The 54,313-nt window shown below is 61.4% G+C and carries 62 protein-coding genes and 1 pseudogene (1 of these 63 cut by a window edge); 29 read left to right on the top strand and 34 right to left on the bottom strand.

Annotation, left to right across the window (positions count from 1 at the left end):
• A protein-coding gene (locus IE095_RS18465) for a beta strand repeat-containing protein (protein WP_308428910.1) crosses the window boundary here: on the top strand, nt 1-3,118 show its 3' portion. 716 nt of this gene lie to the left of the window's left edge; 3,118 of the gene's 3,834 nt are visible here — the last part of the coding sequence; the start codon falls outside the window, past its left edge; it ends in the stop codon at nt 3,116-3,118.
• A 50-nt stretch (nt 3,119-3,168) separates the two neighbouring features.
• On the opposite strand, the gene IE095_RS16740 is transcribed toward IE095_RS18465, so the two are convergent.
• The 3 genes from IE095_RS16740 to IE095_RS16730 form a co-directional block, all read right to left on the bottom strand.
• Nucleotides 3,169-4,506 (bottom strand): peptidoglycan -binding protein, encoded by a 1,338-nt coding sequence (locus IE095_RS16740; protein ID WP_189413190.1) that lies wholly within the window; start codon nt 4,504-4,506, stop codon nt 3,169-3,171.
• A gap of 1 nt (nt 4,507) precedes the next feature.
• The gene (locus tag IE095_RS16735; RefSeq protein WP_189413188.1) at nt 4,508-5,686 is read right to left on the bottom strand and encodes a biopolymer transporter ExbB; all 1,179 of its coding nucleotides are present in this window, start codon (nt 5,684-5,686) and stop codon (nt 4,508-4,510) included.
• 61 nt (nt 5,687-5,747) lie between these two features.
• On the bottom strand, nt 5,748-6,290 hold the full coding sequence (locus tag IE095_RS16730; RefSeq protein ID WP_189413186.1) for a gamma-glutamylcyclotransferase: 543 nt from the start codon (nt 6,288-6,290) through the stop codon (nt 5,748-5,750).
• A gap of 63 nt (nt 6,291-6,353) precedes the next feature.
• Here IE095_RS16730 and IE095_RS16725 point away from each other — a divergent pair, with 63 nt between their 5' ends.
• The gene (locus IE095_RS16725) at nt 6,354-7,325 is read left to right on the top strand and encodes a DUF2125 domain-containing protein (RefSeq protein ID WP_189413185.1); all 972 of its coding nucleotides are present in this window, start codon (nt 6,354-6,356) and stop codon (nt 7,323-7,325) included.
• On the opposite strand, the gene IE095_RS16720 is transcribed toward IE095_RS16725, so the two are convergent.
• Nucleotides 7,315-8,382: an AbrB family transcriptional regulator gene (locus tag IE095_RS16720; protein WP_189413183.1), complete on the bottom strand. Its 1,068-nt coding sequence runs from the start codon at nt 8,380-8,382 to the stop codon at nt 7,315-7,317. The genes IE095_RS16725 and IE095_RS16720 overlap by 11 nt on opposite strands.
• Nucleotides 8,382-8,582: a SlyX family protein gene (locus IE095_RS16715; RefSeq protein WP_189413181.1), complete on the bottom strand. Its 201-nt coding sequence runs from the start codon at nt 8,580-8,582 to the stop codon at nt 8,382-8,384. The genes IE095_RS16720 and IE095_RS16715 overlap by 1 nt, the downstream gene beginning before the upstream one ends.
• A gap of 72 nt (nt 8,583-8,654) precedes the next feature.
• On the opposite strand from IE095_RS16715, the gene hisS reads away from it, so the two are divergent.
• The 3 genes from hisS to hisG are packed head-to-tail and all read left to right on the top strand — an operon-like array spanning nt 8,655 to nt 11,913.
• A complete protein-coding gene (gene hisS, locus IE095_RS16710) occupies nt 8,655-10,127 on the top strand; it encodes a histidine--tRNA ligase (protein ID WP_189413180.1) in 1,473 nt (490 codons plus the stop codon).
• A complete protein-coding gene (locus tag IE095_RS16705) occupies nt 10,124-11,209 on the top strand; it encodes an ATP phosphoribosyltransferase regulatory subunit (RefSeq protein WP_189413178.1) in 1,086 nt (361 codons plus the stop codon). Before hisS ends, IE095_RS16705 begins: the two co-directional genes overlap by 4 nt.
• Complete coding sequence (gene hisG, locus IE095_RS16700) at nt 11,206-11,913, top strand: ATP phosphoribosyltransferase (protein ID WP_189413279.1); 708 nt, start codon at nt 11,206-11,208, stop codon at nt 11,911-11,913. Before IE095_RS16705 ends, hisG begins: the two co-directional genes overlap by 4 nt.
• A gap of 158 nt (nt 11,914-12,071) precedes the next feature.
• On the opposite strand, the gene IE095_RS16695 is transcribed toward hisG, so the two are convergent.
• Both IE095_RS16695 and IE095_RS16690 read right to left on the bottom strand, forming a co-directional pair.
• Entirely contained in the window at nt 12,072-13,049 is a 978-nt protein-coding gene (locus IE095_RS16695) for an aldose epimerase family protein (protein ID WP_189413176.1), read from the bottom strand.
• Between the two features lie 45 nt (nt 13,050-13,094).
• Nucleotides 13,095-14,087, bottom strand: a complete 993-nt coding sequence (locus IE095_RS16690; protein ID WP_189413174.1) for a zinc ABC transporter substrate-binding protein — start codon at nt 14,085-14,087, stop codon at nt 13,095-13,097.
• A gap of 69 nt (nt 14,088-14,156) precedes the next feature.
• Here IE095_RS16690 and IE095_RS16685 point away from each other — a divergent pair, with 69 nt between their 5' ends.
• From IE095_RS16685 to IE095_RS16675, 3 genes are read left to right on the top strand one after another with little or no spacing between them, the layout of a single operon-like run.
• Nucleotides 14,157-14,648, top strand: a complete 492-nt coding sequence (locus tag IE095_RS16685; RefSeq protein WP_189413172.1) for a Fur family transcriptional regulator — start codon at nt 14,157-14,159, stop codon at nt 14,646-14,648.
• Nucleotides 14,645-15,406, top strand: a complete 762-nt coding sequence (locus tag IE095_RS16680) for a metal ABC transporter ATP-binding protein (protein WP_189413170.1) — start codon at nt 14,645-14,647, stop codon at nt 15,404-15,406. Before IE095_RS16685 ends, IE095_RS16680 begins: the two co-directional genes overlap by 4 nt.
• On the top strand, nt 15,399-16,190 hold the full coding sequence (locus tag IE095_RS16675; RefSeq protein WP_189413277.1) for a metal ABC transporter permease: 792 nt from the start codon (nt 15,399-15,401) through the stop codon (nt 16,188-16,190). The genes IE095_RS16680 and IE095_RS16675 overlap by 8 nt, the downstream gene beginning before the upstream one ends.
• A 125-nt stretch (nt 16,191-16,315) precedes the next feature.
• Here the strand turns inward: IE095_RS16675 and rlmH are convergent, their stop codons facing one another.
• A complete protein-coding gene (rlmH, locus tag IE095_RS16670; RefSeq protein ID WP_189413168.1) occupies nt 16,316-16,786 on the bottom strand; it encodes a 23S rRNA (pseudouridine(1915)-N(3))-methyltransferase RlmH in 471 nt (156 codons plus the stop codon).
• Nucleotides 16,786-17,178: a ribosome silencing factor gene (gene rsfS, locus IE095_RS16665; RefSeq protein ID WP_229804886.1), complete on the bottom strand. Its 393-nt coding sequence runs from the start codon at nt 17,176-17,178 to the stop codon at nt 16,786-16,788. The genes rlmH and rsfS overlap by 1 nt, the downstream gene beginning before the upstream one ends.
• A gap of 419 nt (nt 17,179-17,597) precedes the next feature.
• On the opposite strand from rsfS, the gene IE095_RS16660 reads away from it, so the two are divergent.
• From IE095_RS16660 to IE095_RS16640, 5 genes are all read left to right on the top strand, one after another.
• The gene (locus IE095_RS16660) at nt 17,598-18,137 is read left to right on the top strand and encodes a YjaZ family protein (protein WP_189413166.1); all 540 of its coding nucleotides are present in this window, start codon (nt 17,598-17,600) and stop codon (nt 18,135-18,137) included.
• Nucleotides 18,138-18,827: 690 nt separating this feature from the next.
• A complete protein-coding gene (gene leuC / locus IE095_RS16655) occupies nt 18,828-20,249 on the top strand; it encodes a 3-isopropylmalate dehydratase large subunit (RefSeq protein ID WP_189413165.1) in 1,422 nt (473 codons plus the stop codon).
• Between the two features lie 80 nt (nt 20,250-20,329).
• Entirely contained in the window at nt 20,330-20,935 is a 606-nt protein-coding gene (gene leuD, locus IE095_RS16650; protein WP_189413163.1) for a 3-isopropylmalate dehydratase small subunit, read from the top strand.
• Between the two features lie 285 nt (nt 20,936-21,220).
• Entirely contained in the window at nt 21,221-22,003 is a 783-nt protein-coding gene (locus IE095_RS16645; protein ID WP_189413273.1) for a hypothetical protein, read from the top strand.
• Nucleotides 21,889-22,980, top strand: a complete 1,092-nt coding sequence (locus IE095_RS16640; protein WP_189413161.1) for an endonuclease/exonuclease/phosphatase family protein — start codon at nt 21,889-21,891, stop codon at nt 22,978-22,980. Before IE095_RS16645 ends, IE095_RS16640 begins: the two co-directional genes overlap by 115 nt.
• Here IE095_RS16640 and IE095_RS16635 read toward each other — a convergent pair.
• From IE095_RS16635 to argB, 5 genes are all read right to left on the bottom strand, one after another.
• Nucleotides 22,977-23,480 (bottom strand): SixA phosphatase family protein, encoded by a 504-nt coding sequence (locus tag IE095_RS16635; RefSeq protein ID WP_189413159.1) that lies wholly within the window; start codon nt 23,478-23,480, stop codon nt 22,977-22,979. The genes IE095_RS16640 and IE095_RS16635 overlap by 4 nt on opposite strands.
• Complete coding sequence (locus IE095_RS16630) at nt 23,477-24,106, bottom strand: ferredoxin (RefSeq protein WP_189413157.1); 630 nt, start codon at nt 24,104-24,106, stop codon at nt 23,477-23,479. Before IE095_RS16630 ends, IE095_RS16635 begins: the two co-directional genes overlap by 4 nt.
• Nucleotides 24,103-24,891: a sterol desaturase family protein gene (locus IE095_RS16625; protein WP_189413156.1), complete on the bottom strand. Its 789-nt coding sequence runs from the start codon at nt 24,889-24,891 to the stop codon at nt 24,103-24,105. Before IE095_RS16625 ends, IE095_RS16630 begins: the two co-directional genes overlap by 4 nt.
• 65 nt (nt 24,892-24,956) lie before the next feature.
• Nucleotides 24,957-25,490 (bottom strand): DUF3291 domain-containing protein, encoded by a 534-nt coding sequence (locus IE095_RS16620; RefSeq protein WP_189413155.1) that lies wholly within the window; start codon nt 25,488-25,490, stop codon nt 24,957-24,959.
• An 8-nt stretch (nt 25,491-25,498) separates the two neighbouring features.
• Nucleotides 25,499-26,377, bottom strand: coding sequence for an acetylglutamate kinase (argB, locus tag IE095_RS16615; protein ID WP_189413271.1), 879 nt, complete (start codon nt 26,375-26,377; stop codon nt 25,499-25,501).
• Nucleotides 26,378-26,543: 166 nt separating this feature from the next.
• Here argB and IE095_RS16610 point away from each other — a divergent pair, with 166 nt between their 5' ends.
• From IE095_RS16610 to IE095_RS16600, 3 genes are read left to right on the top strand one after another with little or no spacing between them, the layout of a single operon-like run.
• Nucleotides 26,544-27,122 carry a hypothetical protein gene (locus tag IE095_RS16610; RefSeq protein ID WP_189413154.1) on the top strand — a complete coding sequence of 193 codons (579 nt, stop codon included), beginning with the start codon at nt 26,544-26,546 and terminating at the stop codon, nt 27,120-27,122.
• A gap of 17 nt (nt 27,123-27,139) precedes the next feature.
• On the top strand, nt 27,140-27,871 hold the full coding sequence (locus IE095_RS16605) for an SDR family NAD(P)-dependent oxidoreductase (protein WP_189413153.1): 732 nt from the start codon (nt 27,140-27,142) through the stop codon (nt 27,869-27,871).
• Nucleotides 27,864-29,534 (top strand): glycoside hydrolase family 3 protein, encoded by a 1,671-nt coding sequence (locus IE095_RS16600; RefSeq protein ID WP_189413152.1) that lies wholly within the window; start codon nt 27,864-27,866, stop codon nt 29,532-29,534. The genes IE095_RS16605 and IE095_RS16600 overlap by 8 nt, the downstream gene beginning before the upstream one ends.
• Here the strand turns inward: IE095_RS16600 and IE095_RS16595 are convergent.
• Nucleotides 29,531-30,520 carry a M10 family metallopeptidase C-terminal domain-containing protein gene (locus tag IE095_RS16595; protein ID WP_189413150.1) on the bottom strand — a complete coding sequence of 330 codons (990 nt, stop codon included), beginning with the start codon at nt 30,518-30,520 and terminating at the stop codon, nt 29,531-29,533. The two genes, IE095_RS16600 and IE095_RS16595, sit on opposite strands and share 4 nt — an antisense overlap.
• A 123-nt stretch (nt 30,521-30,643) precedes the next feature.
• Nucleotides 30,644-31,105 carry an Lrp/AsnC family transcriptional regulator gene (locus IE095_RS16590; RefSeq protein ID WP_189413148.1) on the bottom strand — a complete coding sequence of 154 codons (462 nt, stop codon included), beginning with the start codon at nt 31,103-31,105 and terminating at the stop codon, nt 30,644-30,646.
• Nucleotides 31,106-31,252: 147 nt separating this feature from the next.
• On the opposite strand from IE095_RS16590, the gene ald reads away from it, so the two are divergent.
• Entirely contained in the window at nt 31,253-32,371 is a 1,119-nt protein-coding gene (gene ald / locus IE095_RS16585; protein WP_189413146.1) for an alanine dehydrogenase, read from the top strand.
• Here the strand turns inward: ald and IE095_RS16580 are convergent.
• Nucleotides 32,343-32,729 (bottom strand): hypothetical protein, encoded by a 387-nt coding sequence (locus IE095_RS16580; RefSeq protein WP_189413144.1) that lies wholly within the window; start codon nt 32,727-32,729, stop codon nt 32,343-32,345. The genes ald and IE095_RS16580 overlap by 29 nt on opposite strands.
• 81 nt (nt 32,730-32,810) lie before the next feature.
• Here IE095_RS16580 and IE095_RS16575 point away from each other — a divergent pair, with 81 nt between their 5' ends.
• On the top strand, nt 32,811-33,377 hold the full coding sequence (locus tag IE095_RS16575) for a TetR/AcrR family transcriptional regulator (protein ID WP_189413142.1): 567 nt from the start codon (nt 32,811-32,813) through the stop codon (nt 33,375-33,377).
• A 3-nt stretch (nt 33,378-33,380) separates the two neighbouring features.
• On the opposite strand, the gene mscL is transcribed toward IE095_RS16575, so the two are convergent.
• Entirely contained in the window at nt 33,381-33,755 is a 375-nt protein-coding gene (gene mscL, locus IE095_RS16570) for a large-conductance mechanosensitive channel protein MscL (protein ID WP_189413139.1), read from the bottom strand.
• A gap of 149 nt (nt 33,756-33,904) precedes the next feature.
• Here mscL and IE095_RS16565 point away from each other — a divergent pair, with 149 nt between their 5' ends.
• Nucleotides 33,905-34,600 carry a glutathione S-transferase family protein gene (locus IE095_RS16565; RefSeq protein ID WP_189413137.1) on the top strand — a complete coding sequence of 232 codons (696 nt, stop codon included), beginning with the start codon at nt 33,905-33,907 and terminating at the stop codon, nt 34,598-34,600.
• Here the strand turns inward: IE095_RS16565 and IE095_RS16560 are convergent.
• The 4 genes from IE095_RS16560 to cobU all read right to left on the bottom strand — a co-directional run bounded on the left by IE095_RS16560 (nt 34,597) and on the right by cobU (nt 38,251).
• The gene (locus IE095_RS16560; protein ID WP_189413135.1) at nt 34,597-36,117 is read right to left on the bottom strand and encodes a YifB family Mg chelatase-like AAA ATPase; all 1,521 of its coding nucleotides are present in this window, start codon (nt 36,115-36,117) and stop codon (nt 34,597-34,599) included. The genes IE095_RS16565 and IE095_RS16560 overlap by 4 nt on opposite strands.
• 79 nt (nt 36,118-36,196) lie before the next feature.
• Nucleotides 36,197-37,075, bottom strand: coding sequence for a glutathione S-transferase (locus IE095_RS16555; RefSeq protein ID WP_189413133.1), 879 nt, complete (start codon nt 37,073-37,075; stop codon nt 36,197-36,199).
• A 73-nt stretch (nt 37,076-37,148) separates the two neighbouring features.
• On the bottom strand, nt 37,149-37,715 hold the full coding sequence (locus IE095_RS16550) for a histidine phosphatase family protein (RefSeq protein ID WP_189413131.1): 567 nt from the start codon (nt 37,713-37,715) through the stop codon (nt 37,149-37,151).
• Nucleotides 37,712-38,251, bottom strand: coding sequence for a bifunctional adenosylcobinamide kinase/adenosylcobinamide-phosphate guanylyltransferase (cobU, locus tag IE095_RS16545; protein WP_189413129.1), 540 nt, complete (start codon nt 38,249-38,251; stop codon nt 37,712-37,714). The genes IE095_RS16550 and cobU overlap by 4 nt, the downstream gene beginning before the upstream one ends.
• Nucleotides 38,252-38,291: 40 nt before the next feature.
• Between cobU and IE095_RS16540 the strand changes: the two genes are divergently transcribed.
• The 10 genes from IE095_RS16540 to IE095_RS16495 all read left to right on the top strand — a co-directional run bounded on the left by IE095_RS16540 (nt 38,292) and on the right by IE095_RS16495 (nt 46,472).
• A complete protein-coding gene (locus tag IE095_RS16540; protein WP_189413269.1) occupies nt 38,292-39,143 on the top strand; it encodes an RNA polymerase factor sigma-32 in 852 nt (283 codons plus the stop codon).
• Nucleotides 39,144-39,555: 412 nt separating this feature from the next.
• Nucleotides 39,556-40,467 (top strand): DUF2971 domain-containing protein, encoded by a 912-nt coding sequence (locus IE095_RS16535; protein WP_189413127.1) that lies wholly within the window; start codon nt 39,556-39,558, stop codon nt 40,465-40,467.
• Nucleotides 40,468-40,539: 72 nt separating this feature from the next.
• On the top strand, nt 40,540-41,736 hold the full coding sequence (coaBC, locus tag IE095_RS16530) for a bifunctional phosphopantothenoylcysteine decarboxylase/phosphopantothenate--cysteine ligase CoaBC (RefSeq protein WP_229804882.1): 1,197 nt from the start codon (nt 40,540-40,542) through the stop codon (nt 41,734-41,736).
• Nucleotides 41,733-42,197, top strand: a complete 465-nt coding sequence (dut, locus tag IE095_RS16525; RefSeq protein ID WP_189413122.1) for a dUTP diphosphatase — start codon at nt 41,733-41,735, stop codon at nt 42,195-42,197. Before coaBC ends, dut begins: the two co-directional genes overlap by 4 nt.
• Nucleotides 42,194-43,249 carry a HesA/MoeB/ThiF family protein gene (locus IE095_RS16520; protein WP_189413121.1) on the top strand — a complete coding sequence of 352 codons (1,056 nt, stop codon included), beginning with the start codon at nt 42,194-42,196 and terminating at the stop codon, nt 43,247-43,249. Before dut ends, IE095_RS16520 begins: the two co-directional genes overlap by 4 nt.
• Before the next feature lie 61 nt (nt 43,250-43,310).
• Complete coding sequence (locus IE095_RS16515; RefSeq protein ID WP_189413119.1) at nt 43,311-44,093, top strand: transporter substrate-binding domain-containing protein; 783 nt, start codon at nt 43,311-43,313, stop codon at nt 44,091-44,093.
• A gap of 35 nt (nt 44,094-44,128) precedes the next feature.
• Nucleotides 44,129-44,935, top strand: coding sequence for an amino acid ABC transporter permease (locus IE095_RS16510; RefSeq protein ID WP_189413117.1), 807 nt, complete (start codon nt 44,129-44,131; stop codon nt 44,933-44,935).
• A 126-nt stretch (nt 44,936-45,061) separates the two neighbouring features.
• A complete protein-coding gene (locus IE095_RS16505; protein ID WP_189413115.1) occupies nt 45,062-45,487 on the top strand; it encodes a hypothetical protein in 426 nt (141 codons plus the stop codon).
• A gap of 38 nt (nt 45,488-45,525) precedes the next feature.
• Nucleotides 45,526-45,996, top strand: a complete 471-nt coding sequence (locus IE095_RS16500; RefSeq protein ID WP_189413113.1) for a cupin domain-containing protein — start codon at nt 45,526-45,528, stop codon at nt 45,994-45,996.
• The gene (locus tag IE095_RS16495; protein WP_189413111.1) at nt 45,996-46,472 is read left to right on the top strand and encodes a cupin domain-containing protein; all 477 of its coding nucleotides are present in this window, start codon (nt 45,996-45,998) and stop codon (nt 46,470-46,472) included. The genes IE095_RS16500 and IE095_RS16495 overlap by 1 nt, the downstream gene beginning before the upstream one ends.
• Here the strand turns inward: IE095_RS16495 and IE095_RS16490 are convergent.
• The 12 genes and pseudogenes from IE095_RS16490 to IE095_RS16435 form a co-directional block, all read right to left on the bottom strand.
• Entirely contained in the window at nt 46,469-47,113 is a 645-nt protein-coding gene (locus IE095_RS16490; protein WP_189413109.1) for a sulfotransferase family 2 domain-containing protein, read from the bottom strand. The two genes, IE095_RS16495 and IE095_RS16490, sit on opposite strands and share 4 nt — an antisense overlap.
• A 3-nt stretch (nt 47,114-47,116) precedes the next feature.
• On the bottom strand, nt 47,117-48,067 hold the full coding sequence (locus IE095_RS16485) for a 2-hydroxyacid dehydrogenase (RefSeq protein WP_189413107.1): 951 nt from the start codon (nt 48,065-48,067) through the stop codon (nt 47,117-47,119).
• Complete coding sequence (locus IE095_RS16480) at nt 48,067-48,399, bottom strand: tRNA-binding protein (RefSeq protein WP_189413105.1); 333 nt, start codon at nt 48,397-48,399, stop codon at nt 48,067-48,069. The genes IE095_RS16485 and IE095_RS16480 overlap by 1 nt, the downstream gene beginning before the upstream one ends.
• Nucleotides 48,396-49,199: a pyrroline-5-carboxylate reductase gene (proC, locus tag IE095_RS16475; RefSeq protein ID WP_189413104.1), complete on the bottom strand. Its 804-nt coding sequence runs from the start codon at nt 49,197-49,199 to the stop codon at nt 48,396-48,398. The genes IE095_RS16480 and proC overlap by 4 nt, the downstream gene beginning before the upstream one ends.
• 22 nt (nt 49,200-49,221) lie before the next feature.
• Nucleotides 49,222-49,437, bottom strand: coding sequence for a helix-turn-helix transcriptional regulator (locus IE095_RS16470; protein ID WP_229804881.1), 216 nt, complete (start codon nt 49,435-49,437; stop codon nt 49,222-49,224).
• Nucleotides 49,434-49,874 carry a hypothetical protein gene (locus IE095_RS16465; RefSeq protein ID WP_189413102.1) on the bottom strand — a complete coding sequence of 147 codons (441 nt, stop codon included), beginning with the start codon at nt 49,872-49,874 and terminating at the stop codon, nt 49,434-49,436. The genes IE095_RS16470 and IE095_RS16465 overlap by 4 nt, the downstream gene beginning before the upstream one ends.
• A 66-nt stretch (nt 49,875-49,940) precedes the next feature.
• Nucleotides 49,941-50,444: a type III secretion system chaperone family protein gene (locus tag IE095_RS16460; protein WP_189413100.1), complete on the bottom strand. Its 504-nt coding sequence runs from the start codon at nt 50,442-50,444 to the stop codon at nt 49,941-49,943.
• A gap of 268 nt (nt 50,445-50,712) precedes the next feature.
• A complete protein-coding gene (locus IE095_RS16455) occupies nt 50,713-51,423 on the bottom strand; it encodes an SOS response-associated peptidase (protein WP_189413099.1) in 711 nt (236 codons plus the stop codon).
• Between the two features lie 3 nt (nt 51,424-51,426).
• Nucleotides 51,427-51,753 (bottom strand): hypothetical protein, encoded by a 327-nt coding sequence (locus IE095_RS16450; RefSeq protein WP_189413097.1) that lies wholly within the window; start codon nt 51,751-51,753, stop codon nt 51,427-51,429.
• A gap of 62 nt (nt 51,754-51,815) precedes the next feature.
• Nucleotides 51,816-53,042, bottom strand: coding sequence for a DUF6161 domain-containing protein (locus tag IE095_RS16445; protein WP_189413095.1), 1,227 nt, complete (start codon nt 53,040-53,042; stop codon nt 51,816-51,818).
• 202 nt (nt 53,043-53,244) lie between these two features.
• The gene (locus IE095_RS16440; RefSeq protein WP_229804879.1) at nt 53,245-53,787 is read right to left on the bottom strand and encodes a hypothetical protein; all 543 of its coding nucleotides are present in this window, start codon (nt 53,785-53,787) and stop codon (nt 53,245-53,247) included.
• 1 nt (nt 53,788) lies between these two features.
• Nucleotides 53,789-54,313 (bottom strand): annotated as a pseudogene (locus tag IE095_RS16435) (hypothetical protein); the annotation flags it as partial.

Here is a 54,313-nt window from a genome sequence, read left to right as displayed (position 1 = left end):
CGGCACGGGCAATGCCTTGGCCAACCTCATCACCGGCGCGGCGGGCAATGACAGCTTGGGCGGTGGCGGCGGGGCCGATACGTTGAACGGTGGTGCTGGGAATGACAGCCTGGATGGCGGCACCGGGGCCGACAGTATGACAGGTGGCGCTGGCAACGACATTTTTGTCGTTGATGATGCGGGCGATGCCGTGATTGAGGCGCTGGGCGAAGGCACCGATCTGGTGCAAACGACGCTGGCCAGCCTGTCTCTGTCGGCAAATATCGAAAACCTGACCTTTACCGGCACGGGCAACTTTGCCGGCACGGGCAACGCCTTGGCCAATGAAATTACGGGCGGCGCGGGGAACGACACATTGGATGGCGGCGCGGGCGTTGATACGCTGACCGGCGGGACGGGGGACGACACCTATCTGGTCGATGTCGCAGGCGATACAATTGTCGAAGGCGCGGGCGCGGGCATCGACTCGGTGCTGACCACGGCGGCCAGCCTGACCTTGGGCGACAATCTGGAAAACCTGACCTTCACCGGCACGGGCAATTTCACCGGCACCGGCAATGCCGAGGCCAACGTGATCCTGGGCGGTGCCGGCAACGACCTGCTTTCCGGCGCGGGTGGGCATGACACGCTGACCGGCGGCGATGGCGACGACAGCCTGATGGGCGGTGCCGGGGACGACAGCCTGACGGGCGGCGCGGGGAACGACATCTATCTGGCGGTCGATGCGGGTGATGTGATCACCGAAGACACAGACGGCGGCACGGATACTGTCGAAACCGCGCTGGGCAGCTATACGCTGGGCGCGAATCTGGAAAATCTGACCTATACCGGCAACGGGAACTTCGTCGGTCTGGGCAATGCCTTGGCCAATGTCATCACCGGCGGGGATGACGACGATGATCTGAACGGCTTGGGGGGCATCGACACTTTGATCGGCGGCGCGGGCGACGATCTGTATGTCGTCGATGATGCCGCCGATGTCGTGACCGAAGCGCTGGCCGAGGGGATGGACACCATCGAAACCGCGCTCTCTAGCCTGACCCTTGCCGCGAATGTCGAGGTGCTGATCTATACCGGCGACGACGATTTCACCGGCACCGGCAACATCCTGAACAACCTGCTCAGCGGCGGCATCGCCAACGACATACTGGACGGTCTGGGCGGTCTGGACACGCTGATCGGTGGGGATGGCGACGACACCTATGTCGTCGATGACATTGGCGATGTCGTGACCGAAATCGCCGACGAAGGCCTTGATACGGTGCAAACCACCCTTGCCAGCTTGACGCTGGGGGCCCATCTGGAAAATCTCACCTTCCTTGGCAGCGGTGATTTCGAAGGCATCGGCAACGGGCTGGCGAACCTCATCACCGGCGGCACCGGCAATGACACGCTCGATGGCCTGCTGGGGGCCGATACCTTGCTGGGCGGCCTCGGCGATGACAGCTATCTCGTCGATGATATCAATGACGTCGTGACCGAGGCGGCCAGCGCCGGCTTGGATACCGTCATCACGACGCTGACCGGCTATACCTTGGGCGACCATCTCGAAAACCTGACCTTCGACGGCTTGGGTGATTTCGAAGGCATCGGCAACGGTCTTGCCAACCTGATCACCGGCGGCACGGGCAATGACACGCTCGATGGCCTGCTGGGGGCCGATACCTTGCTGGGTGGCTTGGGCGATGACAGCTATCTGGTCGACAACATCGGCGATGTCGTGACCGAGGCCGTCAGCGCCGGGACCGATACGATCATCACCACGCTGACGGGCTATACCCTCGGTGATCATCTGGAAAACCTCACCTTCACCGGCACCGGCGATTTCGACGGCATCGGCAACGGTCTGGCCAACCTCATCACCGGCGGTTCTGGCAATGACACGCTGAACGGCCTGCTGGGGGCTGATACCCTGCTGGGTGGTCTGGGCGATGACAGCTATCTGGTGGACAACATCAATGACGTCGTGACCGAAGCCGCCAGCGCTGGCCTGGATACGGTCATCACCTCGCTGACCAGCTATACCCTGGGCGACAACCTTGAAAACCTCACCTTCGACGGCTTGGTTGATTTTGAGGGCATCGGCAATGGTCTCGCCAACCTCATCACCGGCAGCACCGGCAATGACACGCTCGATGGTCTGGTTGGGGCCGATACGATGGTGGGCGGCTTGGGCGATGATGTCTATATCGTCGACAACATCGGCGATGTCGTGACCGAGGTGCTGAACCAAGGCACCGACCTGATCGAGACGACGCTTGCCAGCTTTACCCTGACCGGCAACATCGAAAACCTGACCTATCTGGGCATCGGCAGTTTCCAAGGCACTGGCAACGCGCTGGCAAACCTGATCATCGGCGGCGATCTGGCCGATACGCTGAACGGTGGCCTCGGGGCCGATACGCTGGAAGGCGGCTTGGGCAACGATATCTACGTGCTGGATGATCTGGGCGATGTCGTCACCGAATTGCTGAACGAAGGCACCGATCTGGTCCAAACCACCCTTGCCACCCTGACGCTGGGTGCCAATCTGGAAAACCTGACCTATACAGGCATTGGCGACTTTACCGGTACGGGCAACACACTGGCGAACCTGATCACCGGCGCGGGCGGCAATGACACGCTGAACGGAGGCGACGGCAATGACACGCTGGTGGGCGGGTTGGGCAACAACATCCTGACCGGCGGGGCCGGGATCGATAGCTTCCTGTTCGACGCGCAGGGGGCCGTCACGTCGATCACCGATTTCAGCACTCTGGACGATACGCTGACCTTCGATGCCGGGGCGCTCAATCTGGGCGACGGTGATGGGATCATCGACTCGGTTGTCACCCTGACCACCTTCCTCGACCTCTGGAACAGCGATGATGAGCTGGTCTTTGTCAACTCGATCCTCGGCGATCTGGGGCTGACCGATCTGGTCAACTTCCTGAACTTGCGCATCGGGCTGGAAACCCTGGGCGATACACAGTTGATGATCCTGAACGACGGCACGAGCACCGCCATCTATCGCCATGTGGCGGATGGGGCCTTGGGCATCGGCGCGGATGATCTGACACTGGTCGCCACGCTGGACGGGGTGACGGGGCTAACCTCGGCGGTCTTCGACTTCCTGTAAGGGCAGGCCGAAACGATGAAAGGGCCGGGAAACCGGCCCTTTTTGCATCTCTAGCGTTCTGTCAGCTTCAACTCGATCCGCCGGTTCTGCGCCCGTGCCTCCGGCGTCTCGCCCGCCACCACCGGCTGCCATTCGCCAAAGCCGGTCGCCGCCAGACGGTCGGGCGGAAAACCCAGTTCATCCTGCATATAGCGCACCACCGACAGCGCCCGCGCCTGCGACAATTCCCAATTGTCGCGGAAGGCCCCGCCGCCCGACAGGGGCACATTGTCGGTATGCCCGTCCACCCGGATGATCCAGTTCAGCCCCGGCGGAATATCGGCAATCGCCCCATTCAGCGTCTGCACAACCCCGGCAATTTGCGCCCGGCCCTCGGGGGCCAGCGTCGCCGAACCCGGCGTGAACAGCACCTCGGATGAAAACACGAAACGGTCGCCCACGATGCGCACGCCCGGACGGTTGCCCAAAACCTCGCGCAACTGGCCAAAGAATTCCGAACGGAACTTTTCCAGATTCTTCGCCTCGGCCTCCAGCCGCTTGCGTTCAGCCTCTTCCAACTCCGCCCGCCGCCGCTGTTCGCTGGCGACCTGCGCCAGCGCGGAATTCAGGCTCGATCCCAGTGCCTCGATCTGAACCTTGGCCACCGCGTCCTTTTCGGCCGCCGCATCCAGCAAGCCCTGCAAGGCCCCCAACTGCCCGCGCAATGCGGCGATCTGTTCGTTCAGCAGCGCCAATTGCGCCGCCTGTTCCACCGCCTTTTTCTGTTCCTCGGTCAGCTTGGTCTGCGCCATCGCCAGCGCCAGATCCTTTTCATCCAGCACCTTCAGGTTCTCGGTCTTGGCCTGCTCCGCCGCCGCCTGCGCTGCGGCCAGCAGAACCAGCGTTTCCTCGGCCTTCTTGCGCTGCGTCTCAAGGTCCAGCGTCAGGGCAATCAGCCGTGCGTCCGATGCCGAAATCTTGTCCCGCAGCGCCGCCGCCTCGGCCGCCCCGGTAGCCAACTGGCCCCGCAATTCCGAAACCTGCCCCCGCGCCGCATCGCGTTCGCCCAAAAGGCTGGCCACCTGTGCTGTGAAATCCGCGATCTGCCCCGCCTGCGCCGCGTTTTCCGCCTGCAAGGCGGTCAGACTGGCGGTCAATTGGCCCAGTTCATCCTCTAGGCCCTTCGCCCGATTGCGCTCCAGACCCAAGGCATCGGCCAGCCCCGCCACCTGCGCATTCAGCGCGTCCAGTTCCGTGTCCTGCGTGGTGATCGTGTCGCGCAGCACCGCCTGGGTCACGACAAAGATCGACAGCACGAACATCAGCACCAGCAAAAGCGTCGTCAGCGCATCGACGAAACCCGGCCAGGTCGGCGCTTCGGTCCGTGCCCCCCGGCGCGACAGGCCCATGCTACACCCGCCCCGCCGGACCGCGCGCCAACTGCCGCACCGCCGCCGTCAACGCCCCCAGATCGGCGCGCAGTTCCGTCATGCTTTCCTGCCGTCCCGCCGCCAGTTCCTCCAAGATCCGCAGCAGTTGCACGTCAATTGACCGCAGCCGCATCCGCTGTTCGGCATCCGGCCCAGCCGATCCATCCTCGGGCGCCAGAACCGCCACCAGCCGATCTTGCCCTTCGGCCATGCGCGACAACAAACCCTCGGTCCGATTGCTGGTGTTGGCGGCCATGTTCACCGCCAAGCGGTCGATGCCGTCCACCAAGGCCCCCAGCCGTTCTTCCAGCATGGCGCGCGACAGTTCCGCCTGACTGTGCAGGGTCTGCAAGGCCTCCATCTGCCCCGCCAGACTGTCCAGAACGGCGGCCACCTGCGCCATTTCACCGCCCGCCTCGGACTCGCCCCCGCCAAAGCCCAGACGGGTGATGGTCGTCATCCAGTCCTCAAGCTCGCGGTAGAACCGGTTCTGCCCGTGGCTGGCAAACAGTTCCAACAGCCCCACCACCAGCGATCCGGCCAGACCCAACAGCGAGGATGAAAACGCCGTCCCCATGCCGCCCAACTGCGATTCCAGCCCCGTCATCAGCTTAGAGAAAACATCCGTGCCGCTTTCACCTTCCTGCGGCGTCAGCCCCCGGATCGTGTCCACCATCGCAGGAACCGTCGTTGCCAGACCATAGAACGTGCCCAAAAGGCCCAGAAAAATCAGCAAGTTGCCCAGATAGCGCGTGATGTCCCGCGCCTCGTCCACCCGTGTCGCCACCGAATCCATGATCGACGCTGCGGACGAGGATGAAATCGTCGTCTTCGCCCCCCGCGCCCCCAGCAGCGCGGCCAAGGGGGCCAGCAGCCTTGGCGCCGCCGTGTATTCCAAACCGGGCCGCGCCCGCACGAAATCATCCAGCCAGGTCACCGACTGGAAAATCTGAATCACTTGCCAGAAACAGGACAGCACCCCAATCGCAAAGACCCCCACGATCACGCCATTCAGATAGGGGTTCGCCTGAAACACCACCTCCAGCAAAGGCAGTGCCAGCCACAGCCCGCCCACCACCAGCAAGATCACGATCAGCATCATGAAAAGCTGGCTGACCGGGCGGGCAAAGCCCCCATGCGTCGTGCTGATCTTTTGCATCTAGGCCTGCCCTTTTTGGTTTGTCGTCACCATAGGCGCAAGGCGGCCCGCCTGCCAAGCATCAACCTTGGCCCACCAATTCACGGACCCGCGCGCCCAGCGCCTCAAGCCTCGGATCCTCGATCCCCAATTCCCGCAGATGATCCACCGTGTTCCACAGATAATCCCGGTTCGGCCCCCGCTGACCCGCCCGTGTCGCAATCAACTGCGCCTGTTCTTCCGTTGAAAGGTGCCGCGCATATTGCTCATGCCCTTGGTTGATCACATAGGCCAGCGCCTCCACCTCTTCCCCCCCCGCCAGCCGCACCGGCAGAAACGCCTCGGCATAGGCGTAGGAAATCAACTCCCGCTCTTGCAGCAAAGCATGGGTTGCCTCCGCTTCCTCCGCCGCAATCCGAAACGCGATTCCCTCGCAAAACTCCCCCTCCGCCCGGTCCAGCGCCAGCACCAGACCCGGCGCTTCCGGCGTCCCCCGGTAATGGATCGACCACATGCAGAAACGGCGCTGCCACCCCTCCAGCCGCGCAATCCGCCGTTCGACAAAGGCAAAGCCCGGATCCCACATCAGCGACCCATAGCCAAACACCCAGAATTCACGATCCATTGCTGGCCCTTGCTCACTTTGCCCTATATTCCCTAAGCAACGGACGAAAGAAAAGGGCAAGCCATGCGCGCTTTGACATGGATCGTGGGTCTGGCCGCCGCCTTATGGTCGGCTTGGTGGTTCGGCGGTTCTTATGTTCTAGACAAATCCGCCCGCGACTGGCTGGCCGAAAACCCGCAGGTGCAATACAGCCGCCTCAATGTTCAGGGCTTTCCCAACCGCTTTGACGTCCAACTGGGCGAGCCGCGCTATACCGTGCCGGGGCTGGAATGGCAGGCCGAATGGCTGAGCATCTATGCGCTCTCCTACAAGCCCTGGCATGTCATTGCCGCCCTTCCCCCCGAACAGCAACTGACTGTCGACGGCGACACCCTCGCCCTTGCCAGCGAAGGTTTGATGGCCAGCGTCGTCGTTGCCCCCAATATGGCCGTGCCCTTGGAGCGGGTTACCCTGGTTGGCGAAAATCTGGCCCTGTCCGATGCGACGGCGGGTTGGGTGATGAAACTCGCCGGCGCCGATTTCGCCATAGACAAACAAGAAAATGTCCCCAACAGCTATCGGATCGGTCTGCGCCTGACCGATTTCGCGCCCGACCCCGGCCTTATGCGCGTGCTCGAGGGGCAGGGTACGGCGTTGCCGCCGGTGATCGGGCTTTTGCATCTGGACTCGACGGTCGGGCTGGATCGCGAACTGAGCCGCCTTATGAAAGGCACACCGCAACTGGAAAGCTTGCAACTCGACGGCCTGACCCTCGAATGGGGCGAATTGCGCTTTCTCGCCAAAGGCGCGCTGACGGTCACCGACGGCATGCCCCAAGGCCAGATCGACCTGCAACTGCGCAACTGGCAGCTTTTGCCCGACACGCTGAAAGCCTCGGGCCTTGTCGCCTCGGCCACCGCCGACAACATCGCCCGCGCGTTAGAGGCTTACGCCGCCCAATCCCCCGACCCCACGGTCATCGACATGGCCTTTGTTATCAAGGACGGGCAGATGTCGCTTGGCCCCTTCCCCTTGGGACCAGCGCCTAGTCTTTGAAATTCCCCAGCCGGTTGCCAATTCCGGCCAAAAGCACCGAAAGCACGATCCGCGCCACATGATGCGCGGTGACATAAATCGCGCTCATCTTCAGCGACAGCGCCACAAGGCTCATCTCGACCAGCCCCCCCGGCGCATAGGCCAGAAAAACCGCCGCAAGGGGCTGATCGACCAGCCGATAAAACATTAGCGCAAAGCCCAAGGCCAAGACCATCAACAGCCCCGCCACGACACAAGCCAGCGCCGCCGCGCGTGCCACAGCCCCCGCCCGCAGCCCGGCAAAGCGCACGCCAAGCCCCGCCCCCATCACCACCTGCACCGCGCCAATCATCCAATCGGGCGGCACGGCCTGCGTCCATTCCATCGCATGGGCCACGCCTGACAACAGGATCGGCCCCGTCACTTGCCAGCCCGGCAAATGCAGGGCCCGGCCCATAAAGGCCCCCGCCACCGCCGCCGCCGTCAGGATCAGCACATCGCGCAAAGCAATCTCGGCCCCCGTGCCCAGATGCGCCCCCGATGCAGAACCCACGGGTGCGCCCGTCAGCCACCCGAACGCCAAGGGCACGCCGATGATGGTCAAGACCAGCCGCAGAAACTGCATCACCGACAGAATTGCCGGATGGCCCCCCGCCGCCTCGCCCATCGCCAGACTTTCGATGAACCCGCCGGGCACCGAACCCCAATAGGCGGTGGCCCGGTCCAGCTTGCCCACCTTGCGATACAGGAAATACCCCAAGGCATGGGCCACGGGCAGATAGATCAGCAGCCCCAGCATGGTGATCCACCAACCGGGGGCTTCGGCGATCACCGCAGGGGTGAAATTCGCGCCAATCGCCACGCCGATGATCGGCACGAAAACCACGCGAAAACGGTTGGGCATCACCGGCCCTTGCCCCTTGATCCGCAGATCCAGCGCCGTGATCACTGCCGTCACCAGCAGCGACCCCATCAGCAGGCCCAAAGGCATCCCCATGGCTTGCGCCGCCAACCCGCCCAGCGTTGCAAGGGCCAAGGTCACGGTCAGCGCGACGGTTTGACGCAGGTCGGGCAGCATCACCAATGCGGCGGCTTCTGGTTTGCGGCCGGGCCTTCCAGCCCTGACGCCTCGCGTTCCGCTTCACGTTCGGCCAAAAGCTGCGTCAGACGGGTCAGCCGATCCAGCTCCTTGGCCTGCCTTGCCACCACATCCGACAGGTCTTCGACCGCCCGCGTCAGATGCGCCACCTTTTCTTCAAGCTGATCTTGCCGGTCCATGTCCCGCCCGCTTGCCCGCGTATCGCCCTTCCGTTACAGGCTTTGGCAGGAAAAGCGAAGGGCAAGAACACCATGGCCGACCAGAAACCCCGCCGTCCCAAGGCTGAAACGCCCAAGGGCTTTCGCGACTATTTCGGCGCGGAAGTGACCGAGCGTAAGGCGATGCTGGACAAGATCGCCGGGGTTTACCATCGCTATGGCTTTGATCCGTTAGAGACGAGCGCGGTAGAGACGGTCGAGGCTTTGGGGAAATTCCTGCCCGACGTGGACCGCCCGAACGAAGGCGTGTTTGCGTGGCAGGATGAGGATAAAGATTGGCTCGCCCTGCGCTACGACCTGACCGCCCCCTTGGCGCGGGTGGCGGCGCAGTATCGGAATGATCTGGCGTCACCTTATCGGCGCTATGCGATGGGGCCGGTCTGGCGCAACGAAAAGCCCGGTCCGGGGCGGTTCCGGCAATTCTATCAATGCGATGCCGATACGGTGGGGTCGGGGTCTGTGGCGGCGGACGCCGAGATTTGCGCGATGCTGGCGGATGCGCTGGAGGTCGTGGGCATTCCCCGTGGCGATTACATCGTGCGGGTGAACAACCGCAAAGTCCTGAATGGCGTGATGGAAGTGGCGGGCCTGTCGGGCGAGGATAAAGAAGCCGAACGCGGCATCGTGCTGCGCGCCATCGACAAGATCGACCGTCTGGGCGTCAAAGGCGTGCGGGCGCTGCTGGGGGCAGGGCGCAAGGATGAAAGCGGGGATTTCACCAAGGGCGCGGGGCTGTCGGACGAACAGGCTCAGGTGGTGCTGGGCTTCATGGACGCCCGCCGTGACAGTGGCGCGGCCACTTGCGCCCGCCTGCGCGAACTGGTCGGGGCCTCGGTGATCGGTGGCGAAGGCGTCGATGAACTGGAACAGATCGCCGCCCTCCTCGCCTCCCAAGGCTACGGCCCCGACCGCATCGTGATCGACCCCGGCGTTGTCCGAGGCCTTGGCTACTACACCGGCCCGGTTTACGAGGCTGAACTCACCTTCGAAATCCTCGACGAAAAAGGCCGCAAGCGCCAGTTCGGCTCCGTCGCGGGCGGCGGGCGTTATGACGGCTTGGTGGAACGCTTCACCGGCCAAAAGGTGCCGGCCACCGGCGTTTCCATCGGCGTGGACCGTCTGCTCGCCGCCCTCCACGCCAAGGGCCGGGTTGCGGCCGATACCACCGGGCCGGTCGTGGTGACCGTGATGGACCGTGACCGCATGGGCGATTACATGGCGATGGTGGGCGATCTGCGCCAAGCGGGCATCCGGGCCGAGGTTTATCTGGGCAATCCCAAGCAATTCGGCAACCAGTTGAAATACGCCGACAAACGCCAAAGCCCCATCGCCGTGATCCAGGGCGGGGACGAGGCGGTGAAGGGGACCGTGATCCTGAAAGACCTGATCCTCGGCGCGAAAATCGCGCAAGGGGCCAGCCTTGAAGAATGGAAAAACCGCCCCGCACAGGTGGAAATCCCCCGCGCCGATCTGGTGGCCGAAGTCAGAAAGATGCTGGGGCAATGACCCCCAAAGCCACCATCCGGGCCGAGGCGGAACGCCTTTTCGCCGCCTTCCAGGCGGCAGGGGCGATCCCCGTCGATGCCGACATCCTTTTGCCCGCCGAAACCCTGCTGGATCTTTACGGCGAAGACCTGCGCGCCCGCGCCTATGTGACCCACGACCCGCTGCATGGCGAAATGATGCTGCGCCCCGATTTCACCGTGCCCGTCGTCCAAGCCCATATGGCCCACGGTGCCGATCCCGCCCGCTATACCTATCTGGGCGAGGTTTTCCGCCGTCAGGAACATCTGGACGGCCGCCCGCGCGAGTATCTGCAAGTGGGCTATGAAATCTTTGACCGCACCGCGCCCGAGGCGGCGGATGCCGAAGTTTTCGCCCTGATCGCCGATCTGCTGGCTGGCCTTCCCGTGACCCCGGTCACGGGCGACATGGGCCTTCTGATGGCCGCCGTCGCCGCCCTCGACACCACCGACCGCCGCAAGGCCGCCCTGATGCGCCACATCTGGCGGCCCAACAGGTTCCGCGCCCTCGTTGACCGTTTCGCGGGTCGGGTGGACCCTTCACCCAGCCGTCTCGCCCTGCTGCAACAAGCCAAGGGCGGCATCGCCGCCATGATCCCAGAAACCGTCACCGGCCTGCGTTCCGCGCAAGAAATTGAGGCGCGGGTCGCGGCCTTGGTCGCCGATGCCGATGCGCCCCCCATTCCCGCGCAGCAGGTCGCCATTCTGGACCGTCTTCTGGCGCTGAACGGCCCCTTGCCCCAAGCCGTGCAGGTCTTGGACGACATGGCCAAAAACATGCCTGCCCTAGCCGCTGTCGCCCAGCGTTTCCGCGCGCGAATGGCCGCTTTGGCCAAACGCGGCGTGGCCGTCGAAACTCTGGGTTTCGAGGCCGCCCATGGTCGCAACACCCTAGAATATTACGATGGTTTCGTCTTTGAATTCCACACCGCCGACCAGCGCCCCGTTGCCAGCGGCGGGCGTTATGACGCGCTGACGGCCCGTCTGGGGCAGGGCCGTTCCATCCCCGCCGTGGGCGGCGTCATCCGTCCCGCCTTGGTCGCCGAACTGCGAGGGGCCGTCTGATGCTGAAAATCGGGGTGCCGTCCAAAGGGCGGCTGATGGAACAGACCTTTGAATGGTTCGGCGCACGCGGTGTCACCATGCGCCAATCGGGCCGCGACCGCGAATATGCGGGCGCGGTGGACGGGATCGACGGCGTCGAACTCGTCCTGCTGTCGGCGGGCGAAATCCCCCGCGAACTGGCGGCGGGGCGCATCCATCTGGGCGTCACGGGGTCCGACCTTGTGCGTGACAAACTGGCCGATTGGGACCGGCAGGTCGCGGAACTGGCGCAAATGGGCTTTGGCCATGCCGATCTGATCATCGCCGTCCCCGCCGCTTGGGTCGATTGCGACACGATGGACGATCTGGACGCGGTCGCCGCAGGTTTTCGCGCCGCGCATGGCTTCCGCCTGCGCATCGCCACGAAATACCACCGTCTGGTGCGGGAATTCCTGACCGAACAGGGGGTGGCCGAATACCAACTGGTGGACAGTCAGGGCGCGACCGAAGGCACGGTCAAGAACCAGACCGCCGAGGCGATTGCCGACATCACCTCCACCGGCGAAACCCTGCGGGCGAATGACCTGAAAATTCTGGGCGATTCGGTGATCCACCAAAGCCAAGCGACGCTTTTCGCCGCGCGGCAGGCCGGGTGGGATGTTGAAAAGCGCGCCACGCTGACGCGGCTGGCGGGGATGCTGGGCGTCAAGGCCGGGGCGATCTAACCCCTTCCGCCCGGCGACCAGCCGGGCCGTGCCCGCCGCCCCCCGGGCGGGCACGATTGCGACGCCGCACACAAGCGTGACATCGTCCGGGTCTGAACCATAAATCGAGGGGAACAGCCGTTGTCGTGCCCACCCGCGGCGGGCCCGACCCTCCGCATCTAACCCCGGCTAAACCGCCATTCCGTGATCTGCTGATACGTCTGCCCCGGTTCCACAAAAATCGACGGAAACGCCGCATGGTTCGACGCATCCGGCCAGCCCTGACATTCCACCGCAATCCCTTCATAGGCCTGACGTCCTGGACGAATGGCATTGCGCCCGTCATAGACCTGAACCCCCGGATCGGTCGTCGCCACCGCCATCCGAACGCCAGACACACCCGTCAACCAAAGCACCTCACGCAGGTCGCGCGGCCCGTCCGAGGGGCAAAAGCAATTGTCCAGATCTGGCCCGCCGGGCGCTATCCGATGCCCATCCCGGAAATCCATCGCAGATCCCGCCACATCCAGAACCTCCCCCGTCGGGCAAAAGTCGCTGTTGGTCGGCAGCCAATGATCCGCCGCGATCTTCAACGAATGGCCCGCCCAAGACCCTGTCCCGTCCAAATTCCAATAGGAATGGTTGGCGAAATTCAGGATCGTGGGCGCATCGCTTTCCCCCGAAACCTCCATCCGCAACATGCCACTTGCCACGGAAAAGCGCGCCGTCACCCGGCGGTTGCCCGGAAACCCGCCCTCGCCATCGGCCAAGGTGATCCCCAGAACCACATGCGCAGGCCCGGCCTCCACCAAGTCCCACAGCTTCAAATGCGTTCCCGCCGCATCACCCGAATGCAGCGTCAGGCGACCGTCCAGATTGGCGTCAAACTGGTATTCCTGCCCGGCAATCACCGTCCGTGCGCCCGAAATTCGGTTCACCACCGGCCCAATCAGCGAGCCATGAAAGCGCATCGCCCCTTCATAATCGGCCAGACTGTCGGAACCCAAGGTCAAAGACCGATCGACCCCGCCCATCCGCAAATCCTGCAAGACGGCCCCCCAGGTCAGCAGGGTCGCGCTGATCCCTTCGGCGGTAATCGTGATGGCCTGCACGGCACGGCCATCCGCCAGAACGCCAAATGCGTGAATGTTGTCCATGAAATCCTCCTGCCCCGGCCTTTCTGGCCGGGGCAGGGCGGGGGGTCAACCCTTCAGGCAATCCGCCAAGGTCTGCGCCAAGCCGCGCATCAATTGCCCATAAAGCGCAGGCCCCGGCTCCAAAGTCGAACCCTCCGGCTCCAACGCCCCGCCCAGTTTCACGGCCGCGCCTTCCGCCATCTGCTCCACCTGTTTCGCGTCATGCGCGGCCTCAGGGAAAATACACAGCGCCGCACCCGCCTCCAACCCGCTGCGCAACTCCGACAACCGCGCCGCACCGGGCGAGGCCGCATCGCCCAAGGCAATCGTCCCGGCCACGGTTAGGCCGAAATGTCCAGTGAAATAGTTATAGGCGTCGTGGAACACGACAAAGGGCTTGCCTTGCACGGGTGCCAGTGTGGCGGTCAATTCCGCCTCAAGCGCCTCAATCTCCGCCTGCGCCTTTTCGGCATTGGCGGCATAGGTCGCGGCATTGTCGGGGTCCAGCGTGGAAAGCTCCCCGGCAATCAAACCCAACCAAGCCTCGGCATTGTGCGGGTCAAGCCAGGCGTGGGGGTCAAGGCCTTCGTGGTGATGGCCCTCCGCTTCGTGGTCGTGATCATGCCCGCCTTCCGGCCCGTGGTCATGGCCTTCATGATCATGCTCTTCGTGGTCGTGTTCCGCATCATCATGTCCTTCATGGTCATGAGCCCCCGCTTCACCATAGGCCAAGGCTTCCGTCCCTTCGGCGTGCAGCAGCACCAACTGCCGCGCCTGTCCTGCCGTCCCTTCCAAGCCCCGCTCCAGCCAAGGCGTCATTTCCGGCCCGATCCAGACCACCAGCCCCGCCTCGGCCAAGGCCTGCACCTGGCTCGGCTTCATCTGATAGCTATGCGCATTGCCGCCCTGTTCCAGCAGCAGAACGGGCGTCCCCAGATCGCCCATCACCTGCGCCACCAGCGAATGAACCGGCGGGATATCCGTCACCACCACCGGAACCTCGGCCAAGGCTGGACCCGCCATCAGGGTGGAAACGGCCAGTGCTATGGTATAACGCATGATCATCCTCTTTCGCTGGATCGGCGGAAGGTCTATGTATGTTATGACATAACGTGTCAAGGGGGCGCCATGGCGACCAAAGACTCCTCGCCGTTCGATCGGCACGATCACGACCATTGCGCCTCGCATGTGCTGGACCGTGCCGTGGCCTTGGCCAGCGAACGCGGCGTGCGGCTGACCCCGGTGCGCAAACGCACGCTGGAAATCCTCGCGGAAAGCCACCGCGCGATGGGGGCCTATGACGTGCTGGAACGGCTCGCCGCCGAAGGCTTTGGCAACCAACCCCCCGTCGCCTATCGCGCGCTGGAGTTCCTTGAGGAACAAGGCCTCGCCCACCGCATCCGCCGCCTCAACGCCTTCACCGCCTGCATGCACCCCGGCGAAACCCATTCCCCCGCCTTCCTCATCTGCGAAAGCTGCCACGCCGTCGCCGAAGCCCCCGCGACCGAAGTCCTCGACGCCCTCGGCCGCGCCGCCAAACCCTTGGGCTTTGCCATCAAACACAGCCACCTAGAGGCCACCGGCCTCTGCCACGCCTGCGAAACCGGGGCCGTCGCATGACCCTCCTTTCCGTCACCCACGCCTGCGTCCGCCTTGGCGGGCATGAAGTTCTGCACGATGTCAGCCTCTCCATCGCCCCCGGTGAAATCGTCACCATCCTCGGCCCCAACGGCTCCGGCAAATCCACCCTTCTCCGCGCTGCCCTCGGCATCCTCCCCCTCGCAGGCGGCAAAATAACCCGCAAGCTCGGCCTTCGCCTCGGCTATGTCCCCCAGCGCCTCACCATCGACCGCACCATGCCCCTCACCGCAGGCCGCTTCCTCTCCCTCCCCCACCGCGTCCCCCCCGCCAAGGCCCGCACCGCCCTCGAAAAGGTCGGCGTCCCCGAGGCTTACGACCGCCCCATGGCCGGCCTCTCCGGTGGCCAGTTCCAGCGCGTCCTCCTCGCCCGCGCCTTGCTTGTCGAACCCGAACTCCTCGTCCTTGACGAACCCACCCAAGGCCTCGACCAACCCGGTGAGGCCGCCTTCTACCGCCTCATCGAAGAACTCCGCCAGGAAACCGGCACCGCCGTCCTCATGGTCAGCCATGACCTCCATGTCGTCATGGCCGCCTCCGACCGCGTCATCTGCCTCAACGGCCATGTCTGCTGCGAAGGCACCCCCCAGGTCGTCTCCAACGCCCCCGAATACCGCGCCCTCTTCGGCCTTGGCACCCAAGGTGCCCTCGCCCTCTACCGTCATGATCATGACCACACCCATGACCATGAACACGACCATCACCACCACCATCACCACGCCGAGAAAACCGATGCTTGACGATTTCCTCGTCCGCGCCGCCCTCGCCGGCATCGCCCTTGCCCTCGCCGCGGGCCCCTTGGGCTCCTTCGTCGTCTGGCGCCGCATGGCCTATTTCGGCGATGCCACATCCCATGCCGCCATCCTCGGCGTCGCCCTCGCCCTCGCCACCGACCTCCCCATCGGCCTCGGCACCCTGATCGTCGCCCTCGCCATGGCCGCCACCGTCTCCACCCTCGCCGCAAAGGGCTGGGCCATGGACACCACCCTCGGCGTTCTCGCCCATTCCGCCCTCGCCTTCGGCCTTGTCGCCGTCAGCTTCCTTCCCACCGTCCGCGTCGATCTTTCGGCCTATCTCTTCGGCGACATCCTCGCCGTCTCCAAACTGGACCTTCTTTACATCTGGACCGGTGCACTCGCTGTCCTCGCCCTCCTCCTCTGGCGCTGGCAGGGCCTGCTCACCGCCACCCTGAACGAAGACCTCGCCCATGCCAGCGGCCTCAACCCCGACCGCGAACGCCTCATCCTCACCCTCGCCTTGGCCCTCACCGTCGCCGTCGCCCTCAAGGTCATCGGTGCCCTCCTCATCGCCGCCATGCTGATCATCCCCGCCGCTGCCGCCCGCGCCCTCTCGCGCAGCCCCGAAACCATGGCCGCCTTGGCCGCCGCCATCGGCATTCTCGCCGTCCTGGGCGGCTTGCAACTCTCGCTGACCGAAGACACCCCCGCAGGCCCCAGCATCGTCGCCGTCGCCGCGCTGATTTTTGCAATTTCCGCCGTGTTCAGACCAAGGCGCAACGGCTGACAGACGCAACCGCCCCGCCCCCTTTCATCTTGCCCAAAATACCTCGGGGGAAGGGCGCGCAGCGACCTTGGGGGCAGAAGCCCCCACCGTGCCAAGGGGGCTCGATGCCCCCGCGGCACGGTCCCTTAGACCCGATGATAGGGCGACCCGGCCAAAATCCCTGCCGCGCGGTAAAGCTGTTCCGCCAGCATCACCCGCACCAGCATATGCGGCCAGACCATCTTGCCGAAAGACAGCGCGAAATCCGCCCGCCCCCGCAACGACGGATCAATCCCATCCGCCCCGCCAATCACAAAGGCCACATCCTGACGGCCCCCATCCCGCCAGCGCCCCAGTTGCGCCGCAAAATCGGGGCTGCTCAGCACCTGCCCCCGTTCATCCAGCACGGCCAGCAAAGCCCCATCCGGCACGGCCTTCGCCAAAAGCAAAGCCTCGGCCGCCATGCCGCCACCCTTTTTATCCTCGACCTCATGCTCCGACAAAGGCCCAAGCCCAAGGGCCCGGCCTGTCCGGTCGAATCGCTGGGCATAATCGTCGATCAATGCACGCTCCGGGCCAGACCGCAGCCGCCCCACCGCGCACAGATGCAGCCGCATCAGACGATGGTCTTGCGCTGCTGATCCGCCGGCAGCCACATCTTTTCAAGCTGATAGAATTCCCGCACTTCGGGCCGGAAGACATGCACGATCACATCGCCCGCATCAATCAGCACCCAGTCGCCGGTTTCCTTGCCCTCGATTTTCGACAGAATCCCCAGATCCTGCTTCAGCTTATCGGCCAGCTTGTCGGAAATCGCCGCCACCTGCCGCGACGAACGGCCCGAGCAGATCACCATGTAATCCGCCACATCGGAACGCCCGCGCAGATCAATCTGCACGATATCCTCGGCCTTGTCGTCATCGACCGAGGTCAGGACAAGCGCCAGAACCTGTTCAGCACTGAAGTCGGGGCGGGCAGTCCCACGCGCCTCGCGCGGGCCGACCGGCAGTCCGGTCGAAGGGTCGGAATGAGACAGGACGAAGGTCCTCCATAGCGCGTGCCGCTTCCCCGGCACCGGGTCATACCCCTGAATAGCATCGCCCGCGGCGCGAAACAACGGTGGAAGGGCGGCGGTGCTTAGGGGCATTCGGGTGGGAAGGCAAGGGGGGGGCGCACGCGCCATCCCTTGGCTATCCCCAGTCTATCTTATTCGCCGGATCGGCTTGGCCATAGCTGACCAAAACCACGTCCAGCGATGGCCCCAAATAGGTTCGGGCGGCGCGGCGGATAGTATTGGTATTCCATTGATCAAGGTTGCAAGAGCTGTTTTTGCCACAGCGGAAACCGGTCATCTTTTGTTTGGGTATCGGTCGTTTTCGGCGTAATTGTCGTGTGGCAGGTGCTATAGCAGGCAAAAAAGAGGGTTACTTGAAAGACGGATTGCCGACTGAACTGAACTATCAAGGCCAAACCGCCTGTTTGCGCCACCTGGCGCCTTTCACTTACACATACAACGGTCATGGCCTTGGAGGCGCAGACCTGCGTTTGCGCGTTACATTTACGTCTCATGTGTTCTCTGAGCGCACGGAAGTAGGCCAGCCGCATGACTTTCTCGATGAGAGTGACATTCGCCGCAGCTTCGATGCGGGTCGTTATGCCTTTTCGCTGAACCTGCCAAATCATCTGACTGGCGTCCTTAACCAGAACGCCTACTCTTGGCCAATGCGCGATAAGAACGGTATAGCTAATCTTGCCGTGCTTGCGCCGCCCCAGCACCAACTCGTGTCAGGTACCTACGAGACGGTGTTCTACTACCTTTATCCGAGTGACGTGGATGGTATTGATGTCGAAATGCTGGTGAAGTCCTGCTACACCATGGATATCAATTTCAACAAACATCGCAGGCGCGACAGGATCCGGGTTTACGTGAAGGAAGCGCTCTTCAATAACACTCGTGTCCCCAAATGAGTAAGGCTCCCCGGAGGGAGCCTATCTTCATGCGAGTGCGCCTTACCGTGGTATGCCGACCTCAAAGGGTACGCTTGCAACAGCGACCTTGGATTTCTCCTCAGAAGCCTCGCTGTCTGCTGCTGGCCTTAGTAATAATGGCAGATACTTACGAAATCAACAACAATCCGCACAGTCGCTGCCCTATGGGCGATTTCCGGCCAGCCGGTCCCCCCCCACATGCCTTATCTCTTCCCAGTGCCACCTTACAGGGCTGCACATTTGAGCGTCAGCGTTGTAGATTACGTCATCACAAGCATCTTCCTTCCACATGTAAATCTGAAATCAACCCCCATGCCGGACCAAAGCCAGCCCGCAACAGCGAGCGTAGGGTGCGTGATTTCACGTACAGTTAAATTCATAATATTGAATATATGATTTGAATCAATGCATTACACCACATTTCACGCGTGCAAACCCACCCGTACCCCGCCAAGCCCCTCCCCCCAAACCCACCTTGCCCCAAGCCCGATTCGGGCGTATATCCTGCCCATGAACCGTTTCTTCGACATGGATGACCACGCCCGCCTGCCTTGGCGGTTTGCCCGTGAAAATCGGTCGATTCTGGCCAGCCTGCGCTGATCCGGCCTTTCGGGCCAGCAGGCCCATGCGTTCGAATATCCCTTCACAAGCCATCCGAAAGTGACAGCCATGACCGCTGCTCCGCGTACCCTCTACGATAAAATCTGGGACGATCACGTCGTCCATCAGGCCGAAGACGGCACCTGCCTGCTTTATATCGACCGCCATCTGGTCCATGAGGTGACCAGCCCGCAAGCCTTTGAAGGCCTGCGGATGACGGGCCGCAAGGTGCGGGCCCCGGAAAAGACCATTGCCGTGCCGGATCACAACGTGCCCACCACGGCGGGCCGGGACAAGCACATCGACAACGTCGAAAGCCGCGTTCAGGTGGAAGCCTTGGACAAGAACGCCAAGGATTTCGGCATCCACTACTATCCCGTGACCGACATCCGTCAAGGCGTCGTCCATATCGTGGGGCCGGAACAGGGCTGGACCCTGCCGGGCATGACCGTCGTCTGCGGTGACAGCCATACGGCGACCCATGGGGCCTTTGGCGCGCTGGCCCACGGGATCGGCACGTCGGAAGTGGAACATGTTCTGGCGACCCAGACTTTGATCCAGAAGAAATCGAAGAACATGAAGGTGGAAATCACCGGCTCCCTCCGCCCCGGTGTGACGGCGAAAGACATCACCATGTCGGTGATCGGTCTGACCGGAACAGGTGGCGGCACCGGCTATGTCATCGAATATTGCGGGCAGGCGATCCGCGAATTGTCGATGGAAGGCCGCATGACCGTCTGCAACATGGCGATCGAAGGCGGCGCGCGGGCCGGGCTCATCGCCCCGGACGAGGTGACCTATGCTTACTGTAAGGGCCGTCCGCATGCGCCGACGGGCGAGAAATGGGATGCGGCGTTGTCCTATTGGAAAACGCTGTTCACCGATGAAGGCGCGCATTTCGACAAGGTGGTGACGATCAAGGGCGAAGATATCGCGCCGGTCGTGACCTGGGGCACCTCGCCCGAGGATGTCGTCGCGATTAACGGTGTCGTGCCCGCGCCCAGCGAATTTTCCGGCGGCAAGGTCGTAGCGGCGCAGCGCTCGCTGGACTATATGGGTCTGACGGCGGGCATGAAGCTGACCGATATCAAGATCGACACGGTCTTTATCGGGTCTTGCACCAACGGCCGGATCGAGGATCTGCGGGCGGCAGCGGCGATCCTGAAGGGCAAGAAAGTCGCGCCTGGGATGCGGGCGATGGTGGTGCCGGGTTCGGGCCTTGTGCGGGCGCAGGCGGAACAGGAAGGGCTGGCGCAGATTTTCCTCGACGCGGGCTTTGAATGGCGGCTGGCCGGCTGTTCCATGTGCCTTGCGATGAACCCCGACCAGCTTTCGCCGGGCGAACGCTGTGCGGCGACCTCCAACCGCAACTTTGAAGGCCGTCAGGGCCGTGGCGGGCGGACGCATCTGATGTCACCCGCGATGGCGGCGGCGGCAGCGGTGGCGGGGCATCTGGTTGATGTCCGCGATGTGATGGGCGTGGATGCCTGAGCGCACTTGCGGAACAGGCCCCAGCGAAAGCTGGAGCTTGTTTGCGACGGCAGCTTTTGGCCCCCTGATAGGATAGAGAAATGGACAAATTCACCACCCTGACCGGAATCGCGGCACCCATGCCCTTGGTCAATATCGACACCGACATGATCATCCCCAAGCAGTTCCTGAAGACCATCCAACGGTCGGGCCTTGGCAAGAACCTGTTTGATGAAATGCGCTATACGCTGGAAGGGCAGGAAATCCCCGATTTCGTGCTGAACCAGCCGGCCTATCGTCAGGCGCAGATCATCATTGCGGGCGACAATTTCGGCTGCGGTTCCTCGCGTGAACATGCGCCCTGGGCCTTGCTGGATTTCGGCATCCGCTGCGTTGTCTCGACCAGCTTTGCTGACATTTTCTTCAACAACTGCTTCAAGAACGGCATCCTGCCGATCATCCTGCCGCAGGATCAGGTGGATGTTCTGATGGAGGACGCGAAAAAGGGGGCGAATGCGCGTCAGACGGTGGACCTTGAAGCGCAAACCATCACCACTTCGGATGGCCAGTCCTTTGGCTTTGATGTCGATCCGTTCCGCAAGCATTGCCTGCTGAACGGTCTAGATGACATTGGCCTGACGCTGGAAAAGGTCAGCGCCATCGACAGTTTTGAAATGACGGCGAGCGCCGCCCGGCCTTGGGTCTGATGCCGATTGGCCCTGCCGAACAGGCAGGGCCTCTTTGGCGGGAATCAAGCAAGCCACGGTGATTTGATCCTGATTCTGCCACAATCTTGGTATCTTGAGACATTGTAGAAGAATTGCGGCCGTGGTGGGCAAAGGGCGCGGATGAACAGAATCGAACTTTTCCGGCACTGGTGGCGCGAGACGTTTCGGCGCGACAACGTGCAGAACCGCGTGGACAATCTGGTGCAGGAAGGCCGCTCGACCCTGTCGCGGGCGGTGAGTGCTGGTGTGCGGGCTTTTCTGGTCATGTTCATGGTGGCAACACCCTCGGTTCTGCTGCCGGGCATGGGACCGGATGGCAAGCAGATGGTGGCCCTGATTTCGTTGTTTGCGGGGGCGCTCACCTTTATCGAATACAGTGCCACCTATCCTGGTCTGGTCGAGTTTCGCGATGCACCGCCGTTCAACCGGATCCGCTTTTCCATCCTGTTCATGACCGTCTTTATGCTGACGATCATCGAGAAGTCGCAGTTTGATCCGAATGCCTTGGCCGTTCTTGTGCGGGCGGTGGGTGAGTTGATCGGGCGGGCGATGGATTTCCCCTATAGCCCCGTGCGTTTGGCGACGCTGATGATGGCCGCCACCTCGTCCGAAGAACAGATTTCGGCTGTCCGCACAGCGGCAGGCATGGCCTATCTGATCTCGTTGATCGGGCTGGCTGTTTTTGTTGTCTTGCTTAAAATCTATGAATGGCCGACCCGTTGGGGCGCTTTCAACGTCTGGGTCAACATGCCGACCTTTGATCCAACTTCGGGCGGCGATGTGGTGCGCCGGCTCGAGCGGGACGCGCGCGTTAACGTCGTGTTAGGCTTTGTTCTGCCATTTGTGTTCCCAGCCGTGGTGAGACTGGGCAGTTCGGGGTTTGAGCCTTTGACCCTAACCTCACCACAGACCTTGATCTGGGTAATGACATTATGGGCTTTCTTGCCGGCCAGCCTGTTTATGCGGGGTATTGCCATGGGCAAGATCGCCGAGATGATCCGCGAAAAGCGGCGGATCAGCGGCGCTATGGGCTTGGCGGCTGCCTGACGCTAAGCCTTTGGCTGTGGCTGGCGCTATCAGGGGCGGTTTTCGCGGAAAAGCTGCGTGTTGCATTCTGGAATGCCGATCTAAGCCGGGATGGGCCGGGGCTTTTGTTGCGCGATTTGGGCAAAGCAGACGATCCGCAGCTGGATGCTGCGGTGGCCGGTGTCTTGCAGGTCAGGGCCGACGTTCTGGTTCTTGCGGGAGTGGACTTTGATCTGGAGCTGCGGGCGCTGAACGGTTTTGCCGAACGTCTGGCGCAGCATGGGCTGGGTTTTCCCTATCGCTTTGCCTTTGCGCCGAATGCCGGCCTGCCCACTGGCCTCGATATGGACAACAATGGCCGTCTGGCCGAGCCGCGCGATGCGCAGGGATACGGTCGTTTCGCAGGACAGGGAGGAATGGCGATCCTGTCGCGTCTGCCGTTGGACGGCGGGCAGGATTTTTCCGATTTCCTTTGGAAAGACTTGCCGGGGGCAATACTGCCGCCCGACATGACCGCGGAACAAATGGCGGTTCAGCGGCTGGCATCGGTGGGGCATTGGAACGTGGCGCTGCGTTTGCCCGATGGTAACGCGTTGAATCTGCTGGTCTGGGCGGCGACGCCCCCGGTCTTTGACGGGCCGGAGGATCGAAACGGGCGGCGCAACCATGATGAGGCGGCGTTCTGGGCGCAGTATCTGGCCGGGGCGTTGCCCTTTGTTCCACCGGACGGATCCTTTATCCTGGTGGGGCAGTCGAACCTTGACCCAGAGCGGGGCGATGGGCGGCGGCAGGCGATCAAGGGACTGCTGACAAACCCGCTTTTGCAGAACCCGTTGGGCGCGCCGACGGCGGACTATGGCGGAACGCTGGGGGCGCTGCGGGTGGATGTCATCCTGCCTTCGGCCGATCTGCGCCTTCTGGACAGCGGCACGCTATGGCCACCGGACGCCAAAGCCTCGCGTCATGCGCTGATCTGGGTGGATGTGGCGCTGCCCTAACCCACCAATTCGCGCGGCACGACGAAATCGACCACTGCGCCCATGTGCCAGTCGAGCTTGGCCCAGTCGGCAATCTCGAAATCGGCGACCAGCGTGGCCCCTGTCGGGTAGCGGGCGAATTCCGGGTTCACCGGCGGGCGGGCCACCAGCCGTGCAGCGAATTCCGCAATGCCGGGATTATGGCCAATCATCATCACGGTGTTTGTTGTCGCATGGCGCAGCACCGCCAGCATGACATCGGCCCCGGCATGGTAAAGCGCGGGCTTTAAAGTCAGGATCGGCGTTCCCGGCAGGGCGGGGGCCAGACCGGACCAGGTTTTGCGCGTGCGTAGCGCATCAGAACAGAAAACCTCGTCCGGCACATAGCCGCGTGAGGCCAGCCAGTCGCCCAGATCGGCGGCGGCCATTTTGCCCCTTTCGTTCAAGGGGCGGTCATGGTCGGCCATCAGGGGATCGTCCCAGCTGGATTTCGCGTGGCGGGTCAGAATCAGGCGTTTCATTTGTGGAACTGCCTCATGTGATAGGACGAATGTTCGGGCATCCTTGCATAGGCTTGGGACACCGGGCAAGCGCGACGAACGAGGCATCCGCCCGACAGGCATTCGCCCCCCTCTGGTTTGTCCAGAAACCCGTGGCAACGGGGCAGGTCATAGCCTTGCCCTGTCAGTGCTGCGGGCGGGCAGGCGGTCAGGCAGGGGGCGGCGCACGTGTCGCAGGGTTTGGCGGTGGGTGAGGGAAGGTCGATGCGTTCCTTTAGAGCCAAGGCCCCGCGAAAGCTGACCATCAAGCCCTGATCGGCATGGACCAACAGGCGCACCGGGCTATCCCATGTGCGCCCCGAACGCAGCGCCCATTGATAGAAGGGATGGTAGGGTGGACCGCCAAAGGGGAACAGCGCCTTGGCCCCCAGATCACAGGCAATGCGCCCAATGACCCGCCGCGACCAGCGGTCGATGGGGTCGGGGCCGCCCCATTCGGGTTGGGCGGTGACATGCGCCCAATAGCCGGGCTCGGCGGGGCCGATCAGCAGCAGAGTTTGCGTTCCGCGCGGCAGGCTGGGGTCACCCACGGCATGAAACCCGCCCAGAATTTCCAAACGATGTGCGGCCAGCCGAGTGGCGATCATTTGCGAAAGGGCAAAAGCAAGCTCCACCCCAGTTTCGCAGGCCGTTCGTCCTGCCATTCCAGCCCCAGGATCATCGCCCGATGTCCGCCCTCGGGTTCCGGGCGATAGGTGCCAAACAGCCGATCCCAGATCGAAAGGGCAAAGCCATAATTGCTGTCATGTTCATGCCGATGGATCGAATGATGCACGCGGTGCATGTCGGGCGTGACAAGGATGAGGCGAATGATGCGGTCCAGACGGTCGGGCAGGCGCAGGTTGGCATGGTTGAAAAGGGCAGTGCCGTTCAACAGGATTTCAAAGGCCAAAACGGCCCAGACAGGTGGACCAATCAGATAGATCAGCCCGATCTTGAGCAGCATCGAGGCCGCAATTTCCACCGGGTGAAAGCGCACCGCCGTTGTCACATCAAAATCGCGGTCAGCATGGTGCATCCGGTGAAAACGCCAGAACAGCGGCACCTTATGGGTGATCAGATGCTGCGCCCAGATCGCGAAATCAAGCGTCAGGATCGCCAACACCCCCGCCGCCCAGCCGGGCAGGGCCAGCGCGTTGAAAAGCCCCCAGCCCTGCGCCTTGGCATCCGCCGCCCCAACCGCCAGCAAGGGCAGACCAATTGCCAAGGCGCGAAGGGTCAGGCTGTTCAAGACGGTCATGCTCAGATTGGTCACCCAGCGCCCCTGCCGGGGCAGGTCGCGAGGGCGACGGGGGGCAAGGGATTCCAGCGTGGCGAAAAGGGCGAAAAGCCCGATGAAAAAGCCCAAACGCAAGTAAAGTTCATCGACCATCGCCCGCCCCCAAGACAGCCCATGCAGTCTGGTCAGAATGGGGGCAAAAGCCAGTCACATCTGTATCAGTCGTCAAGGTTGTTTTTTGCCTGCAACGCTTGGATGCGCGCTTTATCAAGCCTTGTGGGCGCACCACTTTGGTCGAACGGGCTTTTGAAATCGAACGCGATGGGAGACGCGCCGTGAACATGCAGATGTTCTTGACGTGCCACACCTTCGGACCATGTCGGATAGGTTTCATGCCTATGCCACCACATCACCAGTGGCGGCCAGCTTGGCTTTTGAAACCATTCCGCCCCACGCTTCAAGGCGCTCGCATGAAGCCCGAAGTAGGTAAAAGAAAACAGAGCTTCCAGATCGGTCCAAAGGGACAGCGTTGCGGGTGACCACCCATCACCCTTTTCATGATAGAAGCTTGGATAAACCTCGGCTCCCCAAGGTTTTGGGCCAGCGTCTGATGCGTATCCCGAACGCGCGATCAGGCCATCGGCCTGATCAACAAGGTCAAAAATCGGTCCGTTCAGTTCATAAAAGCCAGAATTGGCCGGATCCGCGGCCGGCTTTGCAAACATCCCGAATGTGTACAAAGCCAGCGCCATATCGTCTCCTAACGCCGCACATGCGGTTTCACCCGCGGTTCGGTAGAACGGATTTGGCTGCCCGCCCCGTGGTCGGTGAACAGTTCCAGCAGCACCGCGTTCGGTACGCGGCCATCCAGGATCGTGACGGCCCGCACGCCTTCTTCCAGCGCTTTCAGCGCCGTGTCGGTTTTCGGGATCATCCCGCCCGAAATCACGCCATCCGCCATCAGCTTGCGCACTTCGTCCGGCGAAAGCTGCGTCACGACCTCGCCCGAGGCATCCTTGACCCCCGCCACATCGGTCAGCAGCAACAGCCGGTCCGCCTGCAAGGCGCCCGCAATCGCCCCCGCAGCGGTGTCACCGTTCACGTTGAATGTCTCGTTGTCCGCCATGCCCGTGGCCACCGGGGCCACCACTGGAATGATACCCGCGTTGTACAAATCGCGCAGCACCTGCACGTTCATTTCCACCGGACGACCGACGTAACCCAGTTCGGGATCATCCGCCTCGCAGACCATCAGATCGTCGTCCTTGCCGGAGATCCCGACCGCCCGACCACCCGCATCCATGATCGCCTGCACGATCCGCTTGTTCACAAGCCCCGACAGGATCATTTCGACGACCTGCACCGTGGCCTTGTCGGTTACCCGCTTGCCCCGAACAAACTCGGATTTGATCCCCAGCTTGTTCAGCATGTCGTTGATCATCGGCCCGCCGCCATGCACGACCACCGGGTTCACCCCCACCTGCCGCATCAGCACGATGTCACGGGCGAATTCGGCCATCGCCGCCTCATCCCCCATCGCGTTGCCGCCGAATTTCACCACAACCACCGCGCCGGAATAGCGTTGCAGATGCGGAAGGGCTTCGGAAAGGGTGCGGGCGGTCTGGACGGATTGGTTCATGTCGATCTGCTGCTGTTTCATGGGGGCCTCGCGCGTTTGCAGCGATTGCTAAAGGGTTTGGCCGCCTATGCCAATGGCTTGTCTTTTGAATGCTCCCTGTTCACATTCCCTCCAACCATTTCGTCCAAAAGGTAAATCGGCAATGCCTAGTTTGCTACGCTTGAAGATGATTATTGCAATGCTGGCGAATGCGGCCTGCGTTCCACAGGAGCAAACCGCGAGCCTTTCCGCCGATGCATCAGGTTTGAGCGCCGATGCCGAAAGCCAAGAATTTTCTGCCCTGTTGCGTGCGCTGAACGAGCCACCACTGCGTGCTGAGCGGCGGGAACACTTGGCGATCCGGCTGATCGTTTCTCCGGCTTATCGAATGTTCAAGGTGAACTTTGATGAAAATGGCACGGCACGTTGGTCCTACAAGCAGATGAACGGTGGGCTCGGCTATGGTTATGGCTACTTGCAGCGTGAGCGAACAGGGGAACTTTCCGCAGAACAAGTCCGCGATCTGCTTGCCGAGTTCGACCGACTAAAGGTCTGGGATGGAAATGTACCGCAGAGCGACAGGAGCGAGGAAAATGTCTGCTTTGATGACATTTATTATGGTTTTGAGTTCGCCTCCGCCGGTCAATATCTTTCGGTTGGCCGGGCGCATTGCAACCTGATGAAACGCAGGCAGTTGGTTCCGCTGCTGTTGTTGTTGAACAAAGCCGCCGGCAATGAAATGGTTTGGCTGCCTCTGGACGAATAAAGCTTTTGTTGGGTGACATGTCTGAACAAAAAACCCTCGTGCTGACCGGTGCCTCGCGCGGGATCGGCCATGCCACCGTCAAGCGTTTCGGGGCGGAGGGGTGGCGGGTGTTGACCTGTTCGCGCCAACCTTTTGATCCGCGCTGTCCCTGGCCGGGGGGCGAGGCGAACCATATTCAGATTGATCTGGGCGATCCGAACAAGACGATTGAGGCGATTGAAACCATCCGCGAAAGGGTTGGCGGCAAGGTTCATGCTTTGGTGAACAACGCCGGGATCAGCCCCAAGGGGCCGGACGGCGAAAGGCTGAACACGCTGACCACCGACCTGCGGACCTGGGGGCAGGTGTTTCATGTGAACTTCTTTTCCTCGGTCATTCTGGCACGGGGCTTGCAGGCAGAATTGACGGCGGCCAAGGGGTGCATCGTCAACGTCACCTCCATCGCCGGGTCGCGGGTGCATCCTTTTGCAGGGGCGGCCTATTCGACGTCCAAGGCCGCTTTGGCGGCTTTGACGCGGGAAATGGCGCATGATTTCGGGCCGTTGGGTGTGCGGGTGAACGCGATTGCACCGGGCGAGGTGGAAACGGCGATCCTGTCACCGGGGACGGATCAGATTGTGCAACGCTTGCCGATGCAGCGGCTGGGGCAGCCGCGTGAAGTGGCGGATGCGATCTGGTTCCTGTGTTCGGAACAGGCCAGCTATATTTCAGGCGCGGAAATCGAAGTGAACGGGGCGCAGCATGTTTAAGGCGGAATACAAGGCAATCTTGACGGCAGCCCCGTTCCACCTGGACGACGCAGGAATGGCTTGGGTCGAGGCGACTTTGGCCAGTCTGTCGGCCGAGGAAAAGATCGGCCAGTTGTTCATTCTGGCCTCGATGGGGATGGACCCCGGCGAACCGGAGCGGTTGGCGGCGTTGAAACCCGCCGGGATCACGCGGTTCTTTTTGTCGGGCGACCGCGATGCCGAACTGGGCTTTCTGGATCAGGTGCGGGCCGATGCGCGCGTTCCGATGCTGGTCAGCGCCGATCTGGAAGGGTCGCGGATGAGCCTTCCCTTTGGGACCGAGGTTCCGAACCCCTTGGCCCTTGCCGCCGTTGATGATGTGCAGGCGACAACCGCCATTTCGCGGATCATGGCGGATGAGGCGCGGGCCACCGGGATCAACTGGTCCTTTACCCCGGTGATCGACATCAACGCCGCCTTCCGCAGCGCCATCGTGGCGACGCGGGGCTTTGGGTCGCAGGTGGACCGGATCGAGCGGCACGCTTTGGCGCAGATTGCGGCGTTTCAGGCGGCAGGCGTCGCGGCGACGGTGAAACATTGGCCGGGCGAAGGGCATGACGACCGCGACCAGCACCTGGTGACGACGGTGAACCCGCTGACCCTTACCGAATGGGAGGAAAGCCACGGGCGGCTTTACCGGGCGGCGATTGATCAGGGCGTGATGGCGGTGATGTCGGCCCATATCGCCTTTCCGGCCTTTGTGCGGGAATTGGCGCCGGGGGCAGAGCTGGAGGCGTATCGCCCCGCCTCGATCAGCCGGGTGCTGACGCAGACCCTTTTGCGCGAACGGCTGGGCTTTAACGGGCTGATCGTGTCGGATGCCACGGGGATGGCAGGGCTGGGGGCTTGGGGGAAGCGTTCGGAATGCCTGCCCGAGGTGATTTCAGCGGGTTGCGACCTGATCCTGTTTTCGAACGATCCGGTGCAGGACATGGGTTATATCCGTGCGGCCCTTGCTGATGGGCGGATCACGGCGGCGCGGCATGAAGAGGCTTTGGTGCGGGTTCTGGGGTTGAAGGCGGCTTTGGGGCTGCACAAGGCCAGCGTTTTGGAACGTTCGGTTCTGGGTTCCGCCCAGAACAAGGCCACCGCGCAGGCGGTGACGGCGCGGGTGCCGACCTTGGTCAAGGATGTGAAGGGGTTGCTGCCGCTTTCCCCGGCCAAGCATCGCCGCGTTTTGGTCATCACCGGCGGCGTCGTTTCCCCGATCCATCCCGAACCCTTTGCCTTTGACTTGCCCGAGATGCTGCGCAGCGAAGGGTTTGAAGTCACCCTTTACGACAAATCCACCCCTCAGAACCCCAAGGATTTCGACCTGGTGATCTATCTTCTGGGCGAAGAAACCCTGCTGACGCGGGGCCGCATTTTCCTCGATTGGCTGCGACTGACCGGTGATTTCCGTTTGGCGATGGAGCGGCCTTGGCATGAGGTGCCGACGATGCTGATCAGCTTTGGCTATCCCTATTACCTCTATGATGCCCCCCGTATGCCTTGCGTGGTCAATGCCTATGCGACGATGCCCAGCATGCAGAAGGCGGCGGTCGATTGCCTTTTGGGCCGTGCCCCGTGGCAGGGGCAAAGCCCGGTTGATCCGTTCTGCGGGCAGGAAGAGGCGCGCTATTAGATCATGTCGAAATCGGCAGCGGTCAGGGCCGTTCCCGCCCCCAGCCGCGCCAGCAGAGCAACGCCCCCCTTGGCGTCGCCATTGGCATCATACCACAGCCGCCCGCTGGCCTGATCATAGATCAGATGGTCATTCGCATCTTTTGCCGCGATCCCCTGCCGCAATTCGCCCGCCGTCACGCGGTCGCCCAAGGTCGCAAAGGCCGCCTTGGCCAGCCAGATCTGATCCTCGGCCCGGTGAAAGTCTGTGATCTGGTCTGATGAGGCACCCTTGGCTGCGGCAAAGACAAAATTGTCCTGCCCCAGACCCCCGGTCAGCCGATCATGCCCGGCCCCACCCTCGATCCGGTCATTTCCCGCATCGCCCTGAATGCTGTCCGCCCCACCGCGCCCGAACAGCCGGTCGCGGAAAGCGGTGCCCGTGAAATCATCCGCTGCGGTGCTGCCCAGAATATCTGGCACGCCCGCGTCGGCGGTGTCGCTGAACCAGACATGATAAACTTTGCCCTGAAAGTTTTCGGACGGGTTTCCGTGCAGCACGCCGATGCCGATGGATTGCCAGTTCATCCCCGACCAGCCCGGCCCGTTGATGATGACGTAGTTATGGCCGCTTGAGCCTTTCCAGCCGTTCAAGGCCGCCGTGACATCGCTGTAGCCCGCCCCCGAGATTTCATAGCCGTTGCCCAGAAACCCGGTGCCAAGCCGTTCAGGGGCCGTCCACATGCCAGCGGCGTCGCTGTGGTTGGAATAATAGGGCCGGTCCGACCAGGAATGCAGGTTCGCCCCCGGTTCATAGTCCCGGTTCTCCACCCAGAAATTTTCATAAGTATCGACCACATGCCGCCCCGCCGTGGTTGTCAGCCCTTTTGACAGCGGAATGGCCCCCAACCCCTTTTCGGCGCGATAGGCCATGATCTCATGATACAGGCGCAGTTCTTGCAGGCTCAGGCTGTCATTCGCGTTGGGCTTGTAGATATTCACGGCCACGGCATCATCCCTTTGCTTTCTTGCCAAAGGGTTAGCGGGCAGTTTCCGATATGTCACCAGTCATGGCATTGCTTGCGCATTGACCGGCAGATTGGCGCCATGCGCGCAACAGACTGTCGCAACTCAGACAGAAATCGCTGTCGTCTTTACCACGGTCCGCAGCGCAAAAGACGATTGCATCTTGGCGACCCCGGGCAGGCGGGCCAGATATTGGCGGTGGATGCGGGCGAAATCTTCGGTGTCTTCGGTCAGGATTTTCAGCAGATAGTCCGCCGTGCCTGCCATCAGATGGCATTCCAGCACGTCGGGCACCCGCGTCACCGCCAATTCAAAGGCATCCAGCAGGTCTTCGGCCTGACTTTGCAGCGTGATCTCGACAAAGACGGTGGTGGGTCGGCCCATGGCGCGGGCGTCCAGCAGGGCGACATAGCCCGCGATCAGGCCAATCTGTTCCAGCCGTTCGACCCGCCGGTGACAGGCGGAAGGCGACAGGTTCACCTGTTCGGAAAGCTCGGCGTTGGTGATCCTTCCGTTCCTTTGCAGGACGGCCAGAATGCGGCGGTCTGTCGCGTCAATATCAGGCATTGTGGTGGAATCTTCGATGAATGGGCGGTCATCTGCGATAATCTTTCATGTTTGCGATAACGCCAAGGGAAAAATTCAAAGCAATTCGCGCGGCTCGGGCGCAGGATTTCAGCATAGGGGCCGGACGGCCCGATTCAGGAGATTCCCATGAAGATCGGTTGCCCGAAGGAAATCAAACCGCAAGAGTTTCGCGTGGGGATGACCCCCAATGCGGTGGCCGAGGCGGTGGCGCATGGCCATAGCGTGGTGGTGGAAACCCATGCGGGGGCTGGCGCGGGCTTTGCTGATGCGGATTATGTGGCGGCAGGGGCCACGATCCTTGGCACGGCGGAAGAGGTGTTCGCGCAAGCCGAGATGATCGTGAAGGTCAAGGAACCGCAGCCTGTGGAACGCGCGCGTCTGCGTGAGGGGCAGGTTCTGTTCACCTATCTGCATCTGGCCCCTGACCCAGAACAGACGCATGACCTGCTGAAATCCGGTGTTACCGCCATTGCCTATGAAACCGTGACCGATGATCGTGGTGGTCTGCCCCTGCTGGCCCCGATGTCCGAGGTGGCGGGCCGTCTGGCGCCGCAGGTTGGGGCTTGGACGCTGCAAAAGGCGAATGGTGGGCGTGGGGTTTTGCTGGGCGGTGTGCCGGGTGTGGCCCCGGCCAAGGTGCTGGTCATCGGCGGCGGGGTTGTCGGAACACATGCCGCCAAAGTGGCAGCGGGCATGGGGGCGGATGTCACGGTGCTGGACCGTTCCATCCCCCGGCTGCGCTATCTGGACGATGTCTTTGGCGGCACCTTCAAGAACGGCTATGCCAGCGCCGGCAACACCATCGAACTGGCGCGTCAGGCCGATTTGATCATTGGTGCGGTTCTGGTCCCCGGCGCGGCGGCCCCCAAGCTGATCTCCCGCGCGCAACTGTCGGAACTGAAATCCGGTGCGGCGCTGGTCGATGTGGCGATTGATCAGGGCGGTTGCTTTGAAACCAGCCATGCGACAACGCACCAAGACCCGATCTATACCGTCGATGGCATCCTGCATTATTGCGTGGCCAACATGCCGGGGGCGGTGGCGCGGACTTCGACGCAAGCCTTGGGCAATGCCACGATGCCCTTCATGCTGGCCTTGGCCGACAAGGGCTGGAAGCGCGCCTGCGCCGAGGACAAGCATCTGCTGGCAGGCCTGAACGTCCATGCGGGCAAGCTGACCTATGCTGCGGTGGGTCAGGCCCTTGGCCTGCCCGTGATCAGCCCGCAGGACGCGCTGGCGCTGTAAGGGCCCCCCAAAGGGAAAGCCCTGTCAGGACCAGAAAGATGGTCCACTGCATAAGGTCCCAGACCGTGCCCAGCATGGTCTGGCCGACGATCAGGAACAGTGCCGCCCAGCCCAGATGCCCTGCGGCGATGAACAGGCCCAACGGGCGCGATGGGTTTCTTGCCAGCCAAAGCATCGCCATCGCCTGCAAACCCAGCCCGAGGCTGACCGCGTGCCACAGGATGACCGACATTGCCCGCAGACGCGGGTCGGAAAGCGTTGTCAAAAAGGGTTCCAGAAACTCCGGCCCTCCGCCCCAGACATGCAGGGCAAAGGTCAGGGCCGAACCCAGACTGGACAGCAGATAGCCGATGTTCATCTTGCGCTCCTGATTCCATACGCACCCGTATGGTTAGGATATCCCCTTGCCCGAGTCCATACGCTTGCGTATGTTTTGGCGATGAACAACCCGCGCCTTTCCCAAATCGACTGGATCAACGCCGGTTTCCGGGCGCTGGTCGGGGGGGGCGTTCAGGCGTTGCGGGTGGAACCTGTCGCCCGGCAGATGGGAACGACAAAAGGCTCTTTCTACTGGCATTTCAAAGGGCCGGAGGAATGGCATCGCGCCATGCTGGACTATTTCGAACAGCTTGGCTTTGCCGAGGTGGTCGAAAGCCTGTCCGCTCTTCCCCCCGGTGCCGCCCGCCTGCGCGCCTTGGCGCGGATCGCGGTGCAAGACGGGCGAGAGCCGGAGTATGGCGGTGCCGCCGCCGAAATGGCGCTGCGCGACTGGGCGCGGTTCAACGCGATGGCCGCGCAATCATTGGCCCGCGTCGATGCCCGGCGCGAAGCCTATGTTCTGGGGGAAATGCGGGCGGCGGGTGTTCTGGAACCCGAAATGGCCGCAAACCTTTTTTATGCGGCCTTTCTTGGATATCAGGCCCAAAACACGGCGTCCGGCCCCGCCTTGGCGGGACTGGACCATATGCTGGATCGTCTGGGCCTGCCCGCTTGGGACAGGCCCTAAGGATCAGGCCTTTGCCTTCAGCAGATCGCGGATCTGGATCAGCAGTTCTTCTTGCGTCGGGCCAGCGGGCGCGGCGGGGGCCGGTTCCGGCTTGCGCGTCATGCGGTTCATTGCCTTGACCAACAGGAAAACCACCCAGGCGATGATGAAGAACTTGATCACCGCATTGATGAAATTGCCGACATTGAACCGTGCCTCACCGACGCTGAAGCCAACCGCGCTGAAATCGACGCCGCCGACCAGGATCCCGATGATCGGGTTGATCAGATCATCAACCAACGAGGTCACAATGGCGGTAAAAGCCGCACCAAGGATGATCCCGACGGCCAAGTCCATCACATTGCCCTTGGCAATGAAAGTCTTGAATTCCTGTAGCATTGTTGTCGTCCCTCTTGTTTTTCAAGGCCTCGGAAGGCCCGATTTCCCTGCACGCATGCACAGCTTGCCCAAACTCTGCCATATTTCAAGCCTTAACGCGGCGGGAAAAATCGGCTGATCTTCCCCCGGATTGATGCCAAGGGGGCAATATGACCGATCTTTCACAGTTTCCCATCACCCAACGCTGGGCACCCAAGAACGCGCAAGCGATCCAGCTTTATTCGCTGCCGACGCCGAACGGGGTCAAGGTTTCGCTGGCGCTGGAAGAAATGGGCCTGCCTTATGACGCGCATCTGGTGGATTTTGCGACGAACGACCAGTTCAGCCCGGAATTCCTGTCGCTGAATCCGAACAACAAAATCCCGGCGATCATCGACCCGCAGGGGCCGGGGGGCCAGCCGCTGCCCCTTTGGGAAAGCGGGGCGATCCTGATCTATCTGGCCGACAAATCGGGGAAATTCCTGCCCGAGGCCAAGCGCTGGCAGGTGATCCAGTGGATCATGTTCCAGATGGGCGGCTTGGGGCCGATGTTCGGCCAGCTGGGCTTTTTCCACCACTTCGCGGGCAAAGACATTGAAGACCCACGCCCCAAAGAACGCTACCGGGCCGAGTCGGAGCGGATTTTGAAGGTGCTGGACAAGGCTTTGGAAGGGCAAGACTATCTGTGCGGCGAATACACCATCGCTGACATGGCCATTGCCCCCTGGCTGCGCACCCTGCGCGATTTCTACAAGGCGGCGGAGATTGCCGGTTGGGGTGATTTGAAGAACGTTCCCGCCTATCTGGACCGGATGCTGGAACGCCCCGCGTTGCAACGGGCGTTGAACATTCCGGCGCGCGGCTAGGCTGCCACCGGCAAGGCCATGGCCAGGCGGAAGCTAACGGCTTCCGCCACATGAACCTGCCGAACGTCGTCCGACCCGTCCAGATCAGCGATGGTGCGCGCGACCCGCAAAACGCGGTGATAGCCCCGGGCCGAAAGGCCGAAACGTTCGGCCACCTTGTTCAACAGGCCACGCCCGGCCTCATCGGGCGTGGCCACTTCCTCCAGCAATTTTCCCTCGGCGTCGGCATTGGCGCGCGCATGGCCATGGCCCGCATAGCGCGCCGCCTGCCTTTCGCGGGCCTGCATGACCCGTGCCGCGACCGTCGCGGAATCGTCGCCCGAGGGCGGCAGATCCAGATCGGTAAAGGCCACGGGCGGCACCTCGACCCGCAGGTCGAAACGGTCCATCAGGGGGCCGCTGATCCGGCCCAGATAATCCTCACCACAGATCGGCGCGCGGTTGCAGGCGCGGGCGGGGTCGGTCAGATAGCCGCATTTACAGGGGTTGGCCGCCGCGATCAGCAGGAAACGGCAGGGATAACGGATATGCGCATTGGCCCGCGCCACCACCACCTCGCCGGTTTCAATCGGCTGGCGCAGGGTTTCCAGAACCATGCGGGGAAACTCGGGGAATTCGTCCATGAACAGCACGCCGTTGTGGGCGAGTGAGATTTCCCCCGGCTTGGCCCCTTTGCCACCCCCCACAATCGCCGCCATGCTGGCTGTGTGGTGCGGTTCCCGAAAAGGGCGCTCGCGGCTGATGCCGCCCTCTTGCAGGATCCCCGCCAAGGAATGGATCATCGAGGTTTCTAATGCCTCAAGGGCCGTCAAAGGTGGCAAGATGCCCGGCAGGCGGGCCGCCAGCATGGATTTGCCCGAACCGGGGCTGCCGACCAGCAACAGATGATGCCGCCCGGCCGCTGCGATTTCCAAGGCCCGCTTGGCGCGTTCCTGCCCTTTGACCTCGCGCAGGTCGCGGGAATGCTGGGCCGCCTGCACCTCGCCCGCCCGGGCTGGGGTGATCGGCTGTTGGCCGGTGTAATGGCGGATCACCTCGTCCAGCGACCCCACCGCCCAAACCCGCGCGGCCCCCACCCAGGCCGCCTCGGCCCCGCAGGCCGCGGGGCACAGTAGGCTGCGATCCTCAGCCGCCGCAGCCATGGCGGCGGGCAGGGCACCGACCACCGGCATCACCCGCCCGTCCAGCGAAAGTTCGCCCAAGGCCACGGTGTTTTCGACATCTTCCTTGGGAATGATCTCTAACGCGGCCAGCAGGGCCAAGGCGATGGGCAGGTCGAAATGGCTGCCTTCCTTGGGCAGATCGGCGGGCGACAGGTTCACCGTGATCCGCTTGGACGGCAAGGCGATAGCCATGGCTGAAAGTGCCGCGCGGACACGTTCCTTGGCCTCACTCACAGCCTTGTCGGGCAGGCCCACCACGGCAAAGCCGGGCAGGCCGGGGGACAGGGCGCATTGCACCTCGACCAGCCGCGCCTCGACCCCTTCAAAGGCCACCGTAAAGGCCTTGGCTGTCATTCCACCCTCCGTTCACCAGTCTTAACCGGTAAGCGGGAATGGTTCATGAAAGGTTAACCGGCGCGAAAAAGGCCCTGCGTCAAACTTGACCGATCATGGCCATGAAGGCCGGCCAAGCCTCGGGGTCGGCCACGGTCTTGTCGCGGCAAAAGGCGTTGCAAAAGCCCCAGCGCTGGCCGTTCATTTCCAGCACATGGTTCACGGGCTTGCCGGAATAGGGACAGGCAGCGTTCATCGCTTCTGTGCCCTCAACCGCCTTGGCGACCAAGGGTTTTGGGCCGGGCCAAGGGCGGGTGGGATAGTCACGGCGGTAATACTCCTGATCGGCCCCATCAACCAAACCCATCGCCCGCCATTTGCGGAACGAAGGATGCGCCAGATGGGCTGCGACATAGGCCTGCGCCTCGGCCCCAACGGGCAGGTTATAGGTGGCGATCCGGGTGGCGACGGGGGCAAAGAAGACATCGGCGATGGAATAGCCGCCGCAAAGCCAAGGGCCTTGCGCCCCGCTGGCCTGCCGCGCCCAAGCCCAGACTTTTTGTAACCGCTCCAGATCGGAAAGCACCCCTTCCGGGGGCGCGCAGTCGGTATAGCTGACCCGCAGGTTCATCGGGCAATGGCTGCGCAAGGCGGTGAATCCGGCGTGCATCTCGGCGGTGACCGAACGCGCCACGGCGCGGGCGGTCGGGTCGCTTGGCCAATGGCCCGCCTCAGGGTGGCGGCTGGCGAGTTCTTCGGCAATCGCAAGGCTTTCCATCACCACCGGACCATTGTCGATCCGCAGGGCGGGGGCGGTTTTCGCGGGGGCGAATTCGGCGGCCAGCAGCTTCGGCAGTTCATCGGTGTAAAGCCGGGCGGTTTTGGTCTGCACCGGAATGCCGAAAGCATCGAACAGCAGCCAGCCGCGCAGGCTCCAACTGGAATAGCCTCGGTCGCCGATGGCGAGGTGATAGGTCATGGTCTTCTCCTGATTTGCGGCAGGTTAGCCGCGGATCAGAGCGCAGGGAAATGATGAATTCTGGCAGGGTCCATCACGGACAGTGATTGATCAATCCCGCGCGCCAGTCCTGCCCATCCCAATCCACCTGCGCCACCGACAGGGGCGCGATGGGTTGGGCCAAAACCTCGGCCCCGCTGCAAGCCCAAGCCCGCTGCAATTGGGTCAGGATCACCCCCATATGGGCCACCACGATCACTTCGGGCAGGGCCAAAAGCCGTTCCACCGCCCGCCCGACCCGCGCTGCCCCGGCATCCCAGCTTTCCCCTCCCGGCGGGGCGGCGCTGCCCGGTTTTTCCCAATATTCGCGCGACAGGTCAGGCCAACCTGCCGCCACGGCCTGCCAATCCAGCCCTTCCCACTCGCCATAGTGAAATTCCCGCAAATCGGGGTCGTCTGCCAGCCTTTGCCGTCCACCCTGAATCGCGTCAGCCGTCGCCCGCGCCCGGATCAGGTCCGAGGAAATCACCGGCGCATCGGGCAGAAAATCCCGCAGCCGTTGCAAGGCAGCATGATCGGACAAATCGGCGGGCACGTCGCGCCAGCCGCAAAAGATCTTTTGATGTGTCGGCCCGTGCCGGACCCACCAGAACCTCGTCATGGCATCTGCCCTTTCAGCACCAAGGGCAGCCCCGCCCAGACGGCCACCACCAGCCCCGCCTGCGCCGCCAAGGCTTGATTGAGCCGCCCCTGCGCATCGCGGAACCGCCGCGCCAGGGCATTGTCGGGAACCACGGAGAGGCCAACCTCGTTACTCACCACGATGACCTTGGCCCTGCAATCCGCCAGCAAGGACAAAAGCGATGCCTGTTCCTGTTCCAGATCATGTTCAGCCAGCAGATGGTTGGTCAGCCAAAGCGTCGCGCAGTCGATCAAAACCACCTGATCCGGCCCCAGCCCCGCCAAGGCCGGGGCAAGGTCCAGTGGAGCCTCGACCGTCGCCCAGCCTTCCCCCCGGCTGGCCCGATGGTCCGCAATCCGGTCCCGCATTTCATCATCCCAAGCCTCGGCCGTCGCCACATAGAGGCGGGCCAGACCGGACCCCACGGCCAGCCCTTCGGCCAGCCGGGATTTCCCCGACCGCGCCCCGCCGATCACCAAAGTCAGCGCGGAAAGTGATCCGTCTGGGGATGTCATGCGTAGAACCTTTGTCAATCCGCCGATGAAAGGGCGTGTCATGGCCGTGCAAATCTATACCGACCAAAGCCTGTCCCGCCAAGCGATGAAGGCGGAGTTGCTGGATGCGGAAACCGAGCAAAGGCTGGCCCGCGCTTGGCGTGATCATCGGGACGAGGCGGCGCTGCATCGGCTGATCCAGGCCTATATGCGGCTGGCGATCAGTCTGGCCGCCAAATTCCGCCGCTATGGCGCGCCGATGAATGATCTGATCCAGGAAGCGAGCCTTGGTCTGATGAAGGCCGCAGACAAGTTCGATCCTGACCGGGGTGTCCGGTTTTCGACCTATGCTGTCTGGTGGATCAAGGCGAGTGTGCAGGACTATGTGATGCGGAACTGGTCTTTGGTGCGGACCGGGTCGACCAGCAGTCAAAAGGCGCTGTTCTTCAATCTGCGGCGGGTTCAGGCGCGGCTTTCGCGGGAGACCGGGCTTGATCCGGCCCAGCTTCACGAGGCGGTGGCGCGGGAGGTGGGGGTTCCCTTGGCCGATGTTCAGATGATGGAGGGGCGGCTGGCGGGGATGGATTATTCCTTGAATGCGGTCCAGTCGGCGGAGGAGGAGGGGCGGGAATGGATCGACGCTTTGGAAGACGACGGCCCGCAGGCGGCCGAGCGGGTCGAGGCGGCGCATGATCTGGCCCGCTTGCAGGTCTGGCTGGGGCAGGCTTTGGATGGGTTGAACGAAAGGGAACGCTTTATCGTGACCGAAAGGCGGCTGCGGGAGGAGGGGCGGACCTTGGAATCCCTGGGTGAGGAGTTGGGCCTGTCGAAGGAAAGGGTCCGGCAGTTGGAGGCCGGGGCCTATGTGAAGATGAGGAAGCAGTTGCCGGGGGAGGTGGCGGGGCTGTTGTGAGGTTTTCACGCGTGAAATTGCCCGTAAGGATTTGAAATTTATAATATATTTAATTTTATGAATTTATAAAAATGCGCGGAAGTACCCGAAAAGAGCAAGTAGAAAACAGCTTGCTTAAACAAGTTATGCACCTGTGCTCGCGTATCAGTTCGGCAGGTGTCGACAGGTTTGTTGCCAAACGAGAGAATCTTAACAGCATCCTAGCTACCGATTGAGGGACTTCACGATAGCCGCCATCCAAGTGTTGCGATTTTGCAAAGGAAGCGCCTATCATCATGCGCGTATCCTTAAGTCAACCAGAATATATCTCCGGCGAAGAAGGCAAAAGTTGCAGGCTGTTGGAAAATATTGATTGAGCAAGAAAATGTGTGTATCTGTTGATTAGCCTGACCTTAGGGAAGATTTTGCTATGATGCACGAAGAATTCCACAAAGGAATTAATGAAATAGTTGACAGCCTTAGAGTTTCTGCTGATGAAAAAGATCTATATGCGGCGCACTACACTTCTGTCATTACGCCTAGGCTTTTGTTAGATGGTGATGGGACAAACAATCGTTTAAGGCAGTACGCTGCGGACTATATGAATGATCCCGAAGAGGGCCGATTTGTATTTGATATTATGATTGAGGCAGCTAGCAAGAGCAAGCACCCTCTCGGTGGCGTTTTGGTCGAGTACTTGTCGGAAATTAGAAAAAACAGGTTATTATACTCTGCTATCAACTCAGCGACCTTTTTATCTTGCTGGACAAAAACATATATTAAAGAAGGAGAGGAAAGCGGCTGCGACTCCTTAAATCATTGGAGATTCTATGGTCAGGACGGTGCTGGCGCTTGCATTATTGTTCCGATCAAACAGCTTAGGGAAAATTTTGGTGATCAGCTTTTTGCTGTTCAGTATGGGAAGAGCTTGCGAGGGGGTGGTTCAGGTGCGCAAAATAGACCAATAATAAAAATAAGAAAATTGCTGGAGAAGAGATTTTCAAATCTAAGGAAAACCGAGGCAAATTTGATAAAGGATCTAGATGAGTTGATTAAATCAGTTATGCCGTTATTATTTCTTTTTAAGTCTGAATCTTATAGTTCAGAGCAAGAGGTTAGAACGATAATGCAGACGGCTAACTATGGATCTCAGTCTGATGTAATTTTTGACGATAGAGATCCTAGGCGAGCATATGTGAACGGCGGCGATGGGCTCCTTTCAAATGGTGGTATTGTCCTGTTTGGGCCGAAGAGCGACACTGCCTATGCGGTGGAGTTGCTCGGACTAATTTCAAAGACCCAACGTGATATAAAGGTATTCATGAGCGAGATTAAATACCGCTAGTTATTCTGGCAGATCTACCCCCTTTCCCCCCATCGCCCCAAGGGCTAACCTGCGGCAAAGCTGGGGGTCATGATGTTGCAGGGCAAGCGGGTTCTTTTGATCATCGGGGGCGGGATTGCTGCCTATAAGGCCTTGGAACTGATCCGGTTGTTGCGGAAGGAGGGGGCCGGGGTGACGCCGGTTCTGACAAAGGCGGCGGCGGAGTTTGTGACACCCTTGTCGGTCGGGGCCTTGGCGGGCGAAAAGGTCTATAGCGATCTGTTCGATCTGACGGATGAGGCCGAGATGGGCCATATTCAGCTTTCGCGCGTCGCCGATCTGATCGTGGTGGCCCCGGCGACCGCCGATCTGATGGCGAAGGCAGCCCATGGTTTGGCGGGGGATTTGGCCAGCACCTTGCTGCTGGCGACCGATACGCCGGTGCTGATGGTTCCGGCGATGAATGTGCGGATGTGGCTTCATGCTGCGACGCAGCGCAATCTGGAAATGCTGCGCAGCGACGGGGTGCGTATTCTGGGGCCGGATGAGGGCGAAATGGCCTGTGGCGAATTTGGGCCAGGCCGGATGGCCGAACCTGCGGCGATTTTGGCGGCCGTTCAGGACGCGCTGCAAGCCGGGCCTTTGGCGGGGAAACATGTCATTGTCACCTCGGGCCCCACGCATGAACCGATTGATCCGGTTCGCTATATTGCCAACCGATCCTCGGGGGCACAGGGCACAGCGCTTGCCCGCGCCTTGGCGGGGCTGGGGGCGAAGGTGACCTTTGTCACGGGGCCAGCAAGCGTGCCGCCGCCCGAAGGGGTGACAGTGGTGCGGGTTGAAACTGCGGCGCAGATGTTGGGTGCGGTGCAGGCGGCCTTGCCTGCCGATGCGGCGGTTTTTGCGGCGGCGGTGGCGGATTGGCGGGTGCAGAATGCTGCGCAGCATAAAATGAAGAAAGACGGTTCTGGCCAGCCCCCGGCGCTGCAATTTGCGGAAAACCCGGACATTCTGGCGACGGTCAGCCAAATGCAGGCAGGACGGCCCCGGCTGGTGGTGGGCTTTGCGGCGGAAACCGAAAAAGTGCTGGACCATGCCACGGCGAAACGCCTGCGCAAGGGGTGCGATTGGATCGTGGCGAATGATGTGTCGCCTGAAACGGGCATCATGGGGGGCGATGAAAACGCGGTGACGCTGATCACGGATAAGGGCGCGGAAAGCTGGCCGCGGACGGGCAAAGATATGGTGGCGCGGCGGCTGGCGGAACGGATTGCGGAGGCTTTGGCATGACGCCTGTGTTGCGCTTTTTGTGGGAGGATTGGGCGGATCAGGCGCTGGGCTTGCCCGCCTATGAAACGGCGGGCGCGGCGGGGGCGGATATTCGCGCCAATCTGCGGCCCGAGGATCGGGGGGGGGTGACCCTAGCCCCGATGCAGCGGTTGATCGTGGCGACGGGGCTGCGGGTGGAAATTCCGCTGGGGTTTGAAATGCAGATCCGGCCACGTTCGGGTCTGGCGGTGAAGCAGGGGATCACCTTGCCCAACACGCCGGGGACGATTGACAGCGATTACCGGGGGCCTTTGGGCGTGGCGCTGATCAATCTGGGTTTGGAGGCTTATACGATCCAGCATGGCGACCGGATTGCGCAGATGGTGATCGCGCCGGTGGTGCAGGCGCGGTTTGAGGTGGTTCAGGCGCTGTCGGATACGGCGCGGGGGACGGGGGGCTTTGGGTCCACGGGGCGGGCATGATCGGGCTTTTGGTTTTTGCGGCGCTGGGGGTTTTGGCCTATCGCCGGGATCTGCCGAGGGTCGTCGCGGCCTTTCTGGCGCTGGGATTCTGGCTTTTCCTGCTTTTGGCGCATTTGCCCTATGCCGATGAGGGGTGGCCGCTGCGCGGTGTGGCGCAGGTATTTGGCGGTGATTTTTCGGCGTGGTTCTTTTGGGGTTTGGTGGTCGGTGTTGTTCTGGCCTATCGGTTCCTGTTTCGTTGGATGACGCGGAAGCGGGCTGTTGTGGGCGCGGCAGAAGCGCCGCGAGGGCCTTTCGCGGCGGACGAGTTGCAGCGCTATGCACGGCATATCGCTTTGCGGGAGATTGGGGGGCCGGGGCAGAAGCGGCTGAAAGAGGCGCGGGTTCTGGTGGTGGGGGCCGGGGGGCTTGGGGCTCCCTTGCTGATGTATCTCGCGGCCAGCGGGGTGGGGGTGATTGGGGTCATTGATGATGACGCGGTCGAACTGACGAACCTGCAACGGCAGATCATCCATGCGACGGAGCGGGTGGGCCTGCCCAAGGTGCAATCGGCACTGCTGGCAATGCGGGCCTTGAACCCGCATGTGGAAGTGCGGCCTTACAATCGACGTCTGACGGCGGAGATCGTGGAGGATCTGCTGGCGGACTATGATCTGGTGCTGGACGGATCGGACAATTTCGACACGCGCTATCTGGTGAATGCAGCCTGTGTGCGGGCGGGCAAGCCGCTGATCGCGGCGGCGATCACGCAATGGGAGGGGCAGTTGTCGCTGTATCACCCGGCGGCGGGGGGGGCGTGTTATGAGTGCCTGTTCCCGGAACGGCCTGCGCCGGGGATGGTGCCGACCTGTGCCGAGGCGGGGGTGGCGGCGCCCTTGCCGGGGGTGATGGGCAGTCTGATGGCGCTGGAGGCGGTGAAGCATCTGACCGGGGCGGGGGAAGGTTTGCGGGGGCGGCTGATGCTGTTTGACGGGCTAGAGATGGAAACCCGCGTGATCCGGACGAACGCGCGGGTGGGTTGCCCGGTTTGTGGCGGGAAAGGGCCTGTTTGACCCCTCGACTCTGCCGCGCCTTGCTTTAGTTTGGCGACAAATCCGTGACAGGGAGTCCATCATGAAACTGACCGCTGCCTTGGCCCTTTTGGCCGCCTCGACCCTTCCCGCTGTGGCGCAGGATGTGCCTGATCTGGGCGGGCGTGAAGTGGTGATCGTCACCGAAAACGCCTATCCGCCGCTGCAATTCCTGGACAAGTCGGGGGCGCCCGTGGGTTGGGAATATGATGCTTTGGCAGAGATTGCGAAAAAGCTGAACATCACGGTGAAATATGAAAACACCAGCTGGGACGCGATGATCCCGGCGGTGTCGGAAGGCCAGTATGACATGGGCATGACCGGCATCACCATCAAGGATGAGCGGAAGGAAGCGGTCGATTTCTCGGATGCGTATATGCGTTCGGAAATGCTGATGATCGTGCGGGGCGATGAAAGCCGGTTTACGGATGCGGCGAGCTTTGCGGCGAATGCCGATCTGCTGATGGCGGCGCAACCGGGGACGACGCCGTTCTATGTGGGCGTCTATGAGGTGCTGGACGGGAATGAGGAAAACGCGCGGATCGTGAAGTTTGAGACCTTTGGCGCGGGGCTGGAGGCTTTGAAGACGGGCGATGTGGATCTGGTGCTGTCGGATTCGACGGCGGCGAATGGCTATGTCGGCGGGTCGAACGGCGGGTTGAAGATCATCGGGTCGCCGCTGGGGGCCGAGGATTTTGGGTTCATTTTCCCGAAAGGCAGCGATCTGGTCGCGCCGATGAACGCGGCGATTGCGGCGCTGAAGGCGGATGGGACGTTTGATGCGCTGAACCAGAAATGGTTCGTTGACTACAAGATGGGTGAGTAAGGCCTTCCCCGGCAGGTGACTGCCGGGGCCATTCTATGATTTCCCCGACCCCATCTGACAAAGATTTTCCCTGGTGGCTGGTGCTGGTTGTTGGCACCGGCCTTTGGCTGTTCTGGCTGGTTCTGAGCGACCCCGACTATGCGGCGGTCTTGGACACGCTTTCCAAGGGTATTGGCATCACCATCATGGTGACGCTTGTTAGCTATGCCGGGGCCTCAGTCCTGGGCTTGCTGCTGGCGCTGGGCCTTTTGTCGCGCTTTCGCGTGCTGCGCCAGATCAGCCGGCTTTATGTCGAGGTCATGCGCGGTGTTCCGATCATCGTGCTGCTTTTGTATGTGGCCTTTGTCTTTGCGCCCGTTCTGGTGGCGGGGTGGAATGCCGTGACCGGTCTTTTGGGCTTTGATCCCATCCGACCCCGCGATTTTCCTCTGCTGTGGCGGGCGGTGTTGGCGTTGATTCTGGCCTATTCCTCTTTTCTGGCCGAAATTTTCCGCGCCGGATTGCAGGCCGTCGACAAGGGCCAGATCGAGGCGGCGCAGACGCTGGGCCTAAGCCCTTGGCAGAGATTTCGCCACATCACCTTTCCGCAAGCCTTTCGCCTGATTCTGCCGCCCTATGGCAATGATTTCGTCGCCATGGTGAAAGACAGCTCGTTGGTTTCGGTCCTGGGCGTCGGTGACATCACCCAGTTGGGAAAAGTCACAGCTGCCGGAAATTTCAAATATTTTGAAACATATAACGTTGTCGCCTTGATTTATTTGACGATGACGATCACCCTGTCCTTGGCCATGCGCGCGCTGGAGCGAAGACTTCGGCTGCGGCAGGGTGGGGAAAAAAGGTAGGCGATGCTGTCGTTGCAGGGCCGCTATGCGGGTCGCTTACGGGCTGGGGAGTGTCGTTTTTGTCGGATGTTTTTGCTCGCCTTGCGGTAGATCGCTCACGCTCAAAACGCTTTGAAAGGCGAGATCGTGTTCAGATCGCTTGAACGTCAATTCCAGCGCCGTGCCGAATTGCTGATGATGGGGCGGCATGCCGCCCTGGCGCGGCATTGCCAATTTCCGTTTCAGATGCAGTTGGCGGATCGCATGTTGCTGGTGCATTCGCCAGAAGAATATGCGCAGCTGATGGGCCGACTGCGCGACAACCTTTTGGATCGCGGTGTTCAGGTTTTGTTGGCCGAGGTCTCGGCGGTTGAAATGCCGAAGGCGGGAATGTTCCGCGTCTGGGTTACTTGGGAAGCGATGACCAGCGCCACGGAGGAGGTCGAGGCCTCGTTGGCAATCTACCACGGCGTCCTGCAAGAAGGCCAGTTTCTGACCGACCGGGTCGAGTTCATGTCTGCACAGATGACGGAGTTGATGGCGCTTTCGCCGCAGCTTGCCAAATCGGCCTGATCGCGGAAAGGATGCGGGGCCAGACGAAGGAGGCCCCAATGCCTGTGATTGACCCTAGCAAAGTTCCGGTAAAGACCGGATCCATCTATCCTGAACCCTATGCCAGCATGATGAAGGGGCGTTCGTCCTTGCGACTGGGCGATGCGGGCGGGCTGACGCAATTCGGGGTGAACCTTGTGACGCTGGAGCCGGGGGCTTTGTCCAGTTTGCGGCACTGGCATCTGAACGAAGATGAATTCGTGATGGTAACGGAGGGCATCTGCACCTTGGTGCAGGATGCGGGGCCGGTGGAGATGGGCGTGGGCGACTGCGCGGCCTTTCCGGCGGGCAGCACGGATGGGCATCACTTCATCAACAAGACGGACAAGATCGCGCGGTTTCTGGTGGTGGGGACCAAGGCGAAATCGGAAGTGGCGACCTATTCGGATGTGGATTTTCGGGTGGAGATTGGCGGGGGGAAGGCCACGTTCACCTATTGGGATGGCACGCCTTTTGCAGGACCAAGGTAATGGCAAAGCTGGCGCCCGTGTTTCAGCATGAGGCGAACCCGCTGCATCCGGTGTTGGGCGCTGGGCCGGGGCCTTATGATTATGCGCTGTTGGGCGATCCGGGGGGATTGACGCAATTCGGGGTGCATCTGGAAAGCCTGCCACCGGGTTCGAAATCGGGGCACAGGCATTGGCATGAGGCGGAGGATGAGGCGCTGTATGTGATCAGCGGGCATCCGGTGCTGGTGGAGGATGTGGAGACCGTGTTGAAACCGGGTGACTTTGTAGCTTGGCCTGCGGGGCGGGCGGTGGGGCATTGTCTGGAAAACCGTTCGGACCGGGCGGTGACCTATCTGGTGATGGGGTCACGTTATGTGCAGGACGTGATCCATTACACGGATCATGATCTGGTGACGCATAAGAACGGCAAGGGGCGGCGGTATCTGCATCGGGATGGGCGGGCTGTTGAGGGCGGGGCGCGGGATATTCCGAGCTAGCCGTCGAAGGTATAGCCGAAGCGGGCGATATCCTCGGCGCAAAGCCGGGCCAGAAGGGCGGCATCGGCGTCGGTGTAATATCCGCGCCAATCCCTTGGCCTTGCGCTTTCATTGGCGCGTGGCAGGGGAAGCAGGGCAAAGCCAAGATGGGTTTCGAAGGGGGCAAGGTCTTGGGGCTGTTCCAGCCTTGCGATCAGGGCGGGGCGTTGCTGTCCGGTGCTGTCGGTCAGATGCTTGCGCAGGGGATTGCGGGCCAGAAGATCGGCAGTCAGGGGGGCGTTCAGAAAGCCGGAAAAATCCTGCGTCTTGGCCAGTTTGATGAGGGGATGGGAAAAGGGTTGCGTTTTGGCCCAGTGATACAGGCTGACAACGCGGTCCCAAGGGTTGCGGACGAGGGTAACAAGGAAGAGGTCATCGTTGGGGGAGACCAGCCCGTCGAGGTCGGCAAGGGTGGAATGTTTCCAAAGGCGCCCTTTGGTTTGCAGGTGCTTTTGCCTTGCAGCCCTTGCGCGGGCCTTGGGGGTGTCGCCGACGATAATGTCATCCTTCATCGCCCGCGCCTCAAGGGCGAGGGTGAGGGCGGTGCCGCCGGTTTTCGGCACATGCAGGAACAGATATTTCCGCCCCCGCGACAAGATCATCGGCTAGACCCGGTTCGGGCAGGGTTGGCCATCGAGATGGGCGAAGAGGTTGTCGACGGCCATCATGCCCATCGCCTCGCGCACTTCCAGCGCCGCTGTGCCCAGATGGGGCAGGAGGGTGACGTTTTCCATGGCGATGAGTTCGGGGGGAACCTTGGGTTCGAATTCATAGACATCGAGGCCTGCACCCGCGATCTGGCCGTTTTGCAGGGCGGCGACAAGGGCGGGTTCATCGACGACATCGCCGCGGCTGATGTTGATGAAAATGCCCTTGGGTTTCATCATGGCCAGCACTTCGGCGTTGATCATGTGCCAGGTTTCTTTCGAGCCGGGGACGACAACAACGACGAAATCGGCCTGCATGACTTGGGTCAGGGGAAGTTGGCGGGCGGGCAAGCCGGGGTCGGCGACGGTGGAGCGGTTGTGGAAAATGACGTCCATGCCAAAGCCGTAATGGCAGCGTTTGGCGATGGCCTTGCCGATGCGGCCTAGGCCGATGATGCCGACGGTTTTGCCAGTGACATGGGTGCCCAGCATTTCGACGGGGCCCCAACCCTTCCACTGACCGGCGCGGAGGATGCGTTCGCCTTCGCCCGCGCGGCGGGCGGTCATGAGGAGGAGGGTCAGGGCGGTGTCGGCGGTGGCGTCGGTGACGGTGCCGGGGGTGTTCGTGACCTCTAACCCCGCAGCGCGGGCGGCCACGGCGTCGATGTGGTTGTATCCGACGCCGAAGTTGGCGAGGATTCGGGCGCGGGGGGCGGGGGTGTCGGCAAAGACATCGGGCTGATAGCGGTCGCCCAAGGAACACAGGACGGCATCGTAATCGCGGAGCGAGGAACGAAGTTCATCGGGGGTCAGCGGATCAATGCTGTCGCGGAGGGTGACGTCGAAACGGGTGGCGGCACGGGCGAGAACGGAATCCGGCAGGCGGCGGGTGATGAGCAGCTTTTGCATCAGAAGAGTTTTCCTCCTAGGGGGACATCATGGCCGGGACCGATGAGGACGACCTCTCCCTCGGCATCGGGGACACCCAGAACCAAAACCTCGGACATGACCTTGCCGATCTGGCGGGGGGGGAAGTTGACGACGGCCAGCACCTGACGGCCGATGAGTGTTTCGGGCGTGTAGTGCTTGGTGATCTGGGCGGAGGAGCGTTTTTCGCCGATGCCTTCGCCGAAATCGACCCAAAGCTTGATGGCGGGTTTGCGGGCCTCGGGGAAGGGTTCGGCGCGGGTGATGCGGCCGACGCGGATGTCGACTTTTTCAAAATCGTCGTAGGTGATCATTTGCCAAGTTCCCGCCCGCGTTCGGCCGCCGCATGGACGGTGCGGGTCATAAGGTCGGTGAGTTCGGACATCAGGACGGAAAGCCCTGCGGCGGTGGTGCCGCCGGGGGAAGTGACGTTGATGCGGAGTTGTTCGGCGGTTTCGGGCGACTGGTGGGCGAGTTCACCGGCACCGGACACCGTGGCGCGGGCGAGTTGCATGGCGAGGTCGGGGGCGAGGCCTTCAGCCTGACCTGCCTTGGCCATCGCTTCGATCATGTGGAAGACATAGGCGGGGCCGGAGCCGGAGAGGGCGGTGACGGCGTCCATTTGGTGTTCGCCTTGCAGGCGGACCACCTGCCCCACCGCCGCAAGCAGGCCTTCGGCGAGGTTCAGGTCAGCCTCGGTCGCGCCTTTGTTGCCGACAATCGCGGTGATGCCGCGCGCCACGGCGGCGGGGGTGTTGGGCATGGCGCGGACGATGCGGGTGCCCGCGCCAAGCGCCTGTTCATAGGTGGCAATGGTGGTGCCTGCGGCGATGGTCAGGAACAGGGTCGAGCCGCCCGCAAAGCCCTGAAGCGCGGGCAGGGCCTGGCCCATCATCTGGGGTTTGACGGCGATCAGGGCGACAGCGGGGGCCTTGGGCAAGGGCGCGTTCAGGTGAACGCCCGTCGCCCGCAGCCAATCGCTGGGGTGGGGTTCGATGACATGGACCGCCTGCGCAGCGATCCCCTGTTTCAGCCAGCCTTCCAGCATAGCCGAGCCCATCTTGCCGCAGCCCAAAAGCACCAAGCCATTTTCGTTGATCTGATCTTGCATCATCCGCCCCCGTGTTGGGGCCACGTTAGGCAAGGCCCGCGTCGGGCGCCAGCCAAAAGAGGCTTTCGACGGTCTGGCCGTAATGCCCCGCAATTTTCAGAGCCAGTTCCAAGGATGGCGCATAGCGCCCGCCTTCCAGACTGATCACCGTCTGGCGGGAAACGCCCAGCGCCCCCGCCAGATCGGCCTGTGTTTCGCCCCTTTGGGTGCGGATGTCGCGCAGACGGTTTTGCAGGCTCATGATACCCGCGCCGCCCGCCAGCCTGCCAGAAAGCGGCAGATGCCGCCGATGGTGGAAACCGTGACCAAGGCGAAAACCACTGCCTCGGGCCGATCCAAACGGAAGGAACCGAGGATGCCACTGCCCCAAGCATCGGCCAGAACCAGGAGCATCAGCACCGCCAGGCCGGTTTCCACGCCGTAGTAGCCCGCCCTTTCGCCCCGCCCGTCAATCGCGCTTTCGCGTTCGTCGGGTTGGGTCCGCCCTTCCAACCCGCGCACAAACAGCGTGCCTAAGGCCAAGCCCACGACGACCAGATAGACCAAGAGAATGGTCAAAATCCGCCCCGGCGTTTGGCTGGCCAGTTGTCCGCCATCGGTCATCACCAGAACGAATACCCCATAGGCGAGGACCAGCAGGCCCAGCCCCCAAAGATGCAATTTTTCGAATCCTGACATTTGCGCCTCCGTGTAAAGCTACCTTTACATGATTGCTGCGCCGCCTGATGTCAAGCGTGCTTTACATCAGGCGCGACCATAAGCCTCGGCAATGGCCACCTGCATCGCCTGCGCCGGCGTTTTGTCAGCCCAAGCCACCAGTTGAAAGGCGGGATAAAACCGTTCTGCCGCCGTCACGGCGCTGCCAATCAGCCGGTCAAGCTGTTCCGGCCCGGCCATTTGCCCACCCGAAAGCACCAGACCATAGCGCCAGACCATCAGCCGCTGATCGGCCCAATAGGTGAAGGCCCCGGTCCAGACCGAGTCATTCACCCGGTTCAGCACGTCATACAACTCGCCCATCCGCCCCTCGGGCGGTTCCATTTCAAAGGTGCAGATCAGGCGCAGGGTTTCGTCATGGCCCGACCACGCAAGGGTCAGCGAATAGGTCCGCCACTGTCCTTCGACCGACATGGCAATCTGGTCTTCGGTCAGCCGGTCAAATTCCCAATCGTTGAACTCGGCCAGACTTTCGGCGATATCAATCGGGTGAAGGTCGTCCGATTGCAGAAAATCTTCGCTTAACGACATACCCGGCCCCATCATGAAGCCTGTACTGGCCAGTTGGCCCCTACAGGCTGTAAGTCTGGCAAGGATCAGCGTTCGCCAGTGTTGACCCTTACTAGATATGGTGAAGGACGAAGGGAATCCTGTAAAGGAAATTCTTCTGTGGGTAAGTCCGGGTGTCTGCCGTTCTATGGTTGTTGTAGCTCGCCACCGGAGTTGGCAGGATTTGACAGCAGAGTTGGCAGCAGAGTGTTTTTCAAACGCGGTTGGTGCTGGGCAGTTTGAAGGGGTGTTAAACGCCCTCTTCAACATCCCCTTCAACCGGCTTGATCAGGTCTGGCCCTTGCGCCTTCCATGACCCCACCTTCCCGCTCACCCGTGTCAATTGCAGCAGCTCGACCGGCAGGCGGGGGATGTCTTCGATGGGCTTGCCGTCCAGCCACATCCGCGCCGCCTCGCGCGTCAGGATCACGGGCTGGCGGTCATGGATCTTGGCGAGCTGGCCTTTAGCCTCTTCGGTCAGGATCGCGCAGGTCGGCCCGCTGAAGTCGGGCAAGCGGACCTCGGTGAAGAGACCCGCAACCAGAATGCCAAGCTCGACCCGGTGCTTGATATAATAGGCCCGCTTAGTGGCTGTCATGGTGGACCATTCGAAATACCCCGCCATCGGCACAAGGCAGCGCCCCTTGCGATAGGCGTCGCGGTAGGAGGGGGCCTCGGCCACCGTCTCGACCCGCGCATTGATGGTGTTGGCCTTCCACTCTTTGATAGGCTTCTTGAACCACCCGGGGATCAAGCCCCAGCGCGCCATCTCGCCATGCAGTTCGCCCGCCCGGTCGCGTAGGAGGTGGACAAAGGGCACGTCCTGCGTGGGGGCCACATTGTAGCTTTGCGGGATCTGGACGTTGCGCCCGCTATCCCAACCGGCAGGCGCGGTGCCATCATTCATCAGATGCCAGAGTTCCGGCCACGATAGTCCCGCCAGGTTGAAGCGTCCGCACATTGCCTACTCGCCGTCCCTTCGGCGACCGAAAGGAAAGGTCGGCGATGAATAGGTGCTGGCCATTGTGCCGTCTGCGATCTTGATCTCTGGGATCGCCTCGAGCAGCGCAGCGGCGGCGGCCGGATGGCGGAAGTAAATCGCGGCCCGATTCTGAGCGCCGTAGGCGCCACCACTATGCCAAGCAAACTCGCCTCGGCCCAGCTCTCGCACCAGCCGATCGTAGATCACGTCCATGAGCTTACCAAGCCCGTCCCCCGGAACCACAATGTAAAGCCGCACCGGAAAGGCCGCGTCATCGGTCTTATATTGGGGCGGGGTTCTCTGGACCATGGAAGGAAGAATGGCAGTAGCGCAACGTTGAAGCAAGGATTGCCGTCGTCAAGATATGCCCCTCACTGTGGTTTGCTGCTACTGAGAGCTTTGGCCAAAATCGAGGCCGCCGACACATCAAAGACGCCACCATCATCGTCTCTTATGATGCCTTCTTGCGTCGGCCTGAAAAGTGCCGACAAGATAATCGCTTCGTGTTCTTTTGGTATTGAGCCATCCTTGACCATGGCTAAATAGCTGTTCGCAAAGGTCGCCTTCTCGGCAAAGCTCAAGCTAAGATGCCGATTAGACAGATATACTCGATGCAAGGTCCGAACCAGCCATAGACAAAGGGACGTGATGAGTAGAGCGGTAGCGGTATAGGCGATTGCCTTGGCTGGACTACCCGGGAGGCATTCGAGAGTTTCGGGAGGGCAATAGCTCGGCCCGAAGGCGTCGTTGAGCTGAGGAAGGATGTATCGCGCTGCATAAAGCGCCAAAGCCGCCAGTCCACCCAAAGCGAGGACATAGAAGAATAGATAGATCCCGGCAGCAACACCGTGGTTTGATGATCGGGTTTTCCAGAGTTCGACTGCAGAGCTAAGTTTGAGTTTTTCAGAATACGAAGCGTAGAGGTTCTTCCACTCATCCTGCCAATTTTTAAAGGTTGCTTGGTGCAATCGATAAGCTTCCTGATATCTTAGAGTCACTTTGGCCTTAAAGTCCTCATGCTTGCTGTTCGCACCCTGAATATGCCGATCGCATTGGGCAGTGTCATGTTCGAGCTTACTCATTGCGGCGTCAAAATTTTCTCCAAAGGCTCGCATGCTGGCGTTAAGTTCTTCACGTGAAAGCAATGTATGGTTTTTCGCTATTTGCTCCGCTGTTAGGCCCTCTTGGAGCAAGATGTTCGAGAGTATGGAAAGGCCGGAATGGTACTGAACTGCTGTCGGCGAATTGCTGTCAAAAGGTACGTCATAGACTCGCTCTTCCACGAAAAATGCTAATAGAAGGTTCTTCGCGGCTTGAATTTGCCTCTTTTCAACAAGGGTTTCTATGGCTTTGCCAAGGGTGCTGCTTCGCGGTGGCCTTAGGAAAAACCGACCCGACCTAAAGGTGCCTTCCACGAAGTCATCAGTTGCTTGCTGAGCCGCGACGATTTGCGCAGAAATTGCCGCCTGATATTGTCCTGACTGAGGGCTGTGAGCGCTGATCACGTAATCCAGATCCCTGAATTTTTCCTGCGACCAGAACTCTTCTTCCTCTTCCATCCTTTTTCGAAAGGCGGCTTCGGTGCGGCCTTTGATCATAGGTGCTGTCCTAAATGGCACTCGGAATCTATCCATTTCTTTCTCCAGACATTCTGAAAGACTGCGGCCACCTACATATATTCTTTAGATAACATCGCACCGTCCATCAGAAATGCGGTGCTAAGCTGATCTGTTTGGCTCCACTCGATCCATCCCGGCACTGGAAAAGGTGGAACTTCGATTTATTGGGATTAGTAACATATCACTTTCGCTTGTTGATCGATTCGGCGGCTATTTTTGCAGCATCCTGTAAAATTTGAGGCTTGGTTGCGTCCATTTCAGCCTCGTAGCGGTCCATTTGAATCTTCATGAGTGATCCGGGGAGCTCGAAGGAAGCCAGAAAAACAAAAGTTGCAAGCCCCAGAAACCCGACTTCAAGGCTGCATTGCAAGCCAATGTGGGTGTCGGGAACTAGGAAAATCCCTAAGGCTGCTCCGAGCGTGAGTAGATAGAGAAAGAACAGCAATTTTTGTCGGAACAGCCTGCGTTGAACCGTCGCCTTCATCATCTGCAATTCCTGCCAATTTTTGGCTTGCTTCAGCGTGGGCTCAGCGATCAGCGTGATTACAGCTATAAGAAAACCTGCTAGAATTGAGAAAATGGTCACAACCGCGTTCACGGCATCTTCGTTATTGCTGATCAGTGGCTGTAGAAAATATCCAACGGTACAGGACACCATCAACGCGACGATGAGCTTGAGTAGACGCAGATAATCAATCGTCGGCTTGTTGCGAGCCTTGCCCATCTCAGGCCTCCAACTGACCGTTTTCGTGCAACTCTATCATATAGGCAGACATAGCTTCCCAAGCTTGGAAAACACTCACTGAGTTTGCCTGAACCTCTAGCCGAACATTTTTTCGAACCGACATTTCGGTTGGCGTGATTCTCATGTTATTGCGAAGGTGGATAACATAGCCGTCCGCATCTTCATCTTCGACGAATTCGGTGGCAAGATAATCTAGGGCGTGGCTAGCGGCTGAGAGATCTCCCTTACCCACATTGATTGAGACCGTAACGGAGCCTTGATCCGCGTCCCGAAGCGCCGCTAAGTTGGCGTCTGCTGCGGCGATACCACTAAACGCATCGCAAACACTCCTATAGACGTTGCCGAGCGCACCGCCTCCCCCATGTCCGTCAAGCAATTCATCCGCAGTGGCCTCTGCGATGCTTAGCTTTAAATCAACGCTCCGCACGCCCGCTGCTTCAATCATGGCTGTTGATTTCCACTGAGAAGTGACACGTGTAGGCGCATAATTTCCACTGAGATTTGA

Source organism: Neogemmobacter tilapiae, assembly GCF_014652215.1.
GTDB classification, from domain to species: Bacteria; Pseudomonadota; Alphaproteobacteria; order Rhodobacterales; family Rhodobacteraceae; genus Neogemmobacter; species Neogemmobacter tilapiae.
Note: the sequence above shows the minus strand (reverse complement) of the source record. Positions and strands in the feature narration are given on the sequence as shown.

Bases quoted from the DNA above. Each gene is read 5' to 3' on its own strand.
- IE095_RS16740 (WP_189413190.1), bottom strand. From the start codon at position 4,506: ATGGGCCTGTCGCGCCGGGGGGCACGGACCGAAGCGCCGACCTGGCCG.
- IE095_RS16735 (WP_189413188.1), bottom strand. From the start codon at position 5,686: ATGCAAAAGATCAGCACGACGCATGGGGGCTTTGCCCGCCCGGTCAGC.
- IE095_RS16730 (WP_189413186.1), bottom strand. From the start codon at position 6,290: ATGGATCGTGAATTCTGGGTGTTTGGCTATGGGTCGCTGATGTGGGAT.
- IE095_RS16725 (WP_189413185.1), top strand. From the start codon at position 6,354: ATGCGCGCTTTGACATGGATCGTGGGTCTGGCCGCCGCCTTATGGTCG.
- IE095_RS16720 (WP_189413183.1), bottom strand. From the start codon at position 8,382: ATGCTGCCCGACCTGCGTCAAACCGTCGCGCTGACCGTGACCTTGGCC.
- IE095_RS16715 (WP_189413181.1), bottom strand. From the start codon at position 8,582: ATGGACCGGCAAGATCAGCTTGAAGAAAAGGTGGCGCATCTGACGCGG.
- hisS (WP_189413180.1), top strand. From the start codon at position 8,655: ATGGCCGACCAGAAACCCCGCCGTCCCAAGGCTGAAACGCCCAAGGGC.
- IE095_RS16705 (WP_189413178.1), top strand. From the start codon at position 10,124: ATGACCCCCAAAGCCACCATCCGGGCCGAGGCGGAACGCCTTTTCGCC.
- IE095_RS16695 (WP_189413176.1), bottom strand. From the start codon at position 13,049: ATGGACAACATTCACGCATTTGGCGTTCTGGCGGATGGCCGTGCCGTG.
- IE095_RS16690 (WP_189413174.1), bottom strand. From the start codon at position 14,087: ATGCGTTATACCATAGCACTGGCCGTTTCCACCCTGATGGCGGGTCCA.
- IE095_RS16685 (WP_189413172.1), top strand. From the start codon at position 14,157: ATGGCGACCAAAGACTCCTCGCCGTTCGATCGGCACGATCACGACCAT.
- IE095_RS16680 (WP_189413170.1), top strand. From the start codon at position 14,645: ATGACCCTCCTTTCCGTCACCCACGCCTGCGTCCGCCTTGGCGGGCAT.
- IE095_RS16675 (WP_189413277.1), top strand. From the start codon at position 15,399: ATGCTTGACGATTTCCTCGTCCGCGCCGCCCTCGCCGGCATCGCCCTT.
- rlmH (WP_189413168.1), bottom strand. From the start codon at position 16,786: ATGCGGCTGCATCTGTGCGCGGTGGGGCGGCTGCGGTCTGGCCCGGAG.
- leuC (WP_189413165.1), top strand. From the start codon at position 18,828: ATGACCGCTGCTCCGCGTACCCTCTACGATAAAATCTGGGACGATCAC.
- leuD (WP_189413163.1), top strand. From the start codon at position 20,330: ATGGACAAATTCACCACCCTGACCGGAATCGCGGCACCCATGCCCTTG.
- IE095_RS16645 (WP_189413273.1), top strand. From the start codon at position 21,221: ATGTTCATGGTGGCAACACCCTCGGTTCTGCTGCCGGGCATGGGACCG.
- IE095_RS16640 (WP_189413161.1), top strand. From the start codon at position 21,889: ATGGGCTTTCTTGCCGGCCAGCCTGTTTATGCGGGGTATTGCCATGGG.
- IE095_RS16635 (WP_189413159.1), bottom strand. From the start codon at position 23,480: ATGAAACGCCTGATTCTGACCCGCCACGCGAAATCCAGCTGGGACGAT.
- IE095_RS16630 (WP_189413157.1), bottom strand. From the start codon at position 24,106: ATGATCGCCACTCGGCTGGCCGCACATCGTTTGGAAATTCTGGGCGGG.
- IE095_RS16625 (WP_189413156.1), bottom strand. From the start codon at position 24,891: ATGGTCGATGAACTTTACTTGCGTTTGGGCTTTTTCATCGGGCTTTTC.
- IE095_RS16620 (WP_189413155.1), bottom strand. From the start codon at position 25,490: ATGGCGCTGGCTTTGTACACATTCGGGATGTTTGCAAAGCCGGCCGCG.
- argB (WP_189413271.1), bottom strand. From the start codon at position 26,377: ATGAACCAATCCGTCCAGACCGCCCGCACCCTTTCCGAAGCCCTTCCG.
- IE095_RS16610 (WP_189413154.1), top strand. From the start codon at position 26,544: ATGATTATTGCAATGCTGGCGAATGCGGCCTGCGTTCCACAGGAGCAA.
- IE095_RS16605 (WP_189413153.1), top strand. From the start codon at position 27,140: ATGTCTGAACAAAAAACCCTCGTGCTGACCGGTGCCTCGCGCGGGATC.
- IE095_RS16600 (WP_189413152.1), top strand. From the start codon at position 27,864: ATGTTTAAGGCGGAATACAAGGCAATCTTGACGGCAGCCCCGTTCCAC.
- IE095_RS16590 (WP_189413148.1), bottom strand. From the start codon at position 31,105: ATGCCTGATATTGACGCGACAGACCGCCGCATTCTGGCCGTCCTGCAA.
- ald (WP_189413146.1), top strand. From the start codon at position 31,253: ATGAAGATCGGTTGCCCGAAGGAAATCAAACCGCAAGAGTTTCGCGTG.
- IE095_RS16580 (WP_189413144.1), bottom strand. From the start codon at position 32,729: ATGAACATCGGCTATCTGCTGTCCAGTCTGGGTTCGGCCCTGACCTTT.
- IE095_RS16575 (WP_189413142.1), top strand. From the start codon at position 32,811: ATGAACAACCCGCGCCTTTCCCAAATCGACTGGATCAACGCCGGTTTC.
- mscL (WP_189413139.1), bottom strand. From the start codon at position 33,755: ATGCTACAGGAATTCAAGACTTTCATTGCCAAGGGCAATGTGATGGAC.
- IE095_RS16565 (WP_189413137.1), top strand. From the start codon at position 33,905: ATGACCGATCTTTCACAGTTTCCCATCACCCAACGCTGGGCACCCAAG.
- IE095_RS16560 (WP_189413135.1), bottom strand. From the start codon at position 36,117: ATGACAGCCAAGGCCTTTACGGTGGCCTTTGAAGGGGTCGAGGCGCGG.
- IE095_RS16555 (WP_189413133.1), bottom strand. From the start codon at position 37,075: ATGACCTATCACCTCGCCATCGGCGACCGAGGCTATTCCAGTTGGAGC.
- IE095_RS16550 (WP_189413131.1), bottom strand. From the start codon at position 37,715: ATGACGAGGTTCTGGTGGGTCCGGCACGGGCCGACACATCAAAAGATC.
- cobU (WP_189413129.1), bottom strand. From the start codon at position 38,251: ATGACATCCCCAGACGGATCACTTTCCGCGCTGACTTTGGTGATCGGC.
- IE095_RS16540 (WP_189413269.1), top strand. From the start codon at position 38,292: ATGGCCGTGCAAATCTATACCGACCAAAGCCTGTCCCGCCAAGCGATG.
- IE095_RS16535 (WP_189413127.1), top strand. From the start codon at position 39,556: ATGCACGAAGAATTCCACAAAGGAATTAATGAAATAGTTGACAGCCTT.
- coaBC (WP_229804882.1), top strand. From the start codon at position 40,540: ATGTTGCAGGGCAAGCGGGTTCTTTTGATCATCGGGGGCGGGATTGCT.
- dut (WP_189413122.1), top strand. From the start codon at position 41,733: ATGACGCCTGTGTTGCGCTTTTTGTGGGAGGATTGGGCGGATCAGGCG.
- IE095_RS16520 (WP_189413121.1), top strand. From the start codon at position 42,194: ATGATCGGGCTTTTGGTTTTTGCGGCGCTGGGGGTTTTGGCCTATCGC.
- IE095_RS16515 (WP_189413119.1), top strand. From the start codon at position 43,311: ATGAAACTGACCGCTGCCTTGGCCCTTTTGGCCGCCTCGACCCTTCCC.
- IE095_RS16510 (WP_189413117.1), top strand. From the start codon at position 44,129: ATGATTTCCCCGACCCCATCTGACAAAGATTTTCCCTGGTGGCTGGTG.
- IE095_RS16500 (WP_189413113.1), top strand. From the start codon at position 45,526: ATGCCTGTGATTGACCCTAGCAAAGTTCCGGTAAAGACCGGATCCATC.
- IE095_RS16495 (WP_189413111.1), top strand. From the start codon at position 45,996: ATGGCAAAGCTGGCGCCCGTGTTTCAGCATGAGGCGAACCCGCTGCAT.
- IE095_RS16490 (WP_189413109.1), bottom strand. From the start codon at position 47,113: ATGATCTTGTCGCGGGGGCGGAAATATCTGTTCCTGCATGTGCCGAAA.
- IE095_RS16485 (WP_189413107.1), bottom strand. From the start codon at position 48,067: ATGCAAAAGCTGCTCATCACCCGCCGCCTGCCGGATTCCGTTCTCGCC.
- IE095_RS16480 (WP_189413105.1), bottom strand. From the start codon at position 48,399: ATGATCACCTACGACGATTTTGAAAAAGTCGACATCCGCGTCGGCCGC.
- proC (WP_189413104.1), bottom strand. From the start codon at position 49,199: ATGATGCAAGATCAGATCAACGAAAATGGCTTGGTGCTTTTGGGCTGC.
- IE095_RS16470 (WP_229804881.1), bottom strand. From the start codon at position 49,437: ATGAGCCTGCAAAACCGTCTGCGCGACATCCGCACCCAAAGGGGCGAA.
- IE095_RS16465 (WP_189413102.1), bottom strand. From the start codon at position 49,874: ATGTCAGGATTCGAAAAATTGCATCTTTGGGGGCTGGGCCTGCTGGTC.
- IE095_RS16460 (WP_189413100.1), bottom strand. From the start codon at position 50,444: ATGTCGTTAAGCGAAGATTTTCTGCAATCGGACGACCTTCACCCGATT.
- IE095_RS16455 (WP_189413099.1), bottom strand. From the start codon at position 51,423: ATGTGCGGACGCTTCAACCTGGCGGGACTATCGTGGCCGGAACTCTGG.
- IE095_RS16450 (WP_189413097.1), bottom strand. From the start codon at position 51,753: ATGGTCCAGAGAACCCCGCCCCAATATAAGACCGATGACGCGGCCTTT.
- IE095_RS16445 (WP_189413095.1), bottom strand. From the start codon at position 53,042: ATGATCAAAGGCCGCACCGAAGCCGCCTTTCGAAAAAGGATGGAAGAG.
- IE095_RS16440 (WP_229804879.1), bottom strand. From the start codon at position 53,787: ATGGGCAAGGCTCGCAACAAGCCGACGATTGATTATCTGCGTCTACTC.